Source organism: Eleftheria terrae, from assembly GCF_030419005.1.
Lineage (GTDB): Bacteria > Pseudomonadota > Gammaproteobacteria > Burkholderiales > Burkholderiaceae_C > Caldimonas > Caldimonas terrae.
The window spans coordinates 4,018,058-4,072,494 of record NZ_CP106951.1 but is presented as its reverse complement, the minus strand read 5'-3'; the positions used below and the strand labels follow the sequence as shown (position 1 = coordinate 4,072,494).

The window sequence follows — 54,437 nt, the reverse complement described above, 5'->3', positions numbered from 1 at the left end:
CTCGCGGGCCTCGGCCTCATTGCTGAACCAGGGGCTGAGCCCGCAGGCGCGCGACTCCTCGACCAGGTAGTCATCCAGCGCCTGGGCCGGCAGCGGCTCCAGGGCCTGCTTGTAGCCGGCCCAGTCAGGGTGGCCGGCTTCCATGGCCAGGGCGCGCAGGACATGCTTCAGCTGCACGGTCTCGCGCTGGCGGAACAGCTCCGGCAGCCGCCATCCGCTGAACAGGCCGGCCGCCTGCAGGCGGCGCAGCGCCGGCAAGGCATGCATCGGCTGCTCGCTGCGGGCGGCTTTCAGGAGGCGGCGCGCCTGCCGGCGCACGAAATCGAGCGCGCTGCCCGGCAAGGCGGTGGACGCCGGAACGGCGTGGCCAGACGAGCCGGTACTGGAAGACCGGTCAACGGGACAGAAAAAACGGGGGGAATGCTTGTGCATGCCAACTCCACGGTGTCTTGCCAGTTCTCGCGGATGGCGGCAGTGGAGGAGGAACAAGCGAGCTGCTTGCGGCAGGTGCGATGCGCTTTCGCGAGAGCGGGCGTCCTGCACACCCAGCCTGATCACTATAGCAGCTGGACCTGGTCGGTGGACAGCCGGCCACCCCATGCGCACGCCGTTTGCCGAGTTGGCCGGTACGGCCCGCCTGCACGCAGCTGCGCCGGCGAGCGAAAGGATCCGGTGGACATCAAAAACGAACATCAGCACGAGAGCCTCGGCGTGGGCTTCCTGCAAGGCGGCGGGGAGATGGGCGCCCGCATGCGGGCATTCGACTGGAGCACCACGCCGCTCGGGCCACCCGAAGGCTGGCCGGCACCGCTGCAGACGGCCACGCGCATCATGCTCACCTCGCGCCAGCCGATGTTCGTCTGGTGGGGTCCGGAGTTTGTCAATCTCTACAACGATGCCTACACGTCGGCACTCGGTGCACGCCACCCGAGCGGCCTCGGCCAGCCCGCACGGCAGGTCTGGCACGAGATCTGGGAGCAGGTGGGGCCGCGTGCCGAGTCGGTGCTGTCGCGCAATGAAGGCACCTTCGACGAAGACCTGCTGCTCGTCATGGAGCGCAACGGCTACCCCGAGGAGACCTACTACACCTTCTCCTACAGCCCCGTGCCGGGCGCCGCCGGCGGTGCCGGCGGGCTGCTCGGCGTGGTGATCGACAGCACCGGCCGCGTCATCGGCGAACGCCAGCTGGCCCTGCTGTGCGAGCTGGCCGCCGGCACGGCAGAGGTGCAGACCCGCGACGATGCCACCCGGCTCTACTGCGCGGCCCTGCAGCGACCGCGGCCCGACCTGCCCTTCACCCTGATCTACACGCTGGACCGCCAGCAAAACCGCCTGGACCTGCTCGGCGCCGCCGCGCTCGACCCGCAGGCAGCCGGTGTGCCTCGCCACATCGATCTCGGCGCCAGCGAGCCTGCCCACGCTGCGCTGATCGAAGCGCTCGAGACCAATGCACCACGTGTGCTGGCCTCGCTGGACCCGCTGCTGCCGGCACCGCCCGCCGGCGCCTGGCGCCATCCGGTGCTGCAGGCGGTGGCGGCACCGCTGGTCGTGCCCGGCCACCAACGGGCGGCCGGCCTGCTGGTGGCCGGTCTCAATCCCTTGCGGCTGTTCGACGACCGTTACCGCCGCTTCATCGAACTGGTGGCCGGCCAGATGGCCTCCGGCCTCACGCGGGCCCAGGTCCATGAGGAAGAGCGCCAGCGCCTGCAAGCCCTGTCGGAGCTGGACCGGGCCAAGACCGTCTTCTTCTCGGACATCAGCCACGAGTTCCGCACGCCGCTGACGCTGATGCTCGCGCCGCTGGAAGACCTGCTGGCCGCACCGGCCGTGGGACGCGAGCAGGGCCGTGCGCTGCGGCTGGTGCACCGCAACGCGCGGCGCCTGCTGAAGCTCGTCAACACCCTGCTCGACTTCTCGCGCATCGAGGCAGGCCGGCTGCAGGCCACCCGCGAACCGGTCGACCTGGCACGCGCCACGACCGACCTGGCCACCCTGTTCCAGGCCGCGGTCGAGCGAGCCGGCCTGCAGTTGCACATCGACTGCCCGCCCCTGAGCAGCCCGGCCCAGGTCGATCCCGACATGTGGGAAAAGATCGTGCTCAACCTGCTGTCCAACGCCTTCAAGTACACCCTGCAGGGCGAGATAGCCGTTCGGCTGAGCGAGCAGGGCCAGGGCCTGCAGCGCCACGCGGTGCTGCAGGTGGAAGACACCGGCATCGGCATTGCCGCCGACGAGGTGCCCTTGCTGTTCAACCGCTTCCACCGCGTGCAGGGGGCGCAGGGACGCTCCAGCGAAGGCAGCGGCATCGGGCTCGCGCTGGTGCAGGAGCTGACGCGCCTGCACGGCGGCAGCGTCTCGGCCAGCAGCCGGCCCGGCCACGGCAGCTGCTTCGAAGTGCGCCTGCCGATGGGCAGCGCCGCGTTGCCCGGCGCCGGCGCGGCGCGCGGGCCGCTGGCGCCGACCCAGGAGGCGGCTCCCTATGTGGAAGAGGTGCTGCGCTGGCTGCCGGACGGCGGCGATGCCGGCAGCACGCCGAGCGACGCCATTGCCACTTCGGGCTGGCTGCCGCTGGCCGCCGAGCCGCGCGCCCGCCTGCTGCTGTGCGACGACAACGCCGACCTGCGCGACTACCTGGTGCGCCTGCTGTCCCGCGGCCATGACGTGCAGGCGGTGGCAGACGGCCTGGCGGCGCTGCAGGCGGTGCGCGAAGGCGCCTTCGACCTGGTGGTGAGCGACATCATGATGCCCGGCCTGGACGGGCTGGGCCTGCTCAAGGCCTTGCGCGAAGACCACCGCACCAGCAGCGTGCCGGTCATCCTGCTGTCGGCCCAGGCCGGGGAAGAAGCGCGGCTCGAAGGCCTGCAGGCCGGCGCGGACGACTACCTGATCAAGCCCTTCAGTGCCCGCGAGCTGGTGGCGCGTGTCGACGGCCTGCTGGCGCTGGCGCGGCTGCGCCGCGAGGCGGGCGACGCGCTGCGCGAGAGCGAAGCGCGCTTCCGCGAACTGGCCGACCATGCGCCGATGATGGTGTGGCTGGCCGAGGCCGACGGCCGCTGCAGCTACCTGAGCCGGTCGTGGAGCCAGTTCACCGGGCAGCCACCGGAGGCCGGCCTCGGCCACGGCTGGCTGCAGATGGTGCACCCCGGCGACCGCGAGCGCATCGCCCACCTGCAGGTGAACGACGCCGGCTCGCACACCACCCGGCGTGCCGAGTACCGCCTGCGGCGACGCGACGGCAGCTACGCCTGGGCGCTCGACGTCGCACAACCCCGCTTCGATGGCAGCGGCCGCTGGCTGGGCTATGTGGGCTCGGTGCTGGACATCAGCGACCGCAAGCAGGCCGAGGACGCCTTGCGCGCCGCCGATCGGCAAAAGGATGAGTTCCTGGCCACCCTGGCGCATGAGCTGCGCAACCCGCTCGCGCCCATCCGCAATGGGCTGGAGCTGCTCAAGCGCGCCAGCGACCGGCCCGAGGTCTTCGCCAAGGCGCTCGGCATGATGGAGCGGCAGGTCAACCACATGGTGCGTCTGATCGACGACCTGCTGGACGTCAGCCGCATCAGCCGCGGCCGCATCTCCCTGCGCCGTGAGCGGCTGGACCTCAAGGGCGTCCTGGCCGGCGCGCTGGAGACCAGCCGGCCCTTGATCGAGCAGATGCAGCACCAGTTCTCGCTGGACCTGCCGGCCGAGCCGCTGCATGTCGACGGCGACGCCACCCGCCTGACGCAGGTCTTTGCCAACCTGCTCAACAATGCGGCACGCTACACCGACCCCGGCGGGCGCATCCGCATCAGCGTCAGCCACGACGGCAGCGAGGCCTGCGTGGTGGTGCGCGACAACGGCATCGGCATCGCACCCGACCAGCAGGGCCGTGTCTTCGAGATGTTCGCGCAGGCGCCCAGCGCTGCCCGCTTCACCGAGGGCGGCCTGGGCATCGGCCTCACCATCGCACGCCAGCTGGTGGACATGCATGGCGGGCGCATCGACGTGCACAGCGCCGGTCTGGGCCGCGGCAGCGAGTTCACCGTCCACCTGCCATTGGCCGCCGCCGCCAGGCGGGCCACGGCCGGCGCGTCGTGGGAGCCACCGAGCTTGCCCCTGTAGTGCTGTGGAACCGTGCTGTGGAACCGTGCTGTGGGCCGTGCTGCAGTGCAGCGCCACCGCGCAGCCGGGTGCGCCTGGTGCGGTGTCCGCACAGGGGCGGCCCCCTGGCCCGCGCGGAACGCCGGGTGTCGCCCGGCGCCACGCCTGCGGGCGCCTGTGTGGCGTGCAGCCGCCGACATGCTGCGCCGGCCGCACTGCTGCGCCCCCTCCTGCAAGTAGCGGCCTAGGTCGGCGCCTTCGCCGGCTGGGCCCGGAACACGCCAGTGCTGTTGCATCCTGCAACAGCACTGGCCTTGCCGCCCCAACGGCTTCTCGCTTATTTTCATACACCCGTTTGAATCACCAGTTTCAAGCGGGTGCAAGGCCGGGCAGCCGGCCATCCAAACAAGACCCGAGAGCGAGCGCCACGCAGCGCCGCCGTCCCGCCCGGCTTGCGGCACCAGGCCGGCACCAGGAGACAAGAGATGCAGTTGTCCGGCCATGCCTCGCCGCCGGCGGGTGAACGCCCTGCCTCGCCTCCGTCGCCCTTCGGGCACCGGCGGCTCGCCTTCCTTCTATTCCTGCTGTCGGCCCTGCCGCCGTTGATCGCCTGGTCGGCAGCCTCGCGCTGGGGCCACTGGAACCTCTGGGCCTGGTACACCCCGGTGCAGTTCTTCGTGCTGTTCCCGCTGGCCGAGATGGCCATCGGCACCGACCGGCGCAACCCCGACCCGGCCAGCGAAGCGGCCCTGGCGGCGGACCGCTTCTACCCCGCACTGACCCTGCTGTGCGTCCCGCTGCAGCTGGGCCTGATGCTGTGGGGGGGCTGGGTCTTCGCGACGGTGCCGCTGGAGCCGCTCGGCCGGCTTGGCTGGCTGGTATCGATGGGTTGCCTGGGCGGCGTGCTGGCCATCAACACCGCCCATGAGCTGATCCACAAGCCCGGCCGGCTCGAACGCGCCGGCGGCGGCCTGTTGCTGGCCTCGGTGGGCTACGGGTCCTTCAAGATCGAGCACATCTACGGCCACCATGTGGATGTGGCCACCCCGGCCGATGGCAGCACGGCTCGGCGCGGCGAGCATGTCTACGGCTTCATCCTGCGCGCGCTGCGCCACAACATCGCGCGGGCCTACGCCCTGGAGCGCCATCATGCGCGCCGCCGCGGCCAGTCCTGGCACTGGTGGCGCAGCGAAACCAGTGGCTGGCTGCTGGCCAGCGCCTGCTTCGCTGGCGCTTGTGGCGTCATCGCCGGTGGGCCGATCGGGGTGGCCTATTTCGTCGGCCAGGCCTTCTTCTCGGTCTGCCTGCTCGAGATCATCAACTACATCGAGCACTACGGCCTGCAACGCCGCCGTGGTCCGGACGGCCGCTATGAACGGGTCGACCCTCGCCACTCCTGGAACTCCGACTTCCTGCTCAGCAACCTGATGCTGTTCCAGCTGCAGCGGCATTCCGACCACCATGCCCATCCGGCACGGCGCTACCAGGTGCTGCGCCGATTCGAGCACAGCCCGCAACTCCCCTTTGGCTATGCCACCGGCGTTGTGCTGGCCCTGCTGCCACCGCTATGGTGGCGCGTGATGAACCCACGCGCCGAGGCCCACCTGCGGGCCTGCGAAGAGGCCCGCAGCTGACGCGGCCCTCGCCCCCTTTTTCAACTTCATTGGACACCGAAGGACCTTCATGAGCTATTCCATCCAGACCAAGCTGGGCGACCTGCTGGACAACGAGCAGACCCGCGCCATTCTCGAAAAGAACCTGCCCGGCCTGTCCGGCCATCCGCAGATCGCGATGGCGCGCGGCTTTCCGCTGGCCACCGTGGCGCAGTTCTCCGGTGGGCTGATCACGCAGGACATGCTCGACGCGGTCGAGGGCGAGTTGAGCCAGCTGGCCTGACGGCACCCCTTTACTCCGCCACCCGCCGCCTGGCATCGCCACCTCCGGCACGGGGCGGCGGTGGCGATCTTCCTTGCCCACTGCCATCGCACTTCATGGAACCCTCACGCGCCAAGGACAGGAAAGCCGGCGACCAGACGCGCCAGCGCATCCTCGACGTTGCCGAGCGCGCCTTCATCCTGCAAGGCTTCGATGCCTTGTCGCTGCGCCAGATCACCGAGCAGGCCCAGGTCAACCTGGCGGCCGTGCACTATCACTTCGGCGGCAAGGAAGCCTTGCTGCATGCGATGCTGGAACGCCGCATCGGCAAGCTCAACACCGAGCGGCTGCGCCTGCTCGACGCCTGCGAGGCCGCCTGGCCCGAGGCGCCGCTGAGCTGCGAGCACGTGCTGGCCGCGATGTTCGTGCCGGCGCTGCGCCTGGCACGCGACCCGCAGCAGGGAGGGCCGGCCTTCCTGCGACTGCTCGGGCGGGTCTACACCGACACCTCGCCGGCCGTCGCCACCTACTTGCGCCAGCACTACGAGCCGGTGTTCGACCGCTTCTTCGACGCCTTCGTGCGCGCCCTGCCTCACATGCCGCGGCAGGACCTCGGCCTGCGCCTGCACTTCTCACTCAAGGCGCTGGCCGGCGTGCTGGCCAGCGACGACATCGAGCAGTTGATCGCCTCCTTCAGCCAGGGCCAGGCCTTCACCGAGGCGCAGCTGCTGACGCGGCTCATCTCGCTGATGGTGGCCGTGCTGAAGGAACCGCTGCTGCACACGCAGCGCAGTGCCACCCTGGAGGAAGTGCTGCGCATGGCCGACCTGCAAGGCGGCAAGCGGCCGCAGGCCCTGCGTGTACTGAACGGCGGCAAGAGCAGCGTGATGCCGCCGCGCCGCACTCGCACGCCGCGGCGCTGACTCCCCTCCCCGTCCCCTAGACCCACCTCAACGAGCCACAAACCATGGGTGTCCCGATTCCTGAAACCGAGCGCGTCTGGCTGAAGTCCTACCGGCCCGACGTGCCCTTCGAGATCCAGCCTGAGCGCTACCGCAACATGAACGTGTTGTTCGAGGAGAACGTGAGCCGCTTCCGCGACCGCGTGGCCTTCGTCAGTGCCGGGACCGAAATGAGCTATGCACGCTGTGGCGAGCTGGCATGGGCCTTCGCCGCCTGGCTGCATGCCGCGGGCGTGCGCCATGGCGACCGGGTCGCGCTGATGATGCCCAACTGCCTGCAATACCCGGTCTGCCTGTTCGGCACCCTGCTGGCCGGCGCGGTGGTCGTCAATGTGAACCCGCTCTACACCGCCCGCGAGCTGGCCCACCAGCTGAAGGACAGCGGAGCCACCACGCTGGTGGCGATGGACCTGTTCGCCGCCACCCTGGCGCAAGCGCTGCCCGGCACCGCGGTGCAGCGGGTCCTGCTGACCGGCCTGGGCGACCTGTTCGACGACGGGCTCAACCTGAAGGGCCGCTTCGTCAACTTCATGATCCGCCGCAGCACGCCGGCGGCCAAGCGCCAGGGCAGCGTGCCCGGCGCCCTGCCGCTGCGCCGCGCGCTGGCCGAGGGCCGTCGGCTGCCGCGTCCGCAGGTCGAGGTGGCCCCCCAGGACCTGGCCTTCCTGCAGTACACCGGCGGCACCACCGGCGTGGCCAAGGGGGCCATGCTGACGCACCGCAACATCGTCGCCAACCTGCTGCAGACCCTGGCCTGGCGCGGCCATGACCCGCAGGCCGACCTGATCGAGACCAACCTCAGCCTGCTGCCGCTGTACCACATCTTCTCGCTGACGGTGAATTGCCTGGCCTTCATGTGCGTGGGCGGCCGCAATGTGCTGATCGCCAATCCGCGCGACGTCGGCCGCGTGATGAAGGTCATCAAGAACGAAGACTTCAGCGGCATCGCCGGCGTCAGCACCTTGTTCAATTCCTTCCTGGAGAACGAGACCTTCCGCAAGCGCGACTTCTCGCGCCTGCGCCTCACCATCTCGGGCGGCATGGCCACACCGCAGGCGGTGGCCGAGCGCTGGGAGCGCCTGACCGGCAAGGGCATCACCGAAGGCTATGGCCTGACCGAGTGCTCGCCCATCGTCACCATCAACCCGATCCATCTCGACCATCCTCAGCGCATGCGCTTCAACGGCACCATCGGCCTGCCGGTGCCGTCGACCGAGGTGCGCTTCCGCCGCGACGATGGCAGCTGGGCCGCACTCGGCGAGCCGGGCGAGCTGTGCGTGCGCGGCCCGCAGGTGATGCGTGGCTACTGGAACCGGCCCGACGAAACCGCCAAGGTGATCGATGCCGAGGGCTGGCTGAGCACCGGCGACGTCGGTGTGATGGACGAGCACGGCTATGTGCGTCTGATCGACCGCAAGAAGGACATGATCCTGGTCTCCGGCTTCAACGTCTATCCGAACGAGGTCGAAGACGTCGTGATGATGCATCCCGGCGTGCGCGAGGTGGCGGCGCTCGGCGTGCCCGACCCGGTGGCCGGCGAGCGGGTCAAGATCGTCGTCGTGCGCAAGGACAGCTCGCTCACCGAGGCCGCGTTGCTCGACCACTGCCGGTCCCGCCTGGTGGGCTACAAGATGCCGCGGGTGGTGGAGTTCCGCGAGCAGGAGCTGCCCAAGACCAACGTCGGCAAGATCCTGCGGCGCGAACTGCGCTGAGCCGGCGCCGGCCACCCCGGTCGCGTGAGGGCGGTCGCCGCCAGTGTGGCGGCCGCCCGTTCCCTGTGTGCCTGCCGTGAAGAAAGGAAGCGATCCCGATGACCTCCCCTCGCCATCCCCCTTCCCTCCTCGCGCGGGCCCGGCCGGCCCTGGCCGCGGTGCCGCTCGCCCTGCTTGCCGCGGCCGATGCGAGCGCGGTCACCGTCTCGCCCGCCGGCGACCTGGTGGCCGCCGGCACACTGAGCTACCGCAAGGGCATCGCCAGTCTGAGCTGCGCCACCACCTTCACCGGCACCATCAGCGCCGAAGGTGCGGTGAACATCAGCGCGGCGAGCTTCGGCAGCAGTGGCCTGTGCAGCCACATCTCGGCGGTCGGCCTGCCGTGGAGCGGACAGGCGCAGCCGAGCGGCGTGCTGGTCATCGACAACGCGGCGGTGCATGTGAGCGCGCCATTCGTCGGCGGCCAGTGCGGCCCGAGCCGCATCGAGCTGCAGTGGGACAACGCCAAGTCGACGCTGGGCTTCAAGGACGTGCTGCTGGTCGCCGCCTCGGGCTCCAGCTGCAAGACCAATGGCCTGATCAGCGTGACGCCGGCCCTGGACGTGCAGCCCTGAGCCGGCGTAGGCCGCCCGCCTAGAGGCCGGCCTTCTTCAGCCGGTTGGCATGGCTGCGATAAAAGCTCAGCGGGTCCGGCCCGAGGAAGTCACGCAGCCCCATCACATGGTTCACGCCGTCGGCGTGGTTCCAGGGATAGTCGGCCCGCAGCACCTCGCCCCAGCGGGAGGAACAGCTCGACACCAGGCCGTCGTTGGCTTCGCCGTTGGTGAAGCCGAGCCCGGCCACCAGGCCGAACAGGTGGTCGCTGAGGTCGAGGAAATTGGTGTTCACCCTGGCGCCCCCCGCCGAGTAGTAGTGCACCCCGCTGGCACCCACCCGCGCGCCTGACCCACACGGTGTGGTCGGCGCCCCCTCGGTGTAGCGCAGGTTCCAGGCCCGGCTCATCGAAGTCGTGAGCTGGAAGACGTTGCCGATGAGGTCGTGCTCGCGGTCGGACGCGCCGACCAGCCAGTCGAGCGCCTTCAGCAGCTCGGTGCTGAGCTTGATCAGCTGCTCCCCTTCCTCGGGATGCTCCACCGTGTACTTGGCCAGCCAGTCGGCCACGTTGCTGCCATGGTGCGGGGTCTGCACCGTGGTAACGCTGGCCACCAGGTCGGGCCGCACCTTGGCGACATAGCGGGCCGCCAGCCCGCCCTGGCTGTGCGCGACCAGGTTGAAGCGCTGCGTGCCGTGGGCGGCCTGCAAGGCCAGCAGCTGGCGCAGCAGCTGCTCGCCGCGTTCCTCGTGCGTGTCCACCGTCGACAGCTTCACGGTGTGCACGGTGGCGCCACCGGCGCCGAGCGCCTGCTTCACGCCGAAGAAGTAGTCCACCACCCCGCCGATGTTGTCGAAGCCCAGCACCCCATGCACCAGCACGATGGGGTGCTGGGTCCGCGTGTAGCGGAAGTCGAGGTAGGAAAAATCCAGCGCCTGGCTGGTGGCAGGCAGCGCCAGCAGCGCCGCACCCGCCAGGGTGCAGGCGGCAGCGAAACGTTTGATCCCCATGTCGGTCTCCTCGTTGCTTGACGGGCGACGACAAAGGCCAAGAAGTGAAGCATCGAGAGGTCGCGCCCGGCTGGCGACTATGCGAGCTGGCCGGTGGCCGCGTCGATGATGCAGCCTGTGCTGGCTTGCAGGCGGCCGACGCTGCGATCACGCGGCACCGCCGCTGCTGTCCGCAAGGCCGGAGCCGGGGCACCACGCTCACCACCGACCCTCGAGTGGCCGCCCCTGCGCCCCACAGGCGGCGCCGGGCGGGCCGCATGCCCCTGCTTCGGAGCGACCTCGCGCCCGGCACAGCTTGCTGCACCGGGGGCGCGGGAAGATCCGCTCAGCCGGCCCGGCCGGTCACCTGTTCCTGGAACAGCCCTGGGCTCTTGCCATACCAACGCCTGAAGGCATGCTGGAAGGCACTCGGCTGCGAGAAGCCGAGCAGCGCCGCCACCCGCGAGATGGCCATGCCCTGGCGCAGGTGGCGCACCGCGGCATGGCGCCTGACCTCGTCGACCAGCTCGCGGAAGTTGTGCCCCTCCGCGTCGAGCAGCGAGCGCAGCTGGCGCGGCGAGCGCTCCAGCATCGCGCCGACCCGCTGCAGCGTGACCTCCTCCTGCCGCGACAGCAGGGTGGAGATGGCCACCACCACCTTGTTCTTCAGCGGTGTGCGCTGCGCCAGCGTGGCCTTCAGCTGCTCGGCCTTCTCCTGCAGGAAGTGGCGCAGGTAGCTGTCCGCGGTGCGGAAGGGCAGCTGCAGGTAGTCGGGATCGAAGCCGATGCTGTTGTCGCAGGCGCGGAAGGTCAGCGTCGCGCCGGGGAAGACCTGCTCGTAGGCGCCCCGGTAGCCGGGGTCGGCATGCATGAAGCGCACGTTCCTCGCATACAGAGGCACCCCGGTGAAGCTCTGGCCGAACCAGCAGGCCAGGGCCAGGAAGTGCTCGGCCAGGAAGCGCGACTCGTAGCGCGGGTCGCGGCAGGTGTAGACGAAGCGGGCGCTGTCGCCTTCCAGCACATAGTCGACGTCCTCGGCTTCGGAGACCAGCAGCGAGTACTGCCGCCAGTGCTCGATCGCCGAACGCATCGTCGGGCAGCGCATGCCGAGGTGCGCGACGAAGTGCATCTTGTTCTCGGGATAGTGCTTGTGCAGCTCCAGCGCGAGCGCCGGGTTGTCGAGCTCGCGGCTCGCGAACTCCCACAGCCGCTCGATGCGCGACAGGGGCAGCCGGGCGTCGGGGCTGCGCAGGTCGCGTGGATGCACGCCGGTGGCCCGGGCCATGCGTTCCTCCGACACACCGTGGCGCAACAGCAGTCGCACCAGGGTGAGGGCCGATTCATAGGCAGTGACGGTGGGTTCCTGAAGCACGGAGGCCGGGACCGTCGGCCCGGCGGGCTTCGCAAGGTCGGCTTGCATGGGCGGCCGCCTCAGGACCACGCCCGGGCAGAAGCCACACTCGCCGGCGCAAGACGCAGTCTCATCGATGTCCCCTTGTCTCCATCGTCGGCGCAACGCCCGGCCTGTTCCGGCCTGCCTGAGGCTCTGGCGAGTGCGCCGTATTGCAGGTACTCAGCGCCGCAATCATTGCGCCGACTGGCCGTGTCGGGGGTAAACGTTGGTAATGCACAGCTGCATGATTCGCTTGCCATCGTCGGGGGTGCCGGCGCTGCTGTGCAGCCTCGGGCAACACCACACCGGGTTAACACCGAGCCCAGGTAGAAGTCCCAAGCCGGCGGTGATCTCAATGTCGGGGGACCCGGTACATCGCCCCTGTCGATCATTGCGACGAAGGGAGGGCTCCGACATCCTTCGCCGTCGCAGGCAACGGTCGGCGAGTCGCTCTCCCCAGGGGCCCTCACGGAGGGCGACTCACCGACCGGACCCACCGGCACGAGGATCATGCGGACGCCTCGCCCCCCTCGCCTGCACCTCCCAGTTCCGTCCGCAGACACAACATCGAGTGGAGTCACAATGAAATCTTCCAACGTCGGGCGTACCTTCAAGCGCCTGCTTCTTGCCGCTGCCACCGCCGTCGCCTTCCCCGCCATGGCCGACACGATCACGGGCACGGACGCCGACCTGGTGTTCTCGCAATCTGCCCTCGACACCCTGGGCCTGATCTCCGTCAGCGTGTCCGGCATCGGCAGCGCCACCACCGTGGAGCCGGGCAAGTCCTTCAAGTTCCCCATCACCGGCGGCACCGTGACCGGCGGCACCGTGGTGGACGTGCTCACCGCCCCTGATGCAGGCGTCAGCCTGACCAAGGGCTCGACCGTCATCTCGCTGGGTGACTTCCGTGTCGACGTGGCGACCAAGAGTCTCTACGGCGACATCACCATCGGCAGCAACGTCGTGCAGGACACCAAGCTGTACACGTTCACGACCCTGGTCAACGAGGCCCTGGATCCGGGCAAGTTCAAGGTCAGCGCCAGCGGCATGTTCATCACCGAGACCGCGCTGAACACCCTGGGTGACGCGCTGGGCGTGCCGGTCTTCCTGCGTCCGGCGGTGGCCGGCGTGGACTTCGGCACCCTGACCGGCAACGTGACGGCTGCCGTGCCGGAGCCCTCGACCTACGCCATGCTCGCGCTGGGCCTGGCCGGCATCGGCGCCTACAGCAAGCGCCGCCGCGACCGCGCTGCGGCAGACGCGCAGGCCGAGCCGCAAGCCGCCTGATGTAGGCGACGCGGGGTCGCTGCGCTTGTCTGCAAACGATCGACCCCCTCGCTTCGCTCCGCTGCCCCGCCGGCGCCCTGGTGCCGGCGGGGCAGTTTCTTTTCACATCGGAAGAATGCGTCTCACGTGTCGGGACGGCTCCAGAGCCATGCCGCGATGCAGGCCATCACCGCTGGCAAGGCCAGCTTGAGCCACAGCGGCACCGGCAGGAAGGCCACCAGCGTGGCGCTGCCGGCCATGCCCAGGCTGGCCAGCCACTTGGCACGCCGCGGCACCGCGCCGTGCTCGCGCCAGCGGCAGATGGGCGGCCCCCAGACAGGGTGACGCAGCATGCGCTCCTCCAGCTCGGGCCAGCCACGGCCGGCGGCCCAGGCAGCAGCCAGCAGGAAGGGCACGGTGGGCATCACCGGCAGCACGATGCCAATGACGCCAAGCACGATGAGCAGGACTGCCAGCGCGCGCCACAGCAGGATGACGGTGTGCCTCAGCACGTGGTCCCCGCGGACAGCGATGCGGCCGGACAGGAGAGGGCAAGCAACATGGTGCCGGCCACGATAGCACGGCCATGGCGACCCGCGGCACGGCCCGGGATCGAGCGCGAGGGGCGGCCTGCCACCGCTCGGGACGGCCGGCCGGCGGCGGCCCTCATGCACCGCACCGGCGGGCCCGCGCTCAGGTGGGCCGGCCGGCGGGCCAGCCCTGCCAGGCGTGCATCAGCTCATGGGCTCGTGCCTGTGCGGCGGCATCTACCACCCGGCCGTCGAACTTGTCGATCGCGCACAGCACGCCGCCAGGGACGCGGCCCTTCTCGATGAGGCTTTCAGAGGCCGAGAAGAAGGTCCACCACATCGGCGTTTCCCGGATGAGCTCGATGCGGCCGAACACCTCGCCCCGATGAGCTTGTCGACGCAGCCGCGCAATCTCCCGGGCCGCCACCTCCTGCGCCAGCGACAGCGGCAGCTGCGGTTCGCGGTACTTGGCTTCCATGATGCGGCAGGCAACGCCGCTGGCCGCCAGGTCGCGAGCCACAGCGGCCGCCACTTCCAGCTCGACGCTGATGCCGACGAAGCCCGGCGGCAGGATGGGCTCGCTGCCACGCGGGATGCGGCGCGCGGCCAGGGTGGCGTCGATCAGCGGGAGCCGGTCTTCCGCCATCTTGTCCAGGAAAAGATCGAAGGGCATGCGGTGGAGGCAAAGATGAAAAGCCGGCACAGTGTATGCAGCCGACGTCGAGCGGTGCGGTGGCGCCTGACCGGCGATGGCTGGGCGCCACGGCGGGATGGACCGGTGGCGGGCCTCAGCCTGTATCGCCGGCAGGGCCCGGCCTGTCGCGCACGCAGAGGGCCGCCAGCAGCGCGAGCGCGGCAGCGCCGAGCATGAAGCCATGGGCAGCGTCATAGGCTGCCACGGGATAGGCCCGCACCCCCGCCCGCACGCTACCGGCCCAGTGCAGGTCCAGGATCCAGCCGTAGCCCGACTGGATGATCGAGGCGCCGAGGAAGACGCCGGTGTTCACCACGCTGACCGCCAGGCCGGCGGCGGCCACCGGCACCTCGTCCTTCGCTGCGCCATAGGTGAGCACGAAACCGCCGGCGGCTGCGCCCAGCAAGAAGCACAACACCGTGCTACCCGCGCCAGCGTCCAGCGGCACATGAACCAGCACCGCCAGCAGCCCGAGGTAGGCCAGCACGCTGCCCAGCAGGATCGGGCGGCGCTTGCCGAGCCGGTCGGACCAGGCCCCCAGGCAGAAGGACCCGGCGGCCAGCCCGAGCAGGCTGGCGGTGACCAGAAAAGCGCTGTCGCTGCGGCCCAGGCGATGCACGTCCTGCAGGAATGGCACGGCCCACAGGCCCGAGAGCGCGTAGTAGCTTCCCAGCATGCCCAGGTTGACGAAAAACACCGGCCACAGCCGGCGCCGCTTGAGCACCGAGGCCAGCGAGGGCAGCAGGCCGCCCCCCGCCCCCGGGGCGACCCGGGGCGGCCGGGCGAGGAAGGGGGCTTGCCGCTGCTCCGGCGCATTGCGCACCACCGCGGCGGCCACCGCGGCCAGCACCAGCGAGACGAGGCCGATGCCGATGAACACCCAGCGCCAGCTGTGCCGGTGCAGCAGGGCATCGAGCGGCGTGCCGGCCAGCACCGAGCCGAGGTTGCCGATCAGCAGCGTCAAGCCACTGATCAGGCCATATTGGGCGGGACGGGTCCAGGCCGCATTGCTCTTCATGAAACACACGAAGACCACCGACACCCCCAAGCCCACCAGAAAGCGCCCCAAGGTCGCCTGTGCGAAGGAGGAGGCGAGGCCGAAGGCGATGCTGCCAATGCCGGCCACCAGGTTGGCCAGGGTCAGCGTGATGCGGTTGCCGACCCGGTCGGCCAGCAGGCCGGACGGGATCTGCGTCAGCGCCGAGACGTAGTAGTAGGTTGCAGCGAGGGAGCCGAGCTCGGCCGCGGTGACGCCGAAGGCCGCCTTCAGGTCGGCTGAAACGACGGCCGGCGCCATGCGGTGGAAGTACACCCAGACATAGCTGGCGGCGAAGACCACAAAGATGCTCCACCGCTGCCAGGCCGTCGGGTCGGCGGTGCCAGTGGCGTCAAGGACGGTGCGGGTGCTCATGCGCGGGACCGGGCCGGGTCGTCACTCGTCGTGCACGGCTCAAGCTGCCATGGCGTCGGCCGGCACCCGGTAGAGCACCGGCTCGAAGGATGGCGCGGTACTGCAGACAAAGGCGGCTTCCGAGATCACGTCGCCCAGGTCGGCCAGCGCTGCCAGCGCGCCCGAGATCCCCACCGTCTTGTGCTGCAGGCTCGGCACCACATAGCTTTCAGCGGAGGCGCCGCCGCGGCTGGCGTTGTAGACCAGGATGCTCTGCGACATGCAGAAGCCGGCCTTCTCCATGTATTCCACCGGCAACTCGGCACTCATCTCGATGCAGCCGCCCTTCTCCACCGACGCCACCTGCAGGCCGCTCAGGAGGTTGGACAGGTAGGTCCTGGGCAAGGCCTCGCGCGGGCCGAGTACGGCGGCGTCGGGATGGTCGATGCGGTCCAGCCGGCCCTCGTGCTCCAGCATCAGCCGGGCGCAGGACAGGTCGTTCACCACGGGGCTCGCGGGGTACAGCCGCACATCGATGAGGCCCGGGCCGGCACGGCCGTTCAGGTGCCGCTCGTATTGCTCGGCATCGAGGCTGGTGGTGGTGATGAGGCAGCACAGCTCGCCCTCGCCGAGCAGGTGGGCGATCGACCCCCGGGCCTCCACCGTGTCGTCGTCGCCGGGCAGCACGAAGGTGTACATGCGGTTGACCCAGCGGTCGCCGCCGATCTTGGTGAGGTTGACCTGCTCGTAGGGCGCGATGTCGGCCAGGCGCATCATCTCTCGCGGCAGTACCAGGCCTTCGGCGATGCCATCGTCGGGGAACGGGGTGGAGCGGGTGATCCTGAGGTTGTGCAGGCAACTCCGCTTGACGCGATAGTGGTTCATGTCCGTCCTTTCGACGTGGAGGGGGAAGGCAGCGCCGGCCCCTCTGCACGCGCGGCGCCGCGGCATGCGGACGCCGGCGCTTGCTGCAGCAGGGCCGCGCCGAGGAGCCGGGCACCCGCCCGGCAGCCGGCCGTGAAGTCGAAGAAGCCACCGAAGTCACGGGAGGCGAAGCGGTTGGTGAAGTACAGGCCGGCAAGCGTGGATTCGAAGCGCTCGTTCAGCACCGGGTAGCCGCCCACCGTGTCCAGGGCCGGCAGCAGGCCGCCGCGCTCAAGGAAGCCGAGCCGCCGCACCTCGGTCCGGTAGCCGGTCGCCAGGATCACCTGGTGCACCGGCAAGCGTTGCCCGCTGCTCAACGAGACGACCACCTGGCCACTGATGCCCGGCTCTGCGCCCACCACCTCGGTGCAGGGCCACAGCTGCACCTCGGGGCGCGCGATGCGGGGTGCCAGCCAGGGCTCGAGCCGACCCCGGCCGATGGCCCACATGCGTCCGGCGATGTCTTGCTTCTCGGCCTCCGGAAGGCGGCGATACCAGCCGGGACAGGCCTCCAGCCGCGCCAGCAAGGGGTCGACCCAGCGCCAGTCGGCCGCCTCGAAGGCGGGGCTGGGATGCCGGTGGCAGACATGGACCTCGGCGGCACCCGCCTCGGCCGCCAGCGCGGCCCATTCGAAGGCACTCTGCCGGCCGCCGACGATGAGCAGCGACCGGCCGGCGAACGGAGCGAAGTCCACCGTGTCCTGTGCATGGCAGAACGGGTGCCCCTTCAGCAAGGCGGCATGGGCCTCGTCGAGATGGCGGCACGCGCCGAAGGCGGTGGCCACCACCACCTGCTCGGCCTGCAGTTCCCGGCCGTCCTCGAAACGCGCCAGAAAGCGGCAGCGACCGCGTGTCTCGCGCTCCAGGCACTGCAGCCGCGCCGGCCGCGCGCGGATGCCTTGTTGCCGAGCGAACCAGTCGGCATAGCCCAGGTAGTCGGCCAGCGCGATGGGATCGCCGGCGCCGCGAGGTGGGCCGCCCCGGGTGTCGAAATAGGCAAGCAAGGTGTGGTCGCCTTGCGGGTCCAGGTGCCACTCGGCGGTGGAGCGCAGTTGCATGCCGGCGGGCATGTGGCGGCGCCAGAACCCCATCGGCTCGCCGACCAGCACATGGTCCAGGCGGTGCGCCTTGCAATAGGCAGCGAGCGACAGGCCATAAGGCCCGGCGCCGACGATCAAGGTGGCGGTGCGGTCGTGCGGCATGTCGGTCTCCGTCCGGCCAAGGTGCACCGCCCGAGGCGGCCGCCTTCGCCTGCCCGGGCCAGCCCGGGGGATGAGGGAGGAGGTCCTTGACGCAGCGCTGCACGACCTGGAACGACGGCTCACTGCACGTGGCGCAGCGCTCGCTGGCCCGAGCCGACATGGTAGGACGCGGCGCCCGCAGCGGCGCCTCTCCCTACCGGGGACGTTCGCAGCTGACCCGCGGGGCCGCGAAGGCCTATAGTGCTGGCCCCGCGATCACGCGGGATGGGCTGGCGCCAGGTGTTCCAGCATCAGGCGGGCCACTGCCTCGCCCTGCTCTTCGAGCAGCCAGTGCGAGGCGCCCTGCAGCACCTCGAAGCGATAGGGACCCGCCACATGCGAAGCGGTGCCCTGCGCAGCCGCCCGCCCCAGCGCCTGGTCGGCCGATCCCCAGACATACAGCGTGGGCACCTTCACCGGGCCCACATGGCGACCCCGCTCGGCGGCGCGATACCAGTTGAGGCCGCCGGTCAGGGCGCCGGGCTCGCGCATGCGCGCGACGTTGCGCTGCACCTGTTCGGCGGACAGCTTGCCGCGGTAGGCATCCCGCATGGCGCGGGCATCGAAGGCCAGCAGCAGCCGCTCCGCCAGCGGCAGGCGCAGCCGGAACAGGAGCATGTAGAGCGACATGCGCCGCTGCTCCCGGTCGTGCTTCAGCGCCTGCCGGAAGGCGTCGGGGTGCGGCGTGGACAGCACGGTCAGCGTGTGCAGGCGCTCGGGATGCGCCGCGGCCAGCGCCCAGGCGACCGCGCCGCCCCAGTCGTGGCCGGCCAGGTGGAAGCGCGGCGCGCCCAGGGCATCGGCCCAGCGCAAGACGTCGCTCACCAGCAGGTTGACGCTGTAGGCCTTGACGTCCGCCGGCCGCGCCCGGGGCGAATAGCCGCGCTGGTCCACCGCCACCACCCGCCAGCCGGCAGCGGCCAGCTTCGGCATGACGCCGCTCCAGGCATCGGCGAACTGGGGAAAGCCGTGCAGGCACAACAGCAGCGGCCCGTCGGCCGGCCCACAGGCCAAGGCGTCAAAGATCAGGCCGTTGGCCTTCAGTTGCAGGGTCTCGAAGGGAGCCACGACATCTCCTGGTTCACGCTCGGGCAGCCGGCACCTCACGCCGGGGCTGCGGCCCTGCATCTTGCTTGAACCCGGTGCCGCTGCCAACGCCCGCCTGCCTCGCCGCCCGGCTTTGCGCCGCCACCCCTCGGCCAGCAGCGCCGCTTGGCAGGCGCTACAGTGCCGCCCACAAGGAGCATGACGATGACAAGCGAAACGGCAGCGGCGCAGGGCAGTGGTCTGCTGCAGGGACCGGCCGCGCTCGGGCGCTGGCTGCGTGAAGGTGTCCGCGCCGCGGTGTGGCGGCAGCCGCAGTGGCAGGGCTTGCCGGCCGGGCCGGCCTGGCTGGCCGGCTTCGGCCTGGCAGGGCTGCCCATCGTGCTGCTGCTCGACTGGCTCTACCTGCCCGGACCGGGCCGGCTCGATCCGCAGGCAGCCGCGGAAGGCTGGCTGTCGGTCCTGCTGCTCGCCTGGGCCTGCCGGCTGGCCCGCCGCGGGCCGGCGCCGGGCGGCGACGCCGAGCCAGCCCCCGGCACGGCGCAGCTGATTTGCATGGCGCTGCTGGTCGCGCACCTGGCCAGCCTGGCCTGGGGATTGTTGTCGGTGGCGCTGCTGCGCGGCGGCGTGGATGGCGAAGGGCGCCTGGGGGCCTGGGCACCATGGGCCCTCTGGGTGGCCCCCGGCGTCTGGACCGTGCTGGCGCAGTGGCTGCTGCTGTGGCGCGAGGGCACCCGCCGGGCCTTGCCACGGGCGGTGGCCTCGCTCGCGCTCGCGGCCGCCGCGGCGCTGCCCTACCTGCTACCGGCCACGCCCCTGTGGCAGGCGGTGGACGATGCGCCGGCCGATGCCCCGGCTGCCGAGCCGCTCGCCCTCACCCAGGACGTGATCGAGGGACAAGCCGAGTTGCTGACGCGCCAGTTGCAGGCCCTGCCGCGGCAGCGGCCGGGCGTGGTGGACGTCTATGCCATCGGCTTCGCCCCGTATGGCGAGGAGGACGTGTTCCGGCGCGAGACCGAGCTGGTGAGCACCGTCATGGCACAGCGCTTCGACGCCACCGGCCGCACGCTGCAGCTGGTGAACCACCCGCAGACGGCGCGGGCGCTGGCCTGGGCCACGCCGCTCAACCTGCAGCGCGCGATCCGCCACATCGCCACGCTGATGGACCGGGACGAGGATGTGCTGTTCCTGCATCTCACCTCGCACGGTGCGCGCGACGGCGAGCTGGCCACCAGCCTCTGGCCGCTGAGCCTGGAGCCGGTGACGCCGGACGACCTGAAGGCCTGGCTGGACGAGGCGGGCGTGCGCTGGCGCATCGTCTCCATCTCGGCCTGCTACTCCGGCAGCTGGATCGCACCGCTGGCCGGCGACGAGACGCTGGTGATGACCGCCGCCGATGCCGAGCACACCTCCTACGGCTGCGGACGGCTGTCGGAGCTCACCTTCTTCGGCCGCGCCCTGTACGACGAACAGCTGCGCCGCGACACCTTGTCCTTCGAGACGGCCCACGCCCGCGCACGCGACCTCATCCGCCAGCGCGAGCAGGAGGCGGGCAAGACGGACGGCTATTCCAACCCGCAGATCGCGATGGGCAGCGCGATGCGGGCGCGGCTGGAGCGGCTGCAACGGCAACTGCAGGAGGGCGGCGCGCCGGCCGGCGCCGCCTCACGCTGACGCCACTGCCCGGCGGTGGCTGCGGCGGCGCAGCAACGCCACGCCGGTGACGGCATAGCAGCCGCCGACATTGCCCAGCGACATCAGGGTGTAGCCGAGGTCCCGGCTCACCAGGTGGGCATAGAGCAGCGACACGGTGGCCGAGGCGCACCACACGCCCCAGGTGCACAGCGAGACATCGGCGGCGCCGCTGCGGCTGCGCCAGACCGAGCGCAGCTGCGGCAGGTAGGCCGCCACCAGCACGATGCCGAATGCCGCATAAAGCGCACTGAGGACGCCGACCACACTGATTCTCCTGGCGAATGGCGGGCCGCCCGGGCCCAAGACGATGACGCTCGCCAGTGTGCTGCGGCGGCCCGAAGCTCGAACGCCGGAAAAGCGCCGGCCGCCGGGTGCAACTCCGCGCCGCGGGACCCGCCCGCCCCCCCGGCCGGCCGCGCCGATCAACCGGCCGGCGCCGTTCCCCATCCGCCCAGCCGGCCCGCCTCGCCGGCACGACGGCGGCCGACCAGCCATTGCCCGGCCTCGAACACCGCCTGCGTCAGCACCGCCAGCAGCGCGGCTGGCGCTGCCCCGGACAGCAGGGCGGCATGGTCGTTGAGGGCCAGCCCGGTGACGATGCGCTCGCCGAAGCCGCCGGCGCCGATGAAGGCGGCGATGGTGGCAGTGCCCACCGTGATCACCGCGGCCGTCTTGATGCCAGCCACGATCACCGGGGCGGCCAGCGGCAGGTCGATGCTGCGCCAGCGCTGCGCCGGCGTCAGCCCCAGGGCGGTGCCGGCCTCGCGCAGGCCGGCGGGCACCTGGCACAGGCCCGTGGTGGTGTTGCGCACGATGGGCAGCAGGGCATAGAGGCTCAACGCCACCAGCGCCGGCAGCGTGCCGATGCGCCCCATCAGCGGGATCAGCACCGCAAACAGCGCCAGCGAGGGCACTGTCTGCAGCAGCCCGACCACCGCCATCACCGGTTGCTCCAGCCGCGGCAGTGCGGCGGCTGCCGCACCGAGCGGAATGCCCACCAGCGTGGCCACTGCCACCGCCACCACCACCAGCAGCACATGCTGGCGCGCCAGCCGGCCCAGGTCATCGGCCAGCAGCCGCTCGACGAATCCGGCCGGCGCCGGCGCTGCCGGCGCGGCGGCGGCCGGGCGGCCGGCAGACAGGAACTGGCGGGCGATGGCGGCGAACGACTGGCCACGCAGCTCGGCCTGGCCATTCATTGCGATCATGGCCGCCTCGTCGATGCGGCCCTGCAGCCCGGCGATCGCTTGCCACGCCGCTGGAAAGCGGCGCGCCGCATCGAGCCGGTAGAGCAGCACAGCGTCGTAGCGGGGAAAGAACTGCAGGTCGTCATTCAGCACGGTGAGCTGCAGCTCGGCGATCTTGGCGTCCGTGGTGTAGATGTCGGTGGCGGCGATACGACCACTGCCCAGCGCCTGGTAGGCAATGCCGTGGTCGATGCCGGTCGGGCGCTGTGGCAAGCCGTATCGCGCCGCCAGGCCGGGCCAGCCGTCGGCGCGGCCGAGGAACTCATGCGACAGGCCCAGCTCCAGTCCCTCGTGTGAGCGCAGGTCGCTGATGTCGGCAATGCCCAGCCGGCTCGCCTCGGCGGCGCGCATGGCCAGTGCATAGCCGTTGGAGAAGCCCAGCGGCACCGCCACGCCCAGGCCCATGCCGGCCAGCCGTGCCCGCATCGACTCGATGTCGGTGGGCCGCTCATTCTTGAGGATCTCGCTGTCCAGGGTGCCGAGGTACTCGGGATAGACGTCGATCGCGCCCGCCTTCAGTGCCTCGAATACCACCGCGGTGTTGCCCAGGCCCTGCCTGTGCTCGGCGGGGCTGTGCTGGCGCGCTGTCTGGGTGACGATCTCGGCCAGGATGTAAGACTCGGTGAAGCGCTTGGAGCCCACCACCAGGCGGTCTTCCGCGGCGCCGGCGGTGACGGTTGCCACGGCTGCGGCCAACGCTGCCAGCAGCCGCAGCCACCGCGCCAGTGCCTGCAAGGCCGGCGCCGCCCGGCGGGCGCTGCCGCCCGCGTATGCGATGTGCATGATGTCTGCCCTTCCTGTTTCATGTTGTGCCGTTCGGAGGCAAGCAGCTCTCCCGGCCGTCGGCCGATGCAGCATCGGCGGCGGCGCGGCGGGGAGCCACCGGCATCGCCCGAGGAAAGTGGAAGGCGGCCTGCCAGGCAGCTCGCTGCCAGGCGCTCGCCCGTCCGTGCATCGTGCACGACCTGGCGCACTTCTGCACGCGCTTCACCAAACCTCGCGGCGCGGCGCGTCGCCGGATCCGGGCCTTCGGTGGCCGTCCGCGGATCGTCGGCAGAACGCCGGCACCGGCTCTGGCCGCCAAGCGATGGCGGCGGCCCTGCCTCGAAGGCAGCCGTCCCGTGGGGCAGGCAGCCCTGTTGCGTTGGCGCGGTGGGCTGGTGGGGCTGTGCTGTGCTGGTGGGGCTGTGCTGGCGGGGGGCAGCGCCTCGCCTGTCCCCGGCTGGCATTCGCCGCGGTGTGGCGACTGCACGGCAGGTGGCCGATGCCCGGCGGCCGTGGCGGCAGTTCAGCGACAGGACGTGCGGCCTGGCGCCGTCGGTGCCGGACTGCGCCATCCAGGAGGCCCGCGCAGACCGTCACCGGCGGCCAGGATGCCGGCCATGGGCGGCCGCGGCCTCGCCCGAATGGCGCGCCGGATGCTGACCTGCCTCAGGACAGCTGCGGCGCCCGCGCGCTGAGCCGGAAGATGCGCGGCGTGGCACCGGTGTAGCGGTGGAAGACCCCGGTGAAATGCCCTTGGGTGCGGAATCCCACCCGGGCAGCCACGTCGATCAGCGGCAGCTCGCTCTCGGCCAGCAACTCCTTGGCCCGCTCGATGCGCTTCATCAGCACGAAGAGGTGGGGCGGCTGGCCGGTGGCCTGCTTGAACATGCGAGCGAAGTGGTAGGGACTCAGGTGGGCTTCCGCCGCCAGCTGCTCCACGCGGATCGGTTCGTTGAGGTGCTGCATCACGAAGGCGCGCACCCGGTTGAGCTTGTGCAGCGGCAACCCGCCGCACACCGCCTGCGCCGGCGCCGCGCAGGTGTAGAGCCGGGCCAGGTGAATGGCAAGCACACCGGCCAGCGACTGCAGGTAGGCGGTGCTCAGGCTGCGACCACTGCGGCGGTCACCGTGCAGCGCATTGCCGATCTCGCGGATGAAGGGGTCCGGCACCGCATAGCGCGGCGCCAGCGCCAGGGCCTGCACGCCCAGGGCGGCGCTGGCCTGCTCCTGGCAGAAGGCCGGATCGAGGCTGAGCACCAGCGTTTCCGACGGATGTTGTGCCTGCAGCGTGTGGGCCTCGCGCGGGGGCAGGATGGACACCAGAGGCGCACGCACGAAGGCCGTACGCAGCCGGCCACTGCCGGTCCGGTAGCACGTCACCAGGGTGGCGTTCTCGCCGGGAATGAGGATCTCGATGGTGTCGCGGACACGGTCGTTGTCCTGGCTTTGTTCCAGGCAACGCACATCCATGCCTTCACAGTGCCCGCTCCAGGTTGCCGCCTCGCGGCGCTGCGAGGGAGAGGGGCACCAAGCCGTTTCGTTGCTCATCAACACTGTGGGTCCTGCCTGCTGGGGTTGTGCATCGATGAAAGATAAAAGTGCCCATGAGATGTGACAATTGCACTTTGGTCTATGTCGAGCCGTGGGCACTGCCCTGCAGCGCCAGTGCGTGGTGCACCTCCGCCAGCAGGTCGTCACCCAGGAAAGGCTTGTGCAGGAAGGCCGCTGCGCCGCAGCGGCAGGCTTGTTCACACAGCCGCCCGTCGGCGTCCGCCTCCGCGGTGACGAACACCACCGGCAGCCGCCGGCCCATTCGATGCAGGTGTTGCTGCAGTTCGAGGCCGCTCATGCCGGGCAGCCGTATATCGAGCACCAGGCAGCCCAGGCCGCTGGTGTTGGCGCCAAGGAAATCTTCGGCCGAAGCGAAGCCGGTGGTCGGCAAGCCTGCCGAGCGCAACAGTCCTGCAATCGATTCCCTCAGGGCCAGCTCGTCGTCCACGACGGCGACCCAGGGTGGCTGTCCCCGTGTGAGCATGCCCTTGAGCCCCGCTACTTGCCGAAGTTTCAGGGTAGCCGCCCGCGCGACGGGTCGCTATTACACCTGGAGATAAGGCATCTACACCATCGCAACCGATGGAGCCGGCTCAGAAGCCGCCGGGCATCGCGCGCTCGACCATGCGCACCAGCTCGGCCAGCGAACCGGCACCCATCTTCTCCATGATGTGGCGGCGATGGACCTTGACGGTGATCTCGCTGATGTCGAGTTCGGCGGCCGTCTGCTTGTTGAGCCGGCCTTTCACGATGAGCGCCAGCACCTCGCGTTCACGCCCGGTCAGGGACGCCAGGCGGCAGTGGATGTCAGCCACCCGGGCGCGCTGCTGGCGCGCATGGGCCTCGCGTTCGAGCGCGAAGCGGATGGCGTCGAGCAGGTCCTGGTCCCTGAAGGGCTTGGGCAGGAACTCGGTGGCACCGGCCTTCATCGCCCGCACGCTCATCGGGATGTCGCCATGCCCGGTCATGAAGATGATGGGCAGGGACTGGCCGCTCTCGGCCAGTTCGCGCTGCAGGTCCAGCCCGCTCTGCCCGGGCAGCCGCACGTCGAGCACCAGGCAGGCCGGTGCGTCGGGCAGCGGCCGGCACAGGAAGCCGTGGGCATCGGCAAAGGTCTCGACCCGCAGGCCGACGGAGCGGATCAGCGAACTCAGGCCCTCGCGCATCGACGGGTCGTCGTCCACCACGAAGACGATGGCAGCGGCGTCGCTCATGCGGTCCTCCGTTGCCGGTGCGGCCGGCAGACGCCTCGGCGCTGCAATGCCTTCGTGCACCCGCATGCCGCCGGCCCGGCCGGTGTCGCGCTGCCCCATGCTGGCCATGGATGGCTCATCGGCGGGTCTCCATCGGCTTCACCGCCGGCAGCTGCAGGACCAGGCAGGCACCGCCTTGCGCGCGGGGCAGCGCCTGCAACCGGCCGCCATGGGCCTCAGCGATCGAGCGGCTGATCACCAGGCCGAGGCCGAGGTGACCTGGCTTGGTGGTGTAGAAGGGTTCGAAGATGCGATCGCACTGGGCCGGCTCGAGGCCGATGCCGTTGTCACGCACTTCCAGCCGCACACTGCCCTCGGCCTCGGCCACGGTGAGGAGGTGAAGGCGGCCATGGAGACCGGCAGGCCGCGTGGCGTCCACTGCGTTCGACATCAGTTGCATCAACAACTGCTGTAGAAGAGCGCGCGCTCCACACACCTGCGGCAATCCGGCTGCCGCGTCGATGGTCCATTTCATGCCGGGCACCGCGGCCGAGTCATGCGCCAAGGCCACGGTCTCCTGCACCAGCAGGTTGAGGTCGAGCGGCTCCAGGGACGGCGGTGCCTGTCTGACGAAATCGCGCAGGCGAGCCAGCTCCTCGCCGGCCCGGCGGGCTTCCCGAGTGAGGCGCTTCAGCGCCTCGCCTGCCTCGGTCGCGTCGGGCACCGGCGCGGACAGCCAACGGCCGCATGCGCCGGCATTGACCACGATGGCAGCCAGAGGCTGGTTCACCTCATGGGCCACGTGGGCGAGCAGCTCGGCCATGGCCACGCGGCAGCCCGCCTGCATCGCCTCGCTTCGCTGCGCATCGAGTGCGGCCCGGGCCTGCCGCCGCGGCGTGGTGTCCTCGACACGCACCACCATCGGGGGCGCCCTGCCCGGGGCGCCGGGCAGCAGGGAGAGCGCCATCTCCACCCACAGGGCCGTGCCGTCATGGCGGCGCAGGCAGTAGTCGGCGCGGTGCTCGGTGCACCGTCCTTCGACGACGGCCGCCAGGCCGCGCTGCAAGTCGGCCCGGTCGTCCTCGGCCAGCCACTGGTGCAGGCGCTGCGCCAGCAGGTCGGCCTCACTGCAGGCCAGCAGGCGCCGCAGGCCGGGACTCGAGGCCAGCCATTGCCCATCAAGCCGGCACACGCCCATGCCAAAGGGCGCCTGACTGCAAACCGTCAGCCAGGCCTCTGCGGCGGGCCAGGCCCCGTGGTCAGCCGCGGCCTCCGATGCCGCTGGCGAGCGCCTCGGCCGGGCCGTGCGCAGTTCACGCAGCAAGGCACGCGCACTGGGTCGCAGCAAGGGCACCGCCGCCACGCTGGCCAGTGCGCTGAACGCCGCCACCAGTCGCAGGCCACCGGACAGTCCATCGCTCGGCCCCCACAGCGTCGCCAGATGGGCCGCGCCGCTGCTGGCGATCAACAGGCCACCCAGCCAGGCAAGCGCAGGCGGTATCGGCGGTCGGCCCTGGGCGGCCAGCACGACCAGCATGCCGCACATGAAAAAATTGCTCGCCCCGAGGACCGCCTCGGCGCCGCTGTCGAGCCAGTGGCTCGCATGTGCGCCGAGATGGCCATCCAGCCACTCCGGCAGGCCGAGAAGGCCCGCTGCGGCCAGCACGGCTGCGGACAAGGCGATGGCCTTTGCCAACCGGGCAGCCGAGCGGCGCCCACCCAAATCGGTCAACGGAGCAAAGTGCAGGGGCTGCATCGGCTCCCATCCTTTCGATGTTGTCCCGCTCATCGGACGTCGTACTGCGATGGCGTGGCAAATACGCTAGGGCAAGCGGCATGTCGCCGTCGCGGATGGAAATGCAGGGCCTCTCCAGCCGATCAGGCTGCCGCGAAGCTAGGTTGCAAACGGCGCGCCCGGCGCCGGGCCGCACAGCGAAGTCAGGGGGCATGCACCGCCGCGGCGAACCGCGCTCGCGCACTGTCGCTCACGCCTCGAGATGGCGAGCCGCCGCGCTCAGCAGGTCACCGAGCTCGAAGGGCTTCACCAGCACCTCGTCCATGCCGGCCTGGGTGCAGAGCGCGGTTTCGTCGGGCATCGCGCTGGCGGTCAAGGCCACCAGGGGGAGATGAGGCAGGCCCAGCTGCCCCTCGCGTTCGCGAATGAGACGGGCCACCTCCAGGCCGCTCATCTGTGGCATGTGGTAGTCCATGAAGGCCATGTCGAAGCCACCAGCCTGCAGTGCCGCGAGCGCCTCGGCGCCGTCGCGCGCCACCACCACTTCATGTCCACCGGAGGCGAGCACCGCCTCGGCCAGCAGGGCGCTGGCCTGGTCATCGTCTGCGACCAAGATACGGGATGCGCGTCTTGGAGATTGGTCCATCTGGGCTCCTGCCATGCATGGTCGAACTTACCTCATCGGCCATGGGCCTCCTAGCCGGCAAGGGGCGCTCCCTTCGATTTATATGGTTTCATTTCCCCCGGCTGGTGGGAATAGACTCCGAAGAGCCGCCTTGCGGTATTGCCCTGATTGGATGTGCCGCCATGTATCGCAGCGGGATGCCCTACCTCCTGTGCGAGGAGCTCACCGAGGCGTTACGCCGTCGGGTGCCGGAAGCCCATGGCAAGGGGCTGCGCTGCTTCTTCTCCTACGAAGGGGTACTGCCGGTGGCTCGCGGGCCAGCCAGCATCGTGCATGACATTGCCGACCGGCTGCTGGCCAATGCCATTGCCAACACCTTTGCCGGGGCGATCTTCTTCGCCGCCGAGGTGCGCAGCATCTCGGTGGACCTGTGCCGCATCACGCTCACCGTGTCGGACACCGGCATTGGCCGCAGTGCCGATCCGCCGGCCGCGCCGGACGCGCCGGACGCGGGAGCCAGCCTGCCCGCGGCCGACGTACCCACCGCGGCGATGAGCGCCGAAGGCCACCTCGGCGTCGCGCGCTCGCTGCTCGAAGCGGTGGCGGGCAGCATCGAAGTGCATGACCATCCGGGCCAGGGCTCGGTCATCCTTGCCGATTGGACCGTGCCCTGCCTGGCCCCCATCCACGAAGTGACGCAGAACCTGGCCGGTGGCGCGCAGGCCTGGCTGGTGGGCCGGCTGCCCGAGACCTACGAGCTGCTGAGCCGCAACCTGCAACGCCTGGGCTGGAGCATCCGCACGCTGTCGAGCTGCGAGGAAGCCCACGCGCTGCTGGCCGGGCGCCCCCCGAAGGCCTGCCCGGCCCTGGTGATCGGCACCGAGGAATTCGGCGTGGAGCTGGCAGCGCTGGCCGGCCTGCGCAACGTGCTGCCGACGAGCACCCGGCTGGTGCTGCAGGTGCATGCGACATCGGGCACCACCTGGCAGGCGCGCTGGCCCGACGTGGAGGTCTGCATCGCTCCGCTCAGCCCGGCCCAGCTGGTGCACATGACCTACATCGCGCGGCATGGCGCCGAGGAACCGCGGCCGCACAGCGACACCCAACCCGCCGCGCTGACCTTCGCCAGCCGCCCCTGCGTGCTGGTGGTGGACGACAACCCGGTCAACCGCGAGCTCGCGGTGCAGATGCTGCAGGTGCTGGGCTTCGAGGCCGAGGCGGTGGACGACGGCTTGCAGGCCATCACCGCCTGCGCGCACCATCCCCCCTTTGCCGTGCTGATGGACGTGCAGATGCCCCGCATGGACGGCCTCGAGGCCTGCCGCCGCATCCGCAGCCTGCAGGCCGATGGCACGCTGGCGCGCTTCCCCATCATCGCGGCCACCACCCAGAGCAGCCAGCTGGACCGCACGGCCTGCGAGGCCGCCGGCATGGACGGCTTCATCACCAAGCCGCTCGACCTGCGCAGCATGGGCGAGGAAATCCGCCGGGTGGTCCACTACGGTGCGGCGCTGGGCTGAGCCGGCACCACGACGCCCCGATGCCGGCCTCGTCGTGGACGCGGCGGCCGCACCGCCGCGGGCCGCCCCGCTGGCCCGGCATGCGCCCCATGGGCACCGCACCGGCGCATGACATGTCGACCGCATCGGTGTGCCGCGCGACCGGTCGCCGCACCAGGTCGGTCGGCAGTTGAGGTCCCGGCCCTCCGCTCGCTCGGTGACCGCCGGCAGACAAGCGGCGGCAGTGCGGTCCCTGCACTGCCCCTGCGGCAGGAACGCCGACAACCGGTCCGCCACGAGCCCGCTGCCCCGGGTCGGCCGTCCTGCACCGGGGCGTGGTGACCGTGCAGCGCGTCTAGCGCGGCGAGGCGACGTCCATCGTCCAGTAGCGCCCATAGTCGGAGCTGCTGGATTCGGCACAGGCCAGGGCCACTTCCTGGTAGTTGCCCATCAGGTTGGCGCAGTGCCCATCGCTCTTCATCCAGGCCTCCACCACTGCCGCCACGCTGTCCTGACCGGCCGCGATGTTCTCGGCTGCACCGGACCAGCGGTAGCCCGCCGCCTCGATGCGCTGGGTGAAGCTGCGGCCGTCCCGGCTGGTGTGGGAGAAGTAGTTGTGGGTGGCCATGTCGCGCGAGTGGCCGTCGGCGGCGGCGGCCAGGCGGGTGTTCCACCTGAGCGGCTGTGCCGGCCCGAAGCGGCCTGCCGAGCCACAGCTGGCGCCGGCGGCACGGCGCTGGTTGATCAGGCGCAGCGCATCGGCCTGCAGGCTGGCCAGCTTGCAACCCGGCGGGTTGGGCGGCTCCGGCGGCTGGCTGCCGGCCAGCGCGGGGAAATCGGTGCGCGCCTGCTGGTATTGGGCATCGCGCTCGGCAGGCCATCCGAAGGCGGTGGTGGCCAACGGCTTGAGGTCCTGCCCGGCAGCCGCGCTCATGAAGAGGATGTATTCGCCCCAGTTCATCTCGCGGCTGTAGCTGTCGCCCTCGTGCGGGAAGTGCTGCTTGAGCAGGGCATGGAAGCGGGCCATCACCCGCGCTCCGCCATGGTCGCGCCACAGCGGGTGGAGCCAGTCGCGGAACCAGTGGGCGCCAGCGCGCGGATAGCCGTTCTCGTCGGCCACCGCCGCGGCGGCCTTCTGGTAGCGAGCCGCCTCGTCGGCCATGCCGAGGGCGACATAGCTGTCGTAGACATAGAACGGCAGCGCCCGGTTCCTGGCCAGCACGCGAGCGGCAGGCTGGCCGCGATGACCGCCGGCCAGGGCCTCGACCAGGCGTGCCGCGGTGCGGGTGGCGACGTCGTACTGCGCCGCGCTCCAGTCGTGCGCGCCGAGGTCGATGACGTTGCGCCCACCGTGCGAGCGGTCATGCACGGTGGCATGGTGACCTCCGAAGTACTTGCCCTGGTGCAGCACCACGTAGAGCCGGTCACCGGCCAGCCGGGTGCCGCTGCCGCCGTAGGTCTTCTGCTGGTACTGCCACAGGCGGGTCAGGTAGGGCAGCAGCCACTTGGCGGAGTCGGCAGGCACGGCAGGATCGAAGTACAGCGCGACGCTGTCGTTGTGGGCCACCAGCTGGAGGCTGTCGCGATGCTCGAGCCAGTTTTCCTTCCAGGTGGCGGGCGGCGCCGGCAGGGCCGCTGCCGCCGCCTGGGCCACGGGTGGGCTGCAGTAGGCGGTGGCCTGCCACAGCTCGGGAGCCAAGGGTGGCGCCGCGTCCAGCCCCGCGGCCAGGACGTGTGGCACCCGGGCGGTGTAGAGGCTGCCCTGCCAGCGAACCACGTCGCCGGCCCGGTAGCGGCCCTGGCCGGACCACAGCGGACAGTCGCCGGTATCAGCCGCTGGCGCAGCTGCATCGGGCGACTCGGCGCGGATGGCCGAGATGCGCTCGGTGGCCGGCGCCCCGCTGTCGTCCTGCTGCTGGGCGCCGGCCGTCGCGCTGCTGCCGTCGGCCCCTCCGCCGCCGCAGCCGGCCAGGGCGGCGGCAAGCGACACGACAAGGGACAGGGCAAGGAAACGCGCGGGAATGCGCGAAGGCATGGGCATGACAGCTCCTCCTGGTGAATGGCGACAACCGGGAGACAGCTCGATGCCGCAGCCGCCAGCACGCGCCAGGGCGAGCCCCGCGCCGCCGGCCGCCGCTCATTTACCGCATGGCGACCACCCCCTCGGACCGGCACCGATTGTGCAAGTGAGTACCTGCCATCATCTGCAGGTCCAGACGCAAGAAGATGCGTGGGGATGAAACGATGTTGTCGAGGAGCAAGGTGTCCTCAGCCCCCGGCGGCAGGCGCATGACCGGGCCGGCAGCCGGGGCAGGTGCCGTAGAGCGCCAGCCGGTGCTCGGTGAGGCGGTAGCCGCGGGCGGCCGCGACCGCCTCCTGGCGGGCCTCGATGACATCGTCCCGGAATTCGTCGACCCGGCCGCAGCTCAGGCAGACGAGGTGGTCATGGTGCTCGTCCTCCTTGAGCTCGAACACCGTCTTGCCCGGCTCGAAGACGGAGCGCGACAGCACGCCGGCCGCCTCGAGCTGCGTCAACACGCGGTAGATGGTGCCGATCGCCACGTCGCTGCCCTGCTCCATCAGCCGGCGGTAGATGTCCTCGGCGCTCAGGTGGCGGGTGCTGCTGCCGTGGATGGCGCCCAGCACCCGCAGCCGCGGCGCGGTCACCTTCAGGCCCAGCTTCTTCAACTCGGCATCGTGCATGGGCGGCTCACCTCGGGCGGTGGGCCCCAAGGGGCACCAGGGCCGGAAACTGCGCCGACAGCCGGGGGCCGGCATGGCTGCCCTGCAGGGCACGCCACATCGGGGCACACCAGGCGTTGAGCGCATCGGCCAGCCGGGTCGGCGGCAAGGGTGGCGCGGCTGCAGCCAGCGCGCGGGCCAGGGTGTCGGCCCGCCCTGCTTCGCGCTCGGCACGGGCCTGCCAGCTGCGGCAGGCCCGCTCCAGGTCCGACACCCGCTGCTGCAGCGCCTGGGCCTGCCGGGCCAGGGCGGCGCGGGCCGGCAGCCCGGGCACGGCCGCCTGCAGGGCAGCCAGGTCGTCACGTGCCGCAGCCAGGGCCGACTCCTGCACGATGAGCTGTGCGCGCAGCCGGATCAGGTGGGCTTCCAGCCAGTCCTGCCCCTGCGAAGCAGGCGACCGGCCCGGCGAGGCGGGAGGGAGCGTGGGCCTCATCGGCGCGCCCCTCAATGCAGACCGCCGGCCGACGCCGCCGCAGTGGCCGCGGCCGCTTCGCCGGCAGGCGGCAGCAGGTGGTCCAGCCGGTGCTGCGCCTGCTCCACCACCGCCAGCAGCGCCCGGAAGGCAGGCAGGTCGAAGCGCAGCGTCATGTACTGCAGTGACAAATGCACCTGGCCGCAATCGGGGCACAGGCTGACGTGGCCGACCTCGCCATCGGCGAGCGGAAGGAGTTGGCAAGCGGCATGTTTCATCGGGAATCCGTCCAGCTGTAGCGCAAGCAAGTGTGGGAAGCCGGCCGAAACACCGGGCCAGCAACGAAAGGTCGCGACCACTCTAATGCGATTGATTCGCATTTACAAGCATTTTGCCTGCGGACCTGGGGGAACTGCCGGGCGGGACGGGCTCAGCGGCAGCGCCTCCGCGGTCGGCGATCCGGTGATTTCCGCCACGGCCGCAGCCGCCCGGCGGGGTGGGCGGCGCTTCATAATCGCGCCCCATGCATGGGCTGCACCTCACCGCCGACCTCCTCGACTGCCCTGCCGGCATGGCGGCCATGACGCAGGTGCAGGCGCTGCGCGAGCTCTGCGTGGCCGAGGTGAAGGCCGCCGGCCTGCAGCCGGTGGGCGAGTTGTTCCATGCCTTCGAGCCGGCCGGCGTGCACGGGCAACCGGGCGGCATCACCGGGGTGGTCTTGCTGGCGGAGTCGCACCTGGCGGTGCACACCTGGCCGGAGCTGGGCGGGGTGACGCTGGACGTCTATGTGTGCAACTTCGGCGCCGACAACCGCGGCCGGGCCGAAGCGCTGATGCAGGCCCTGCTGGCCGCTTTCCGCCCCGGGCGGGTGGACCGCCAAGGGCTGGAGCGAGGCCGCTGGCCAGTGGCCGCCGTCGCGGCGGCCTGACGCTCCGCTTCCAAGGCCCGCGCAAGCTCAGCCCGGGCACCGGCCCACCGGCATGGCGCGGCCGGCATTGCAGCCGTGGCGCGCCGCCGCGAGGTCATGACACGCGCCGCGAGCGCAACTCGCCCGCCAGCCGACCAGCCACCCGCACACCCCAGGTGTACGCTTCCTCGAACACGGAATAGGCCGACAGGTCGGCATGCGCGAAGCGCACCCGACCCGCCGCCCGGCCCAGCGCCTGCAAGGCGGCGCTGCCGCGCAGGCCGGGCACCGGCACGCTCATCGCATGGCCCCAGCGCATCAGGTCGGCACGCCGCAGCTTGGTGGGCAGGTCGGGGTGCACCACCGCCAGGTCGGCCACCACGCGGGCGGCCCAGGCGGCGGCGCTGTCCTGCAGCAGCGCGCTGCGCTGCGCGATCGGCAGTGCCCAGTAGACCGTCAGCACGGTCGGGCCGGCATGCGGGCGCAGGCTCTGGTGCATCGCGTCCACATAGCCCAGGGCGCGCGGGTCGCCACCATGGCGCACATTGTCCCAGGAGGGTGGCGCGTCGCGGCGGCGGCCCTGTAGCGGCTCGTCCAGCTGCAGGTTGCTCACCAGCCAGGGGGCATGGCGCTGCTGGCGAACGGCCTCGACGAGGCCCGAGGGCGCCTGGGCAAGCAGGCGTGCGGCGATGAACAGCGGGGTGGCCATCACCACATGGCCGGCGGTCCAGTCCTCGGCCTGCTGGCGCGCCTCGTCCCAGGCCAGCACCCTCACCTCGTGGCGCGACTCGCTCACGCGCAGCACGGTGCGGCCGGCTTGCAGGCGGTCGGGCAGCGCCTGGGCGAGGCGCTCGGTCAGCCAGGCATTGCCCTGCGGCCAGGTCAGGACCGGCTCGCGCTCCACCTCGCCGTCGCCCGGCACATGGAAGCCGTGCCGGCTCGCGAAGTAGTGCAAGCCGGCCCAGGCCGACACCACCGCAAGGCCACCGCCGTAGTCGTCCCGGCAGCAGTAGTCGAGGTACCAGCGCAGGCGGGCATCGTCGAGGCCCTCGGCCTGCAGCCATTGCTCGAAGGTCTGCCGGTCGAGCGCGTCATGGCCGGCCTGCCAGCCGGACCCCAGGGTCGGCATGGCAAAGCGCAGCTCGGCACCGAGCTCGCGCAGCCGCTGCGCGAAGCGGCGGTACTGGGCGAGCGTCGGGGAGCCGGCCGGCGCGGGCGGCAGCAGGCCGTCGACCCAGGCACCGTCGATGAACAGCCGCTCCTGCGGGCTATGGCAGAGGTGGCGCTCGTCATAGACGGTGCGGCCCGCCTGCTGGCGCGACAGGCCGAGCGCCTCCAGCAGCTCGGCCACCTCGCGGGCATCGGGCCCGGGCAGCGGCAGGTAGTGGGCGCCAAGCGGGCAGGCCATGCCGGACATCCGGTGTGCACGGCTGTTGCCGCCAGCGTGGTCCTCCAGCTCCAGCAGGTGCACGTCGTCGATGCCGGCCTGCACCAGCGTGCGGGCCGCCGCCAGCCCCGCCACCCCGCCGCCAACCACCAGCACGGAGGCCCGCCGCTGTACCGCCGCGGCCGGCCAGCCGCCGGCCGGGCCCGGCGAGCGCAGCCGGTGCCCACGCTCGGCCGAGGCGCCGACCCAGGTGGCCGGATAGCCGGGCGCGTCTTTCGACGGCGCGCAGCCGAGCGGCCCGGCCGCCAGCGCGGCGCCGCCCAGGGCCAGGCAGGCACGGCGGCTCAGCCGGGGCATGGCGCTTGCGTCCGGCTCACTGCAGTTGGCCCCATTCGCGCTCGAAGCTGTGCACCAGCACCTGGTTGGACAGGCGGTTCACCTGGGTCGGCACGCGCGCCATGTCGGGCGGGAAGTACAGCATCGACGGCAGGCCCTGCAGCGTGAGGAAGCGCAACCCCGGCGGCAGCGCCTGCGGCATGCGCCAGGGCCGGTGGCCGGCCAGGGTGAAGCCCCATTCGCCGAAGCTGGGCACCAGGGTGTGGTAGGCCGTCACCGAGAAGCCGACCGCCTCCAGCGTGGTGGCCACGGTCCAGAAGCTCTCGCGCGCCACCAGCGGCGAGGTGGTCTGCACCACCAGGTAGCCACCGGCCGCCAGCGCCTGGTCCACCCGCTGGTAGAAGGTGGTGGTGTAGAGCTTGCCCAGCGAGAAATTGCTGGGGTCGGGAAAGTCGATGATGATGACGTCGAAGGGCTCGTGGGCCTGCTCCAGCCACTGGAAGGCATCGGCGTTGACGACCTCGACCTTGGGCGAATGGAAGGCGTCGCGGTTGAGCGCGCGCAGCATCGGCTGCTCGCGGAACAGCCGGGTCACGTGGGCGTCCAGGTCGACCAGCGTCACCTTCTCGACGCTCGGGTAGCGCAGCACCTCGCGCACCGCCAGCCCGTCGCCACCGCCCAGCACCAGTACGCGCCGGGGCGCGCCGTGGGCGGCCATGGCGGGGTGCACCAGGGCCTCGTGGTAGCGGTACTCGTCACGCGAGTGAAACTGCAGGTTGCCGTTGAGGAAGAGCCGCACGCCGGCCGGGCCGGATGTGACCACCACCCGCTGGTAGGCGCTGCTCTCGCGCAGCACGACGCGGTCGCCGTAGAAGTGGTCCTCGGTCCAGGAGGTGAGATGGTCGGCGCCCAGCATGGCGGCGCCCAGCACCGCGAGCACGGCGGCGCAGGCGGCGGCATAGGCGCCGGCACGCCGCAGTTCGGCGCGGAACAACCACAGCGTCCAGACCGCCACCGCCGTATTGAGCAGGCCGAAGAACACCCCCGTGCGCACCAGCCCCAGGTGCGGCACCAGCAGCAGCGGAAAAGCCAGCGCCACCGCCAGCGCGCCGAGGTAGTCGAAGGTCAGCACCTGCGACACCAGCTCGCGCAGGGCATAGCGCTCGCTGAAGTGGCGCTTGAGGATGCGCATGACCAGCGGGATCTCCAGCCCCACCAGCGCGCCCACCACCAGCACCAGGCCATACAGCAGCAGCCGGAACGAGGCCGCCGCGCCCACCGGCAGCAGGCTGTGGGCGATGAAGAGCCCGGCCGGCAGCAGCCCGCCGATCAGCCCCACCAGCAGCTCGATGCGCAGGAACTGCGCCACCAGCTGCCGCTCGACAAAGCGCGACAGCCAGGAACCCAGCCCCATCGCGAACAGGTAGGTGCCGATGATGGTGGAGAACTGCAGCACCGAGTCGCCGAGCAGGTAGCTGGCGAGTGCGCCTGCGGCCAGCTCGTAGACCAGCCCGCAGGCAGCGACGACGAACACCGAGGCGAGCAGCGCCAGCTCGCCCGGTGCCATGCGCGCACGCAGTCCGGGCGCGGCGCCGGCCCCGGCAGGATCGATCGGCGTCTCCAAGGCCGCCCCGCCCGGCCTCAGCTGGAGATGGCGGCGGCGACGATCACCGCGATGCCCAGGCACATGGCCGCCACCACGATGGCCAGCGCCAGGTTGCGCTTCTCGCAGATTTCGCCCCAGAGGTCATAGGGGGTCAGCTTGTCGATCACGATGAAGCTGATCCAGAAGACCAGCACGCCGATCAGCGCATACAGCATGGAGCCGAAAAACACGGCCGGCTTGAGCCATTCAATGCCCAACATGGCGGATCTCCCAGAGATGTGAATGAGTAATGGATGCGTGCGTCACTTGTGGCTGCCTCCCCAGGAGCTGCCGCCCGAGCCGCTGCTGCCGCTGGACGACCAGCCCCAGCCGGTGCTGCGGCCGCTGCCACGGCTGCTGGAGCGCCGGCACTCCTGGTATTCGGTGCTGGCTTCGCCATAAGTCTGGCGCACGCTGTCGCAATCATCGCGATCATGGCGCACGGCGAGGAACACCAGCAGCAGGATCACCAGCACGATGATCAGCAGGATCACCATCGGCCCCAGGCAACCGCGGCCTGAGCCGCCGGCCGGCGTGACGTCGCGCTCCAGCGCGGCTGCGGCACCGCCGGTGAGGCCGAAGGCCGCGGCGATCGCCTTGGCCTCCAGCGTCTCGCCGCCCGACCAGACCACTTCCTGATCGGTGCGCTCGCAATTCAGGCGGCGGCTGCCGCTGACGTAGTCGGTGTTGCGGCTGCGCTGGTCGCGCCGCACCTGCCAGTAGAACTCGCCCAGCACATAGGTGGTCTTGGCGACGTAGCGGTACTGCTGCCGGTAGGACACGCCGTCATAGGTCGCGGTCTGGCCCTTGACCTGCGGCGAGCCGGTGAGCGGGGCGACCCAGCTCCAGCCGTCCTCGGCATCGACCAGGAAGGCGAAGCCTTCGCTGCGATGGTAGAGCAGGTATTCACGCCAGAAGACCTGTTCGTCGTCCGGATCATCGGGCAGCTCGCAGCGCTCCAGGTAGCCCACCACCTGCCAGCTGCGCAGGCCGGTGGCGCCCAGCTTGAGCTTGCCGACGCTGCCGAGCGGCAACAGCGGCTCCAGGCCGCTGTCGCCAGCGTTGTTCTGCTTGTAGTGGGCCAGGTCGCCGCCCACGCCCTGCGACACATCGACCACCGTCTTGCACTGCCCGCAGACCACCGAGCGGGTGGTGGCGAGCGAGACCTGCAGCGCCGCACCGCAGCCGGGACATTCGGAGGCCCGGGCGCGCAGGGTCTTCTCGGCGGCATCGGCCAGGCCGGTGACGGCCAGGTCGGCCAGCGCCACCGAGCGGCCGACCGACCAGGCCGGCCGGCTGGGGTGCTGGTAGTCGAGCGTCGCCACCTCGCCGCGCTCGTTGCGCAGGTCGGCCACCGTGAAGCTGCTGCCCTGCACCGGCGGCTGCGGCAGCTCGCCTTCGGCGGCCAACAGGCGGGCTTCGACGCAGGAGGCGACGTCCCAGGCCCGGCCGGCGATGCTGCGGCGCTGGCCGGCGGCCAGTTCGGTGGCACCGGGCAGCGTCTCGGCCAGCGTGGCGTCGAAGGCCAGCACATAGCGGCCGTTGTCCTCGCTGAGCCAGCCGGAGCGGCCGTTGTCGAACAGCGCATGCCATTCGTTCCAGGTGCCTTCGGCATAGCCGTACTGCAGCCGGCCGACCAGGGTGAAGCCCAGCCCTTGCCAGCGCCCGCTGCAGCCAAGGTGCAGTGGCGAATGGTCATCGAACAGCTCGGCGCTCTGGCCGATGCGGCGCAGGGCCTCACCGTCGCGTGCCAGCGTGCTGCGGCAGTAGCTGCAGACCGCGCTGGCCGAGGCGGCCGAGCGGAATTCGACCGGCGCGCCGCAGTTCGGGCACATCGCGCGGTACACGCGCTGTGGGGTCGGGGAGGTGGCCAAGAAGGATGCCTGGAGGTATCGGGTGGGGCCGGCGCCGACAGCGCCGCATCATCGATGGCGTGCAGCCCGGCGCCGGCCGGCGTGGCCGCCGGCCGCCGTGCCGCGCCAGGAGATCAGGCCAGCTTCTTCAGCAGCTCGGCCTTCTTGGCCGAGAACTCGTCTTCGGTGAGGATGCCGCGCGAGCGCAGGTCGCCGAGCTTCTCCAGGGTGGCGATCACCTCTTCGGGCCGCATCGCGGGCGCGGCCGGGGCAGCGGCCGGCTGCGCCGCGGCCGGGGCAGCGCCTTGCAGGCCCTGGCCGAACTGCTGCGCCATCACCTGGCCCAGCGCGACACCGGCGCCCAGCCCCATCGCATCGCCCGCGATGCCGCTGCCCGGATTGGCGGCCATGGTGGGAATGGCTTGCGCGGTCTGGTACTGCATGAACTTGTTCATGTCGCCGCCGACCATGCCCATGCCGATCTTCTGGTCGAGGATCTTCTGCAGTTCCTCGGGCAGCGAGACGTTCTGCACCGTCACGCCCTCCAGCCGCAGGCCGAGCGCCTCGAAGGCCACCAGGTTCGCCTCGCGCAGCGAGTTGGCGAACATCACCTGGTTGGCCGCCAGGTCGAGGAAAGGCACGCCACTGCGCGCCACCGCGTCGGAGATGTGCTGCAGCATCAGCCCGCGCAGCTGGCCGTCGAGGTCGTCGACGGTGTAGGTGTCGCGGGTGCCCGAGACCTCGGTGTGGAAGCGCTTGGCATCGGCAATGCGGAAGGCGTAGTTGCCGAAGGCGCGCAGGCGCACCGCGCCAAAATCCTTGTCGCGGATGGTCAGCGGCTGGGTGGTGCCCCAGCGGCGGTCGATCTGCTGGCGGGTGCTGAAGAAGTAGACGTCGCTCTTGAACGGCGACTGGAACAGCTTGTCCCAGTTCTTCAGGTAGGTGAGCACCGGCAGCGTCTGCGTGGTGAGCTTGTGCATGCCGGGGCCGAAGACGTCCGCCACCTGCCCTTCGTTGACGAACACCGCCACCTGCGACTCGCGCACGGTGAGCGAGGCGCCGTACTGGATCTCGCGGTCGGCCACCGGGAAGCGCCAGGCAAGCACGCCGTCGCCCGACTCAGTCCATTCGATGATGTCGATGAACTGTTTGCGGATGAAATCCATCAATGCCATGGCGCGCTCCCGTCGTGTATCCATGCGTTAGTCGTGGCGCGAATGATACTGGCCGGCTCGGTGTGGCGGCCTCCTGAAAAGGGGGGGAAGGTGTGGCAAAGGACGCGGCGAACCGGGCGCCGACATGGCGCCGGCCGACATGCCAGGAGCAGGACGGCGAGGGCCGCCGGCTTCAGGCCGCGGGAAGGCATGGCAGGCTGCTCTCTGCGCGTGGATGGGGACGGGCCTGCGCCGCCTTCGTGCTCGACGTCCGCGCTACGGCATGCGGCGAAGAAGGACAGCAATGCAATGGCAGCGCCGACGGTGCTGCGGCCGGCGCGCAGCGGCGAAGGAGGTGATCCGCTGTTCCCCTCTGCCAGCGTCATCAACCGCTTGTCGCGAGCGTTGCGGTGGGCTGCCGTGTCCTGTCAGCGGCTGCCAGGGCCGGCCAGCTGGGCGGCGATGCGATCCAGCTCGGTGCCGATGCCCGGCAGCGACTCGATGGCCTTGAGCACGTCGTCCACCACGTTCTGGAATTCCGCCTCGTTGGTCAGGTCGTGGCCGAACTCCTCCAGCAGCACCGATTCGATCAGCATGCGCGCCACCAGCCGCTGGCGGTGGGCCGGATCGCCGCGCAGCTCGCGCACCCGGCGCTGCAGGGTGACGGTGAGCCGCTCTGCGGCTGCCGCTTCGGACTCACCCGCTTGCCGCGTTGACGCAGCGGCCCGGCCCGCAGCGCCCTGCCGCTGCACGGCACGCCGCACCATCGCGGCGATATGGGCCAGGCGGTGCAGGCCGTCGAGCGGAGACACCATCGGTGGCTGCCGGCGTCAGTGGCTGTTGCCGGCGAAGCCGCGCTGGTAGGCCGACAGCACCAGGTGGCTTTCGGCAGGCGCTTCGTCCACCGGGTCGGCGGCGGCTTCGGCCGCCGCGACGGCCGGAGCCTGGCCGGCACGCTGGGCCTCGATCTGCCCCAGCACCATCTCCATGTCCCGGCGCAGCGCGGCGTCCACGCCGGGCGTGGCGACGGCCCGGCGCACCAGCTCCAGCGCGCGCTCGAATTCGTCGCGCACCATGGCCAGCAAGCCATCCTTGAACAGCCGCACCGGGTCGTCCTCGGGCAGGGCGTCCAAAGGCGCCCAGACCTCCTGCGCCGCCTCGACCTCGCCCGAGGTCAGCCGCAGCAGCCCCAGCTGGAAGCGCGCCAGCGGCAGCTGGCCGTCGAGGGCCACCGACCGCTCGAAGTGCTCGCGAGCCCGGTCCACCATGCCGAGCGAGGCGTACTCGGCTCCCAGCAACCAGTGCCCCCGCGCATGCTCCGGCGCCTTGGCGACCGCCTGCTTCAGGTAGGCCAGTGCGGCGGCTGTGTCATTGGCCTGGCTGGCGCGCACGCCCAGCAGGAAGAGCTCTTCGGCGTCCAGCGCCGCGAGCAGCGACAAGTGGGTGTCCTGCATGTCTGTGTTCTCCTTGTGCATCGGATGTGCGCCGGCTCAGCGGCGCTGCTGGCGCAGCTGGCCCAGCAGCGTCTCGGCCAGCTTGACGATGCCGGCCGGATCGGCGCCGGCCAGCAGCGCGCGTGCGTACTGGGCCGAGCCGCTGGCTGCATCCAGCTTCAATGCCTTGCGGCTCAGCTCGTTCGCCTCCTCGCGCCGCCCCTGCAGCGCGGCCACCACCGCCCGGCTGCCATGGCTTTCCGAGAAGGCCGGGCTGGCCGCCACCGCCCGCTCGAAGCAGGCGTCGGCCACTGCCAGGTCCTGCTCCAGCAGCCAGGCCCAGCCCAGCGCGAGGTGGCTGCCGGCATGGTCGGGCATCAGCGCCACCGCTTCGTCGAACGCCTCTCGCGCATCGGCGAACCGGCCGGCGCGCAGGCGCGCCAGCCCCTCCACCAGCCAGATGCGGCCGTCGTCACGGCGCACCTGCAGCGCCCGGGCGGTCCACTGCGCCGCTTCCTGCACCGCGCCCTGCTCGAGGGCGGCGGCGGCCAGCGCCTCGTAGGCCGGGTAGGCCTCGATGCCGGCCTCCAGCAGCGCTTGTGCACGTGCCACCGCCTCGTCGAAGCGATAGACGTCCATCAGCAAGGGGATGGAGCTGGCGGCCACGCGCGGGTCCTCGGGATGCGCCTCGGTGTAGGCATCGGCGACGGCGACCGCCTCGTCCAGCCGCCCGAGGTGGTGCAGCAGCTGCAGGCGCAGCGAGCAGGCCTCGCCGGCCAGCAGCGGCTCGGCCGGGTCCTGCGGCGGCAAGGCAGCCAGCGCCGCTTCCATCTCGCGGCCGGCGAACAGGGCCTTGGCCTGCTCGATGGCCAGCGCCTCGTCGGCGGGCCAGTGGGCAAGCGCGCTGCCGAGCACCGCTTGCGCCTCGTCGAGCCGGCCCACTGCGCGCAGGCAGGCAGCCAGCAGCCGGCTGTCGCCCGGCTCGCCGGCCGGCGGGGCAGCAGGCAGGCGGCGCAGCGCGGCAATGGCAGCGTCCGGCTCGCCGGCGCGTGCCGCCTCGGCGGCGTAGTCGCGCAGCAGGGCCAGGTTGCCCGGATCCGTCTCCAGGAAGCGGCCCAGGCGCTCCAGTCGGTCGGTGCGCGAGGGCTGGGGTGGGGAAGCGGCAGTGGAGGTCATGGATAGGCCAAGCAAAAGATCATCGTAGGGCCGGCGCAGGTCTCGCCGGGCTCGTCAAGCTTCGAACACCGCCGCATCGTGGTCGCCCAGCACGCCGCGCAGCCGCTGCAGGGCCTGGCGGTGCAGCTGCGACACCCGGCCCTTGGTCAGGCCGAGCTGGTCCGCAATGTCGGTGAACTGGCGCTGCCCGAAATAGTGCTCCTGCACCACCTGGCGCTCGGCCTCGGGCAGGCCGGCCAGGGCCTGCCGGAGCGTGGCCTGCGTGCGGCGTGTCGCGGCGCTCGCATAGGCTTCGCACGGCAGCGTTTCGGCGCCGTCACTGTACATGCCGCTGCCTTCGAGCATGAAGCCCACCGCCAAGCCGATCGCCACGTCGGCGATGCGCGCCAGCGCCGCTTCCAGTTCGGCCGGCAGTGCGGCGTCGGCCTCGGCATGCGCCTCGGCCAGGCTCTGGCTGCGGTCCTCCACCAGGCGCTTGCGCGCGGCAATCTGCTGGTGCTGCTCGGTGGCGGTCTCCAGGCCGTTGAGGATGGAGCCGGTGATGCGCCAGGACGCGTAGGTGGAGAACTGGGCGCCACGGCCCGGCTGGAAGCGGCGCGCCGCCTCGACCAGGCCCACCGTGCCGTACTGCAGGTAGTCATCGAAGCCCACCGCGTCTCCCCAGCGCAGCCGGAACAGGCGCGCGGCGATCATGCGCACCAGCGGCAGGTTGTCGAGCACGAGCCGGTTCGACCTGTCCGCGGACAGGTCGTCGCTCGGCGCGGGCGGGCTCGACGGGCTGGCTGGCATGCGGCGGCGTGCGGCGCGCGGCGCTCACGCATAAGCGCCGGCGATCGCCCGCAGCAGCAGGCTCCAGCCGTCGATCAGCACGAACAGCAGCACCTTGAGCGGCAGCGAGATCGACACCGGCGGCACCATCATCATGCCCAGCGCCATCAGCACCGCGGCCACGATGAGGTCGATCAGCAGGAATGGCAGGAAGATGATGAAGCCGGCGGTGAAGGCGGCCCGCAGCTCCGACAGCATGAAGGCCGGCACCAGCACCTGCATGGGCACCTCGGCACCTGCCTCGGGCAGCGGCTTGCGGGCCAGCTCGGCCACCGACTGCAGGTCGGCGTCCCGCACATGGGCCTGCATGAAGGTCTTGAGCGGCGCGAGGCCGCCGTCGATGGCCTGCTGGGTACCGATGCGGCCCTCGAGGTAGGGTGCCAAGCCCTGGCCGTGCATCTGCTCGAAGACCGGCGCCATGGTGAAGAAGGTGAGGAACATCGCCAGCGTCACCAGCACCACGTTGGGTGGTGTCTCCGGCATGCCGATGGCATGCCGCAGGAAGGACAGCGTCACCACGATGCGCGTGAACGAGGTCATCGCGATCAACGCGGCCGGAATGAAGCTCAGCAGCGACAGCCCGACCAGCGTGCGAACGTAAGGCGTGACGCTGGCCGCTTGCTTGCCGCCGTCCAGCAGCTCGCCCATCGACGCAGGCGGGGCCGCGGGCGCCGACCAGGCCAGCGCTGCCGGCAGCAGCGCCAGCAGGAGCAGGACAACACAGGATCTGGAATGGCGCATGTCTGTCTAGGGCCGGCGCAGGTCGTTGATGAATGAGCGGCCGAGCGGCGCCCGCGGCCGTTCGTCCAGCGGGACGGCGCTGGGTGCGCCCTCCTCCGGTTCGAGCAACAGCACCGGGCGGCCCTGCACCTGCAGCAGGTGCACGCGCGTGCGCGGCGAGACCTGCAGTGTTTCGGCCAGCACCAGCTGCGCCGCGGCTGGCGGGCGTGCGGCCAGTTGCGGCAGCAGGCGGCGCAGCACCAGCAGCACCACGATGCCCAGCAGCAAGACCAGCGGCAAGGCCCAGCCCAGGCGCAGCAGCGTGTCGTTCATGGCGCGTCGAGGCAGCTCAGGGACTCAGCCGCGGGCGGGCGCCGGCGTGGCTGCGGCCGCAGCAGCGCCGGGCGCCTCGGTCAGCCGCACGCCGAACTGGTCGCCCACGGCGACCAGCGTGCCGCGGGCCACCACATGGCCGTCGACCAGCACGTCCACCGGCTGGTCCACGGCCCGGTCGAGGGCCAGGACTTCGCCGAACTTCATGCCCAGCAGTTCGCCAACGCTGGTCTCGGCCTCACCGAGGCGCACGGTCACCTTGACCTTGACGGACTGCAGGAAGGGCAGGCCGGCCTGCACAGCCGCGCCCAGGGCTTGCGGCTCGAGCGGGGAGAGTTCGATTTCTTGCACAGTGGGTTCCATCTTGGGGACATCCGCTAGGAAAAGCTCAGGACTGCGGCACGACACGCACCGCCCGCCGGCCGTCACGCTCGCCGAGCGCGCAACGCGCCAGCGTCTCGCCCTGCGGGCCGCAGAGCCAGAGGGGCTGGTCGAGCCGGGTCGGCAGGCGCAGGACGTCGCCGGGCTGCAGCCCCAGCAACCGGCCCAGCTCCAGCTCGACACTGCCCGCCTCCACCGCGAGCCGCACCGGCTGCCGCGCCGCCGCCCCTTGCACCAGCGGCAAGAGCGGCACCGGCGCTGGCCCGGGCGAGGCGGCGGCCGCACGGGGCGGCACATGGCGCAGCACCGCCCCGCTGGCCCAGGCCTGCCAGCCCAGCTCGGCACAGGCGATGTGCACGGCGCCCGAGCCGGGCAGGAACAGCGTCGCATCGGGCCGGGCCTCGTCGCCCGTCACCACCGGCCCGCCCAGCAAGGCCTCGGCCAGGGCGAGGTCGAGCGCCTGCCGCGCTCGCCGCACCACGCGCTGCGACCAGTCGTCATCGTGGCCGGCCGGCGAGGCAAAGGCAGCGCCCAGCACCAGGGCCGGCAAGGGATCCTGCGAGCCGCTGGCCGCTGCCAGCCACAACTCGCCCTCGGCGCCAGCATGGTGGCGGCAGGGCAGCGCCACCGCCGCGGTGCCGGCCACCGCCTGCACCTCGACCCGGGCGGCACTGCCCGCACTGGCCCAGGCGACGGCCCAGCCGGCCACGGCGGCCGCCACGCGCTCGCGCAGCACCTGCAGTGCATGCGCACCCGGCAACAGGAAGGGCCGCACCGGCTGCATCAACGCCGCCCCTTCAGCTCGAACAGCTGCTGCAGCATTTCATTGGCCGTGGTGAGCACCTGCGACGAGGCCTGGTAGCCCCGCTGCATCAGGATCAGCGTGCTGAACTCCTGGGTGAGGTTCACGTTGGACAGCTCCAGCGTCTTGCTGCGCACCTTCAGGTCGGCGCCCGCCTCACGCAGCGTGGGGGCGATGCCGAGCCGCGCCTCCAGCAGGCCGTCGCCCACCGCCTGCACCTGCTCGTCGCTGGCGAACTCGGCCAGTGCCAGCGTCGAGCCGGTGGCGCTCTGGCCGTTGGAATAGGTCACCGTCAACTGGCCTTTCTCGTTGAAGGCCAGTGCCGAGATGTCGCCCGGGGCGTAGCCGTCCTGCTGCGCCAGTGCCAGGGTGGAGGTGGTGCTCGACGCGTCGCCGCGCACGTCCGGGCCCAGCACGAACTCGACCTCGGCCGGCGCGGTGTTGCTCAAGGGCAGCAGCAGCTTGATGGAGGAGCCGAACGGCGACGCAATGCTGCCGATGAAGGAGAACTCGCCGCTGCCCAGCTCATTGATGCCTTCCAGCACCTTGACGCCCCAGGTGACGACATTGCTGCCGGTGCCGGTGGCGGCCTTCTTGGTCAGCTCCAGCTTCAGCGTGTGCGCAGCGCCGGTGCTGTCGTAGATGGTCAGCGCGTCGATGGTGTGGGCGTCGTCGGTCGAATACAGGCTGCCCTTGAACTCGACGCGACGGGTGGCCTTGGGCGGGTTACCACGCAGGCCGGTCAGCTCGATCGGCTCCAGCCGGCCGGCGCCGTCGCGCCCCATCACCTTCAGGCCGTGCAGGCGGCCGACCAGGCGGCCATCGTCATTGAATTCGAAGCCGCCGGCGCGGGAATACCGCAGGCGGCCCTCCTCGTCCTGCAGCACGAAGAAGCCCCGGCCTTCCAGGGCCACGTCGAGGTCGCGCCCAGTGTCCTGCCGGTCGCCGTCACGCAGGTCCAGCCGGGTGCGGGAGACGTCCACGCCCGAGCCGGTCGCCTCACGCCGGCGCTCGCTGCCGGCACCGGTGAAGACGTCGGCGAAGTCCACCACCGAGGCCTTGAAGCCGGCCGTGTTCATGTTGGCGACGTTGTTGCTGATGACCTTCAGGCCCTTCTGGTGCCCTTCGAGGCCGGACATCGCGGTGAAGATGGAATCGATCATGGAAGACGGCGCCTTGCTCAGCGGATGCTCTGGACCTGGCCGATGGTGATGCCGGCGATGGTGCGGCCATCGGCCACCTGGATGGTCATCTGCGGCTCGCCGCTGGCCAGCGAGAGCGACTTCACCACACCGGTGACCGCCCCGGTGCCGGTGTTGGCGTCGATGGTCTTGCCCAGCAGGCCCACCGACTGGTTCAGCGACTGCAGGCCCAGCAGCCGCTCCAGCCCCTGGTTGAGCTGGCGCGACGCGTCGAGCGAGGAGAACTGGGCGATCTGTGCCATGAAGTCCTTGTTCTCGACCGGCTTGAGCGGATCTTGATAGGTCAGCTCCGTGAGCATGACACGCAGCAGGTCTTCCATCGACAACGAAGCCGACGCCGCGTTGATGTTGCTCACACCGGAGATGGGCGAGGTGGCCATGCGGCTTTCCTTTCGTCTGGGATTTGGGTGATGGGGGGGTCGGCGCCGGCATTCAGCACGAGAACACCAGCTGCCGGCGCTGCGGCAGTGTGGCGGTCGCGGCGGTACCCGCCTCGAACACGGTGGCGCCGTTGAGGATGAGCTTGCGCAGCGAGGCGCGCGAGCCAGTGAGGCTATAGGCCGTCTCGAAGGCACAGCCCAGCGCGGCCTGCGAGGCCAGGCGGGCGTTGCGCACGATGATCTCGATGCCGTGCTCGCCTTGCAGCACCTGCACGCTTTCGTCGCTGGCCGCCTGCAGCTGGTAGGCGGCCAGCCCGGGCGGCGCCGCGGCGGGCGCCGTCTCGATGGCAGCTTCGGCCTGGGCATAGACGCGCGGTGCGGCGCTGGGCGGCCGCAAGGCCATGAAGGCAGCTGCCGGCCCGCGCCCGGCCGCGGCGGCGGGGGCCTGCGGCGCCACCGATGCGCCGCGAGCCGCCGCCGCCGGCAGGTCATCGCGTGGCAGTGCGGCCGCCTGCAGCCGCCGCGGCTCCGGCAGGGCCGGCCCGCTGGCAACCGGCGCGGCCAACCAGCTTTGGGGTGCTTCGGCGTCCACCGGCACGCCAGGCCGTGCGGCCTCGGCGGGCACCACACGGGCCTGCTCGAACACCTGCTGCCACATCTCGTCCAGCGCCAGCGTCCCGGGTCCGACCCGGGCGGCCGACGGCGGGTGGGGCCGGGGCACCGGTTGGCCCGCCTGGGCCAGGTTCAGCATCAGCTCATTGGCCATGGGCCGCTCCCTGCGATCGCAACATCCACAGTTCATCCACCAGGCCCAGCTCGCGGCTGGCCCGTTCCCGGGCCTGTGCCTGCATCGCCTCGCGGGCCGAGCGCTGCAGCTGGCCGGCCCGGTGCCGGGCGGCTGCCAGGTCCTCGCGGCGGGCCTCCGCCAGCTGCGCCAGCTCCTGCAGCTGCGCCGCCAGTGCCTGGCTGCGTTGGCGGCTTGCCCCCACCTGGGCCCGCAACAGGCGGGCCCGCTCGGGGTTGAAGGCCACGCCGCCCGACAGGCCCTTGCGCAGCTCTGCCTGCAGGGCCAGGGCATGGTCGCGCTCGCCGGCCGCGGACTGCTCGGCCGCGCGGCGCTGCGACTCCAGCCGCTGCAGCTCCGCACCGTGCTCGCTCACGTCCCAGTCGGCCTGCACCTCCAAGGCCTTCAAGGCTTTCGACAACTCGCTCATGCCGGGCTCCCCATGGCCTGCAGCAGGGCCTTGAGCTGGCGCATCGACTCCACGCGCGCCTGCGGTGCGCCGGTGGCCTGCGCGAGGAAGGCCTGGATGCGCGGCATCGCCTGCACCACGATGTCCAGCCGCGGGTTCACCTGCGGCTTGTAGGCGCCGACCTCGATCAGCGCGCGGTTGCGCTCGTACAGCGCCAGCAGGCCGAGCAGCGTGCGCACCTGCGTCTGCTCCGCCTCGGTGGTGACGCTGGAGAACAGCCGGCTGATGCTCTTGAGCACGTCGATGGCCGGGTACTGCCCGCTGCTTGCGATGTCGCGCGAGAGCACGATGTGCCCGTCCAGCGTCGCCCGGATGGCGTCGGTCACCGGCTCGTTCAGGTCGTCGCCTTCCACCAGCACGGTGTAGATGGCACTGATCGAGCCGGCGCCGGTGCCCGGGCCGCAGCGCTCGCACAGCTGCGGGATCTCCGAGAACACCGACGGCGTGTAGCCGCGCGCCGTGGGCGGCTCGCCGGCCGCCAGGCCGATCTCGCGGCGGGCCATGGCAAAGCGCGTCAGCGAATCCATCGTGAGCATCACCGCGCGGCCCTCGTCGCGGAAATGCTCAGCGATGGTGGTGGCGACATAGGCCGCCTTGACGCGGACCAGGGCCGGCTCGTCGGCGGTCGCGACCACCACCACCGAGCGCTTCAGCCCTTCGGGGCCGAGCTGGTCCTCGACGAACTCGCGCACCTCGCGGCCACGCTCGCCGATCAGCGCGATGACGTTCAGGTCGGCCCGGATGCCCTGGGCCACCATGCCCAGCAGCGTGCTCTTGCCCACGCCGCTGCCAGCGAACAGGCCGACGCGCTGGCCGCGCGCCAGCGTCAGCAGGGCGTCGATAGCCTTGACGCCCGTCTCCAGCACCTCGCCGATGCGGCTGCGCTGCATGGCCGCGGGCGGCTGGGCATGGCAGTCGCGCCAGGCGTCGGGCTGCACCGGCCCGCGGCCGTCGATGGGCTGGCCAAAGGCATCGATCACCCGGCCCACCAGTGCAGCGCCCACCGCAGCCTTGAAGGTGCGGCCGGTGGCCAGCACCGGGCTGCCCATGGCGATGCCGGCCAGCGGCCGGTATGGCATCAGCAGCGCGCGGGCACCGGCGAAGCCGACCACCTCGGCTTCCAGCCGCCGGCCGTCCTTGCCGAGCGGGATTTCGCAGATCTCGCCGACATAGGACGCCAGGCCCTCGGCCTCCAGGAACTGCCCACGTGCCTGCGTGATGCGGCCGCTGCGCTCCACCAGCTCGGCCCGCTCGATGGCCGCCACCAGGCTATGCACCATGGCTTGCCTGTGCCTCGCGGTGTGCATCGATGACGGCCTTCAGCCGCCGCAGCTGGGTGTCAAGGCCGGCGTCGTGGCGGCCGTGCTCCGATTCGAGGATGCAGCCGCCCAGCGCCAGGCTGTCGTCGGCCACCAGCACCAGGGGCTGGCTGCGGCCTTCGGCCTTCAGCCAGGGCTGCAGGGCCTGCACGTCGGAGGGATGCAGGCGCACCGTCACCGGCCCCTGGTGCGGCAGGGCCTGCAGCTGCGTGCCGACGCAGGCCGCCACCGCGGCGGGCGTCACCGCGTGCTCGCCCAGGATGCGGCACACCGCCGCGAAGGCGATGCTGCCCACATCGTCCTGCAGGCGCTGCAGGCTGGCGCGCTGCTCGGCCTCGATGCGGGCCAGCGCGGCGTCGATGCGCTGCAAGGCCTGCTGCTGCAGCGCCGCTTCCGCCGCGGCGGCGTCCTTGCGGCCCTGGGCCAGCCCGTCCTGCAGGCCCTGCGCATGGCCACGCCGGCGCTCTTCCTCGAAGAGCCGGGCGGCCTCGCCGGCCATCTCGCGGCGCAGGGCGGTTTCCAGCTCGCGGCGCAACGCCGCGGTGTCGGGCACCGCGGCCGCGGCAGGCGCGCTCGGCGCCACGCCGGCCGGCTTCTGCGCCGGCGTGGCGGGACGCGCCACGGCGCCGGCGGGGCCCAGCCTGGCCTTCTCCGGCGCCAGCTGCACCGAACGGATCACCGCATCCATGCGCGCACCTTCTGCCACCAGCCGGGGCCCGCCAGCCGGCCGGCCTCGGCCTGCCGTTGTGCCGCCGCCAAGACTTCCTCGGCCAGTGCCTGGCGGGCGGCTGGCGCAATCTGCGGCGGCGAACGCAGGCCGTGCTCGACCGCGCTGCGCAGCTCCGGCGCCAGCCGCGCCTGCACCTCGGCCTGCCACGGCGCATCGGCAAACGCAGCCAGCGTCAGCACCACGGTGGCACGGCCTTGCGTGGCCAGGGCCGCTGCGACGGCATCGGCCGGCAGCCGGGCCAGGCGGTCCTGCGGCGCGTCGGCGCGCGCCTCGGCCTGCGCCAGCGTGCGGCGGGCCAGCGAGGGCGGCAGGCCGAGTTCGGCCAATTCAGCCAGCAGGGGCTCGACGCGGGCGCGCTGCTCGGCGCTCAGCCGCTGCAACACCTGCAGCCGCTGCCCTTCGGGCAGGGCATGCAAGGCCAGCGCGGCTTCGCGGGCATGGCCGGCATCAGCCTGCATGGCCGCCCTCCCCCAGCCAGCGCTGCACGCGGGCGGTGGCCTGGGCCACGGCCTGCGCCTCGTGCTCGGCGTCATCAGCCGGCGGCCGGCGCTTCAGCAGCGCCAGGCAGGCCAGGACCAGCAGCACCCCGGCCACCGCGCCGAAGCCCCACATGGCAGCGGTGGACGACGCCGGCTCGCCTTGCGCGGCCGCCACCGCGTCCGGGCGCGGCACGGCCGGGCCGGCTTCGGCCGGCCCGGTGGGCAGCAGCATGACGCTGACCGCGTCGCCACGCGCCCGGTCGACCCCGACCGCGTGCGCCACCAGTTGCTCGATGGCCGCACCGTCCAGCCCGGCCGGCGCGCCCTGCACGGCCACCGCCACGCTGAGCCGCCGGACCGAGCCCGGCATGGACAGCGACTGCTCGATGCGGTGGCCCACCTTGTAGTCATATTCCCAGCCGGCGTCTTCGCTGCCGTTGCCGTTGCCGGCCTCCTGCGCAGCGCCGGACGAGCGCTGGGTCTGCCGCTCGCGGCTGACCACGCCGGTGGCCTTGTCGCCCGGCTCGGCCTTGGCGACCGCCAGCGGCTCTTCCACCGTGGTGCGCAGCTGCTTGAAGTCGAGCGCGGCATCCACCGAGACGGCAATGCGCCCCTGCGGCGCCAGTTCTTCCAGCACCGCGCGCAGCTTGCCTTCGAGGTAGCCGTCCACCTCGCGCTTCATCTCCAGCTGGGCGTTGGAGTAGTCGACCTCGCCGCCACCGACGGCGCCCGAGGGGCCGACCAGGCTCACGCCGGCCTCGTTCAGCACCGTCACGTCGTCGGCCCGGATCTCGGGCACCGAGGCGGCCACCAGGCGCTGGATGCCCCGCACCTGCGCGCGCGAGGCGCTGCGGCCCGGCGCCATCATCAGCGTCACGGCGGCGGTGGCCTTGGTCTGCTGGCGCTTGATGACGCCGCCCTCGGCCAGCACGATGTGCACCCGCGCGTCGCGCACGCCGTCCATCGACTGCAGCGTGCGGGTCAGCTCGCCTTGCAGCGCGCGCTGGTAGTTCACCTTCTGGGCGAACTCGGTCATCGAGAAATCGGTCTCGTTGAACAGCTCCAGCCCCACGCCCGCGCCCGGCACCGCGCCACCGGCCAGGGCCAGGCGGGCCCGGCCGATGGCGGCCTGCGGCACTTCCAGCCCGTCACCCGTTGGCGAGAGGCGGTAGGGGATCTTCTGCTTGTCCAGCTCGGCCACGGCCTGCGCCATGCGCTGGGCCGACAGCTGCGAGGCCAGCGGCAGGTAGTTGTCGCGCAGGGTCCAGTAGCCCAGCGCCACGGTGGTCGCGACGATGAGCAGCAGGCCGAGCACAAATCCCAGCCGGCGCGGGCCGCTCAAGGCGGACCAGGAATCGAGGAAGGGCTTCACCGGCACATCACATCTGCATGCGCATCAGGTCCTGGTAGGACTCGACGAGCTTGTTGCGCACCTGGATGAAGGTCTGCACGCTGATGCGCGCCTTCTCCAGACTGATCATCACCTCATGCAGCTCCACCGGGCGGCCAGCGGCCATGTCGCCCAGCGCCTGCTCGGCGGCCTGCATGTCCTTGTTCATGTCCACCAGCTGCTGCTCGAACAGCCCGGCAAAGCCGGGCGCCGCGCTGGCGCCGGCGGCGGCAGCCCCACCGGCCGGCGCGGTGGACGAGACGGCCGCGATGGCGGCGACGTTGATGTCCATCACTGGCCTCCGATCTCGAGCGCCTTGAGCGCCAGCGTCTTGGTGGCCTGCAAGGCCGCCAGGTTGGCTTCGTAGGCCCGCAGCGCGGTGGTCACCGTCATCATCTCGCGCACCTGGTCGACGCCGGGGTAGCTCACCATGCCGTTGGCATCCGCATCGGGATGGCCTGGCTCATGCACGATGCGCGGCCGCGCCTGCGGCTGCTCCACCACCCGCGCCGCCACGCCAGCCGGTGCCGGGCCGGCCGCGCCCCACGCCGCCTGGAATCGCGCACTGTCGGCCTGCATGACCACCGTGACCGGCCGGTAGAGGTCGGCCACCGCCTTGCCAGTGGACGTCATGTTGGCGATGTTGGCGGCCGCGGCCTCGATGCGCATCTTCTGCGCCACCATGCCGGAGCCGCTGATCTCTGCTGCCCTGAAGTAATCCATGCTCACCCCTTGCCGCCGCTGGCAATGGCCCCGGCGATCGAGAAATACCGTCCCAGGGCCTTGGCCAGCGCCTGGTAGTTCATCGTGTTCTTCGACAGCGTCAGCAGGTCTTCTTCCAGGCTGACGGCGCGCGCCGAGTCGTCCGGCACGACGCGCGGGACGGCCACCGGCGGCAGGCCCGCGACGCCCGCCGCCGGCAGGCCGCCGGCGCTGCTCAGCGCCTGGTCGAAGGCCACCTTCAGCCGCTGGTAGCCGGCGCTGTCGCGGTTGGCGATGTTGCTGGCGCTGACCTGGTTCTGCAGCGAGGCCGCGGTCAGCGAGGAGGAGATCTGCTCGACGAGCAGCGCGTAGTGTTGCGTGGTCATGGTCGGTCGGGAAAGGGACTACTGCACGATCAGCTCGGCATGGAGGGCACCGGACGCCTTGAGCGCCTTCAGCACCGACACCACGTCACGCGCGCTGGTGCGCAGCTTGGCCAGGGCCTGCACCAGGTCGGCGATGGTGCCGCCGGGCTGGGTCACCAGCGTCGCGCCGCCCTGCTCCTGCAGGTCGATGCGCGAGTTGGCGTAGTCCTCGGTGCGGATGGCCTCGCTCGGCTGGCGCAGCAGCAGCGGCTGCGAGACCGCGTTCTCGGTGACGATGGAGATCTTCAGGTCGCCATAGGTGATGGCCGTCGGCGCCACCCGGACATTGGCGCCGGCCACCACGGTGCCGGTGCGTTCGTTGACGACCACGCGGGCCCGCAGGTCGGGCGCGATCTCCATCGCCTCGATGCGCTGCATCAGCTCGACGAAGCGGCCGCGGTAGCCGTCCGGGACCTGCACCGACACCGTGTCCGGGTCGCGCGCCTTGGCATAGGCGCCGCCCAGCCCGGCGTTGATGGATTCGGCAATGCGGGCGGCATTGGTGTAGTCGGCCTCCAGCAGCGAGACCGAGAAGCTGTTGAGCTGCGCCAGGTTGGGCGCCGGCGGCGCCACCTCGATGCTGCCGCCGCCGGGGATGGTGGCCACCGTGGGGTGGTTCTTCTGGCCCACCGTGCCGTTGGCTTCATAGCGGTAGCCGCCGACGGTGAGGCCGCCCTGGGCCAGCACATAGGTCTTGCCGTCGGGGCCGTTGAGCGGCGTCAGCAACAGGTTGCCGCCGACCAGGCTGCGCGCGTCGCCCACGGAGGTGACGGTGACATCGATGGTGTCGCCCTGGCGGCCAAAGTTGGGCAGGCCGGCCGTCACCATCACCGCCGCCACGTTGCGGCTGTTGACCGCCTCTGGCGGCAGGGTGACGTTGAACTGCGAGAGCATGTTGGCCAGCGACTGCCGGGTGGCGCGGTTGGCCGGCGAGTCGCCAGTGCCGGCAAGACCGGTGACCAGGCCGTAGCCCACCAGCGGATGCAGCCGGTCCGACTGCACGCGGGCGATGTCCTTGATGCGCACGCCACCGGCGACCGCGGCCGCCGGCAGGGGCGCCAGCAGCGCCAGGCCGAGCGCCAGCGCGCCGATGAAGGGAAACCTGCAAGCCATCATCACAACCCGAAGAACGACAGGAATTTGGTGAGCCAGCCCGGCCGGCTCTTGTCGGCGATGAAACCTTCGCCGTCGAAGCTGATCTCGGCATCGCCGACGCGGGTGGAGGGCACCAGGTTGCCGTCCGTCACGTCGCGCGGCCGCACCCGGCCCTTCAGGGTGATGACCTGCGCCTCGCCGTTGATGGTGAGGTTCTGCCGACCATGGATGAGCAGGTCGCCGTTGGGCTCCACGCCCACCACGTTGACCGTGAGCTGCGCCAGCAGGCGGCCGCTGCGCTGGGTGCGCCCGCCGCCGTCAGAGTCGGTGCCGACGCTGCCCGAGAGG

Annotated in this window: 56 protein-coding genes (2 of these 56 running past the window's edge); 10 read left to right on the top strand and 46 right to left on the bottom strand. The window is 71.2% G+C overall.

What is annotated here, in order from left to right; translation table 11 throughout:
• On the bottom strand, positions 1-432 hold the 5' portion of the coding sequence (locus tag N7L95_RS18095) for a hypothetical protein (RefSeq protein WP_301256642.1). Its footprint begins 102 nt before the window's first position; only the first 432 of its 534 coding nucleotides appear in the window; the start codon lies at positions 430-432; the stop codon falls past the left edge of the window.
• A 240-nt stretch (positions 433-672) separates the two neighbouring features.
• On the opposite strand from N7L95_RS18095, the gene N7L95_RS18090 reads away from it, so the two are divergent.
• The 6 genes from N7L95_RS18090 to N7L95_RS18065 all read left to right on the top strand — a co-directional run bounded on the left by N7L95_RS18090 (position 673) and on the right by N7L95_RS18065 (position 9,246).
• Positions 673-4,104 (top strand): ATP-binding protein, encoded by a 3,432-nt coding sequence (locus tag N7L95_RS18090; protein WP_301256641.1) that lies wholly within the window; start codon positions 673-675, stop codon positions 4,102-4,104.
• Positions 4,105-4,568: 464 nt separating this feature from the next.
• Complete coding sequence (locus N7L95_RS18085; RefSeq protein ID WP_301256640.1) at positions 4,569-5,717, top strand: alkane 1-monooxygenase; 1,149 nt, start codon at positions 4,569-4,571, stop codon at positions 5,715-5,717.
• 49 nt (positions 5,718-5,766) lie between these two features.
• Complete coding sequence (locus tag N7L95_RS18080; protein WP_301256639.1) at positions 5,767-5,979, top strand: hypothetical protein; 213 nt, start codon at positions 5,767-5,769, stop codon at positions 5,977-5,979.
• A 95-nt stretch (positions 5,980-6,074) separates the two neighbouring features.
• A complete protein-coding gene (locus tag N7L95_RS18075; RefSeq protein WP_301256638.1) occupies positions 6,075-6,881 on the top strand; it encodes a TetR/AcrR family transcriptional regulator in 807 nt (268 codons plus the stop codon).
• Between the two features lie 44 nt (positions 6,882-6,925).
• Positions 6,926-8,632: an AMP-binding protein gene (locus N7L95_RS18070; RefSeq protein ID WP_301256637.1), complete on the top strand. Its 1,707-nt coding sequence runs from the start codon at positions 6,926-6,928 to the stop codon at positions 8,630-8,632.
• 98 nt (positions 8,633-8,730) lie between these two features.
• The gene (locus N7L95_RS18065; protein WP_301256636.1) at positions 8,731-9,246 is read left to right on the top strand and encodes a PraA/PraB family alkane oxidation protein activator; all 516 of its coding nucleotides are present in this window, start codon (positions 8,731-8,733) and stop codon (positions 9,244-9,246) included.
• A gap of 19 nt (positions 9,247-9,265) precedes the next feature.
• Here the strand turns inward: N7L95_RS18065 and N7L95_RS18060 are convergent, their stop codons facing one another.
• Together N7L95_RS18060 and N7L95_RS18055 are read right to left on the bottom strand one after the other, a co-directional pair.
• Positions 9,266-10,234: a lipase family alpha/beta hydrolase gene (locus tag N7L95_RS18060; protein WP_301256635.1), complete on the bottom strand. Its 969-nt coding sequence runs from the start codon at positions 10,232-10,234 to the stop codon at positions 9,266-9,268.
• A gap of 325 nt (positions 10,235-10,559) precedes the next feature.
• Positions 10,560-11,633, bottom strand: a complete 1,074-nt coding sequence (locus N7L95_RS18055) for an AraC family transcriptional regulator (protein WP_301256634.1) — start codon at positions 11,631-11,633, stop codon at positions 10,560-10,562.
• Between the two features lie 555 nt (positions 11,634-12,188).
• Between N7L95_RS18055 and N7L95_RS18050 the strand changes: the two genes are divergently transcribed.
• On the top strand, positions 12,189-12,893 hold the full coding sequence (locus tag N7L95_RS18050; RefSeq protein WP_301256633.1) for a PEP-CTERM sorting domain-containing protein: 705 nt from the start codon (positions 12,189-12,191) through the stop codon (positions 12,891-12,893).
• Between the two features lie 122 nt (positions 12,894-13,015).
• Here the strand turns inward: N7L95_RS18050 and N7L95_RS18045 are convergent, their stop codons facing one another.
• The 6 genes from N7L95_RS18045 to N7L95_RS18020 all read right to left on the bottom strand — a co-directional run bounded on the left by N7L95_RS18045 (position 13,016) and on the right by N7L95_RS18020 (position 18,719).
• Positions 13,016-13,384 carry a YbaN family protein gene (locus N7L95_RS18045; RefSeq protein WP_301256632.1) on the bottom strand — a complete coding sequence of 123 codons (369 nt, stop codon included), beginning with the start codon at positions 13,382-13,384 and terminating at the stop codon, positions 13,016-13,018.
• Positions 13,385-13,565: 181 nt separating this feature from the next.
• The gene (locus N7L95_RS18040) at positions 13,566-14,075 is read right to left on the bottom strand and encodes a hypothetical protein (RefSeq protein WP_301256631.1); all 510 of its coding nucleotides are present in this window, start codon (positions 14,073-14,075) and stop codon (positions 13,566-13,568) included.
• Between the two features lie 115 nt (positions 14,076-14,190).
• Positions 14,191-15,507, bottom strand: a complete 1,317-nt coding sequence (locus tag N7L95_RS18035) for an MFS transporter (RefSeq protein WP_301256630.1) — start codon at positions 15,505-15,507, stop codon at positions 14,191-14,193.
• A 39-nt stretch (positions 15,508-15,546) separates the two neighbouring features.
• A complete protein-coding gene (locus tag N7L95_RS18030) occupies positions 15,547-16,371 on the bottom strand; it encodes a hypothetical protein (protein WP_301256629.1) in 825 nt (274 codons plus the stop codon).
• The gene (locus N7L95_RS18025; protein WP_301256628.1) at positions 16,368-17,612 is read right to left on the bottom strand and encodes an NAD(P)-binding domain-containing protein; all 1,245 of its coding nucleotides are present in this window, start codon (positions 17,610-17,612) and stop codon (positions 16,368-16,370) included. The genes N7L95_RS18030 and N7L95_RS18025 overlap by 4 nt, the downstream gene beginning before the upstream one ends.
• Before the next feature lie 255 nt (positions 17,613-17,867).
• Entirely contained in the window at positions 17,868-18,719 is an 852-nt protein-coding gene (locus N7L95_RS18020; RefSeq protein ID WP_301256627.1) for an alpha/beta fold hydrolase, read from the bottom strand.
• A 183-nt stretch (positions 18,720-18,902) separates the two neighbouring features.
• Here N7L95_RS18020 and N7L95_RS18015 point away from each other — a divergent pair, with 183 nt between their 5' ends.
• Positions 18,903-20,369 carry a C13 family peptidase gene (locus tag N7L95_RS18015; protein WP_301256626.1) on the top strand — a complete coding sequence of 489 codons (1,467 nt, stop codon included), beginning with the start codon at positions 18,903-18,905 and terminating at the stop codon, positions 20,367-20,369.
• On the opposite strand, the gene N7L95_RS18010 is transcribed toward N7L95_RS18015, so the two are convergent.
• The 7 genes from N7L95_RS18010 to N7L95_RS17980 form a co-directional block, all read right to left on the bottom strand.
• Positions 20,361-20,654 carry a hypothetical protein gene (locus N7L95_RS18010; protein ID WP_301256625.1) on the bottom strand — a complete coding sequence of 98 codons (294 nt, stop codon included), beginning with the start codon at positions 20,652-20,654 and terminating at the stop codon, positions 20,361-20,363. The two genes, N7L95_RS18015 and N7L95_RS18010, sit on opposite strands and share 9 nt — an antisense overlap.
• Before the next feature lie 158 nt (positions 20,655-20,812).
• Positions 20,813-22,420 (bottom strand): ABC transporter permease/substrate-binding protein, encoded by a 1,608-nt coding sequence (locus N7L95_RS18005; protein WP_301256624.1) that lies wholly within the window; start codon positions 22,418-22,420, stop codon positions 20,813-20,815.
• A gap of 648 nt (positions 22,421-23,068) precedes the next feature.
• Complete coding sequence (locus N7L95_RS18000) at positions 23,069-23,872, bottom strand: AraC family transcriptional regulator (RefSeq protein WP_301256623.1); 804 nt, start codon at positions 23,870-23,872, stop codon at positions 23,069-23,071.
• Between the two features lie 160 nt (positions 23,873-24,032).
• Positions 24,033-24,437 (bottom strand): response regulator transcription factor, encoded by a 405-nt coding sequence (locus N7L95_RS17995; RefSeq protein WP_301256622.1) that lies wholly within the window; start codon positions 24,435-24,437, stop codon positions 24,033-24,035.
• Positions 24,438-24,546: 109 nt separating this feature from the next.
• Positions 24,547-25,167, bottom strand: a complete 621-nt coding sequence (locus tag N7L95_RS17990; RefSeq protein WP_301260180.1) for a response regulator transcription factor — start codon at positions 25,165-25,167, stop codon at positions 24,547-24,549.
• 115 nt (positions 25,168-25,282) lie between these two features.
• Positions 25,283-26,902, bottom strand: a complete 1,620-nt coding sequence (locus N7L95_RS17985) for a sensor histidine kinase (protein WP_301256621.1) — start codon at positions 26,900-26,902, stop codon at positions 25,283-25,285.
• A gap of 229 nt (positions 26,903-27,131) precedes the next feature.
• Complete coding sequence (locus N7L95_RS17980; RefSeq protein WP_301256620.1) at positions 27,132-27,494, bottom strand: response regulator; 363 nt, start codon at positions 27,492-27,494, stop codon at positions 27,132-27,134.
• 194 nt (positions 27,495-27,688) lie between these two features.
• Here N7L95_RS17980 and N7L95_RS17975 point away from each other — a divergent pair, with 194 nt between their 5' ends.
• The gene (locus tag N7L95_RS17975) at positions 27,689-29,026 is read left to right on the top strand and encodes a response regulator (RefSeq protein WP_301256619.1); all 1,338 of its coding nucleotides are present in this window, start codon (positions 27,689-27,691) and stop codon (positions 29,024-29,026) included.
• Between the two features lie 334 nt (positions 29,027-29,360).
• Here N7L95_RS17975 and N7L95_RS17970 read toward each other — a convergent pair whose 3' ends face one another.
• From N7L95_RS17970 to N7L95_RS17955, 4 genes are all read right to left on the bottom strand, one after another.
• Complete coding sequence (locus N7L95_RS17970) at positions 29,361-31,046, bottom strand: CAP domain-containing protein (RefSeq protein WP_301256618.1); 1,686 nt, start codon at positions 31,044-31,046, stop codon at positions 29,361-29,363.
• Positions 31,047-31,273: 227 nt separating this feature from the next.
• Positions 31,274-31,708, bottom strand: coding sequence for a ferric iron uptake transcriptional regulator (gene fur / locus N7L95_RS17965; RefSeq protein ID WP_301256617.1), 435 nt, complete (start codon positions 31,706-31,708; stop codon positions 31,274-31,276).
• A gap of 7 nt (positions 31,709-31,715) precedes the next feature.
• Complete coding sequence (locus N7L95_RS17960; RefSeq protein ID WP_301256616.1) at positions 31,716-32,180, bottom strand: hypothetical protein; 465 nt, start codon at positions 32,178-32,180, stop codon at positions 31,716-31,718.
• An 11-nt stretch (positions 32,181-32,191) separates the two neighbouring features.
• The gene (locus tag N7L95_RS17955) at positions 32,192-32,437 is read right to left on the bottom strand and encodes a hypothetical protein (protein ID WP_301256615.1); all 246 of its coding nucleotides are present in this window, start codon (positions 32,435-32,437) and stop codon (positions 32,192-32,194) included.
• A gap of 245 nt (positions 32,438-32,682) precedes the next feature.
• On the opposite strand from N7L95_RS17955, the gene speD reads away from it, so the two are divergent.
• Complete coding sequence (speD, locus tag N7L95_RS17950; protein WP_301256614.1) at positions 32,683-33,087, top strand: adenosylmethionine decarboxylase; 405 nt, start codon at positions 32,683-32,685, stop codon at positions 33,085-33,087.
• Between the two features lie 94 nt (positions 33,088-33,181).
• Here speD and N7L95_RS17945 read toward each other — a convergent pair whose 3' ends face one another.
• The 26 genes from N7L95_RS17945 to N7L95_RS17820 form a co-directional block, all read right to left on the bottom strand.
• Entirely contained in the window at positions 33,182-34,810 is a 1,629-nt protein-coding gene (locus N7L95_RS17945) for an FAD-dependent oxidoreductase (RefSeq protein WP_301256613.1), read from the bottom strand.
• A gap of 16 nt (positions 34,811-34,826) precedes the next feature.
• A complete protein-coding gene (locus tag N7L95_RS17940) occupies positions 34,827-36,356 on the bottom strand; it encodes a polyamine aminopropyltransferase (RefSeq protein ID WP_301260179.1) in 1,530 nt (509 codons plus the stop codon).
• 74 nt (positions 36,357-36,430) lie between these two features.
• Positions 36,431-36,652 carry a DUF350 domain-containing protein gene (locus tag N7L95_RS17935; RefSeq protein WP_301260178.1) on the bottom strand — a complete coding sequence of 74 codons (222 nt, stop codon included), beginning with the start codon at positions 36,650-36,652 and terminating at the stop codon, positions 36,431-36,433.
• Between the two features lie 45 nt (positions 36,653-36,697).
• Positions 36,698-38,308: a DUF4178 domain-containing protein gene (locus N7L95_RS17930; RefSeq protein WP_301256612.1), complete on the bottom strand. Its 1,611-nt coding sequence runs from the start codon at positions 38,306-38,308 to the stop codon at positions 36,698-36,700.
• A gap of 113 nt (positions 38,309-38,421) precedes the next feature.
• Positions 38,422-39,462, bottom strand: a complete 1,041-nt coding sequence (locus tag N7L95_RS17925; protein ID WP_301256611.1) for an SPFH domain-containing protein — start codon at positions 39,460-39,462, stop codon at positions 38,422-38,424.
• A 407-nt stretch (positions 39,463-39,869) separates the two neighbouring features.
• The gene (locus N7L95_RS17920) at positions 39,870-40,256 is read right to left on the bottom strand and encodes a hypothetical protein (protein ID WP_301256610.1); all 387 of its coding nucleotides are present in this window, start codon (positions 40,254-40,256) and stop codon (positions 39,870-39,872) included.
• Positions 40,257-40,271: 15 nt separating this feature from the next.
• The gene (locus N7L95_RS17915; RefSeq protein ID WP_301256609.1) at positions 40,272-40,895 is read right to left on the bottom strand and encodes a tetratricopeptide repeat protein; all 624 of its coding nucleotides are present in this window, start codon (positions 40,893-40,895) and stop codon (positions 40,272-40,274) included.
• Positions 40,896-40,931: 36 nt separating this feature from the next.
• The gene (locus N7L95_RS17910) at positions 40,932-42,050 is read right to left on the bottom strand and encodes a tetratricopeptide repeat protein (RefSeq protein ID WP_301256608.1); all 1,119 of its coding nucleotides are present in this window, start codon (positions 42,048-42,050) and stop codon (positions 40,932-40,934) included.
• A 54-nt stretch (positions 42,051-42,104) separates the two neighbouring features.
• Positions 42,105-42,770: a sigma-70 family RNA polymerase sigma factor gene (locus N7L95_RS17905; protein ID WP_301256607.1), complete on the bottom strand. Its 666-nt coding sequence runs from the start codon at positions 42,768-42,770 to the stop codon at positions 42,105-42,107.
• A 93-nt stretch (positions 42,771-42,863) separates the two neighbouring features.
• Positions 42,864-43,619 carry a flagellar type III secretion system pore protein FliP gene (fliP, locus tag N7L95_RS17900; protein WP_301256606.1) on the bottom strand — a complete coding sequence of 252 codons (756 nt, stop codon included), beginning with the start codon at positions 43,617-43,619 and terminating at the stop codon, positions 42,864-42,866.
• Positions 43,620-43,625: 6 nt separating this feature from the next.
• Positions 43,626-43,931 (bottom strand): hypothetical protein, encoded by a 306-nt coding sequence (locus N7L95_RS17895; RefSeq protein WP_301256605.1) that lies wholly within the window; start codon positions 43,929-43,931, stop codon positions 43,626-43,628.
• A 24-nt stretch (positions 43,932-43,955) separates the two neighbouring features.
• Positions 43,956-44,282, bottom strand: coding sequence for a FliM/FliN family flagellar motor switch protein (locus N7L95_RS17890; protein ID WP_301256604.1), 327 nt, complete (start codon positions 44,280-44,282; stop codon positions 43,956-43,958).
• Positions 44,283-44,319: 37 nt separating this feature from the next.
• The gene (locus N7L95_RS17885) at positions 44,320-45,096 is read right to left on the bottom strand and encodes a FliM/FliN family flagellar motor C-terminal domain-containing protein (RefSeq protein WP_301256603.1); all 777 of its coding nucleotides are present in this window, start codon (positions 45,094-45,096) and stop codon (positions 44,320-44,322) included.
• Complete coding sequence (locus tag N7L95_RS17880) at positions 45,096-46,277, bottom strand: flagellar hook protein FlgE (protein ID WP_301256602.1); 1,182 nt, start codon at positions 46,275-46,277, stop codon at positions 45,096-45,098. The genes N7L95_RS17885 and N7L95_RS17880 overlap by 1 nt, the downstream gene beginning before the upstream one ends.
• 17 nt (positions 46,278-46,294) lie before the next feature.
• Entirely contained in the window at positions 46,295-46,696 is a 402-nt protein-coding gene (locus N7L95_RS17875; RefSeq protein ID WP_301256601.1) for a flagellar hook assembly protein FlgD, read from the bottom strand.
• A 52-nt stretch (positions 46,697-46,748) separates the two neighbouring features.
• Positions 46,749-47,462, bottom strand: coding sequence for a hypothetical protein (locus N7L95_RS17870; protein WP_301256600.1), 714 nt, complete (start codon positions 47,460-47,462; stop codon positions 46,749-46,751).
• Positions 47,452-47,910, bottom strand: coding sequence for a hypothetical protein (locus N7L95_RS17865; RefSeq protein WP_301256599.1), 459 nt, complete (start codon positions 47,908-47,910; stop codon positions 47,452-47,454). Before N7L95_RS17865 ends, N7L95_RS17870 begins: the two co-directional genes overlap by 11 nt.
• Positions 47,907-49,229, bottom strand: a complete 1,323-nt coding sequence (locus N7L95_RS17860) for a FliI/YscN family ATPase (protein WP_301256598.1) — start codon at positions 49,227-49,229, stop codon at positions 47,907-47,909. Before N7L95_RS17860 ends, N7L95_RS17865 begins: the two co-directional genes overlap by 4 nt.
• Positions 49,219-49,956, bottom strand: coding sequence for a FliH/SctL family protein (locus N7L95_RS17855; protein WP_301256597.1), 738 nt, complete (start codon positions 49,954-49,956; stop codon positions 49,219-49,221). The genes N7L95_RS17860 and N7L95_RS17855 overlap by 11 nt, the downstream gene beginning before the upstream one ends.
• Positions 49,944-50,456 (bottom strand): hypothetical protein, encoded by a 513-nt coding sequence (locus N7L95_RS17850; protein ID WP_301256596.1) that lies wholly within the window; start codon positions 50,454-50,456, stop codon positions 49,944-49,946. The genes N7L95_RS17855 and N7L95_RS17850 overlap by 13 nt, the downstream gene beginning before the upstream one ends.
• On the bottom strand, positions 50,446-51,849 hold the full coding sequence (gene fliF, locus N7L95_RS17845; protein WP_301256595.1) for a flagellar basal-body MS-ring/collar protein FliF: 1,404 nt from the start codon (positions 51,847-51,849) through the stop codon (positions 50,446-50,448). The genes N7L95_RS17850 and fliF overlap by 11 nt, the downstream gene beginning before the upstream one ends.
• 7 nt (positions 51,850-51,856) lie before the next feature.
• Positions 51,857-52,159, bottom strand: coding sequence for a flagellar hook-basal body complex protein FliE (gene fliE / locus N7L95_RS17840; RefSeq protein WP_301256594.1), 303 nt, complete (start codon positions 52,157-52,159; stop codon positions 51,857-51,859).
• A complete protein-coding gene (gene flgC, locus N7L95_RS17835) occupies positions 52,159-52,590 on the bottom strand; it encodes a flagellar basal body rod protein FlgC (protein WP_301256593.1) in 432 nt (143 codons plus the stop codon). Before flgC ends, fliE begins: the two co-directional genes overlap by 1 nt.
• A gap of 2 nt (positions 52,591-52,592) precedes the next feature.
• Positions 52,593-52,955, bottom strand: a complete 363-nt coding sequence (locus N7L95_RS17830; protein WP_301256592.1) for a flagellar basal body rod protein FlgB — start codon at positions 52,953-52,955, stop codon at positions 52,593-52,595.
• Between the two features lie 18 nt (positions 52,956-52,973).
• Positions 52,974-54,107: a flagellar basal body P-ring protein FlgI gene (locus N7L95_RS17825; RefSeq protein WP_301256591.1), complete on the bottom strand. Its 1,134-nt coding sequence runs from the start codon at positions 54,105-54,107 to the stop codon at positions 52,974-52,976.
• 2 nt (positions 54,108-54,109) lie between these two features.
• Positions 54,110-54,437, bottom strand: the 3' portion of a protein-coding gene (locus tag N7L95_RS17820) for a flagellar basal body L-ring protein FlgH (RefSeq protein ID WP_301256590.1). The gene runs 278 nt beyond the window's last position; 328 of the gene's 606 nt are visible here — the last part of the coding sequence; the start codon falls outside the window, past its right edge — the gene reads right to left on this strand; it ends in the stop codon at positions 54,110-54,112.

What these genes read in the sequence shown, in the direction of transcription:
- N7L95_RS18085 (WP_301256640.1), top strand. Translation starts at nt 4,569, where the DNA reads ATGCAGTTGTCCGGCCATGCCTCGCCGCCGGCGGGTGAACGCCCTGCC.
- N7L95_RS18080 (WP_301256639.1), top strand. Translation starts at nt 5,767, where the DNA reads ATGAGCTATTCCATCCAGACCAAGCTGGGCGACCTGCTGGACAACGAG.
- N7L95_RS18075 (WP_301256638.1), top strand. Translation starts at nt 6,075, where the DNA reads ATGGAACCCTCACGCGCCAAGGACAGGAAAGCCGGCGACCAGACGCGC.
- N7L95_RS18070 (WP_301256637.1), top strand. Translation starts at nt 6,926, where the DNA reads ATGGGTGTCCCGATTCCTGAAACCGAGCGCGTCTGGCTGAAGTCCTAC.
- N7L95_RS18065 (WP_301256636.1), top strand. Translation starts at nt 8,731, where the DNA reads ATGACCTCCCCTCGCCATCCCCCTTCCCTCCTCGCGCGGGCCCGGCCG.
- N7L95_RS18060 (WP_301256635.1), bottom strand. Translation starts at nt 10,234, where the DNA reads ATGGGGATCAAACGTTTCGCTGCCGCCTGCACCCTGGCGGGTGCGGCG.
- N7L95_RS18055 (WP_301256634.1), bottom strand. Translation starts at nt 11,633, where the DNA reads ATGCAAGCCGACCTTGCGAAGCCCGCCGGGCCGACGGTCCCGGCCTCC.
- N7L95_RS18050 (WP_301256633.1), top strand. Translation starts at nt 12,189, where the DNA reads ATGAAATCTTCCAACGTCGGGCGTACCTTCAAGCGCCTGCTTCTTGCC.
- N7L95_RS18040 (WP_301256631.1), bottom strand. Translation starts at nt 14,075, where the DNA reads ATGCCCTTCGATCTTTTCCTGGACAAGATGGCGGAAGACCGGCTCCCG.
- N7L95_RS18035 (WP_301256630.1), bottom strand. Translation starts at nt 15,507, where the DNA reads ATGAGCACCCGCACCGTCCTTGACGCCACTGGCACCGCCGACCCGACG.
- N7L95_RS18030 (WP_301256629.1), bottom strand. Translation starts at nt 16,371, where the DNA reads ATGAACCACTATCGCGTCAAGCGGAGTTGCCTGCACAACCTCAGGATC.
- N7L95_RS18025 (WP_301256628.1), bottom strand. Translation starts at nt 17,612, where the DNA reads ATGCCGCACGACCGCACCGCCACCTTGATCGTCGGCGCCGGGCCTTAT.
- N7L95_RS18015 (WP_301256626.1), top strand. Translation starts at nt 18,903, where the DNA reads ATGACAAGCGAAACGGCAGCGGCGCAGGGCAGTGGTCTGCTGCAGGGA.
- N7L95_RS18005 (WP_301256624.1), bottom strand. Translation starts at nt 22,420, where the DNA reads ATGCACATCGCATACGCGGGCGGCAGCGCCCGCCGGGCGGCGCCGGCC.
- N7L95_RS18000 (WP_301256623.1), bottom strand. Translation starts at nt 23,872, where the DNA reads ATGGATGTGCGTTGCCTGGAACAAAGCCAGGACAACGACCGTGTCCGC.
- N7L95_RS17995 (WP_301256622.1), bottom strand. Translation starts at nt 24,437, where the DNA reads ATGCTCACACGGGGACAGCCACCCTGGGTCGCCGTCGTGGACGACGAG.
- N7L95_RS17990 (WP_301260180.1), bottom strand. Translation starts at nt 25,167, where the DNA reads ATGAGCGACGCCGCTGCCATCGTCTTCGTGGTGGACGACGACCCGTCG.
- N7L95_RS17985 (WP_301256621.1), bottom strand. Translation starts at nt 26,902, where the DNA reads ATGCAGCCCCTGCACTTTGCTCCGTTGACCGATTTGGGTGGGCGCCGC.
- N7L95_RS17975 (WP_301256619.1), top strand. Translation starts at nt 27,689, where the DNA reads ATGTATCGCAGCGGGATGCCCTACCTCCTGTGCGAGGAGCTCACCGAG.
- N7L95_RS17970 (WP_301256618.1), bottom strand. Translation starts at nt 31,046, where the DNA reads ATGCCCATGCCTTCGCGCATTCCCGCGCGTTTCCTTGCCCTGTCCCTT.
- fur (WP_301256617.1), bottom strand. Translation starts at nt 31,708, where the DNA reads ATGCACGATGCCGAGTTGAAGAAGCTGGGCCTGAAGGTGACCGCGCCG.
- N7L95_RS17960 (WP_301256616.1), bottom strand. Translation starts at nt 32,180, where the DNA reads ATGAGGCCCACGCTCCCTCCCGCCTCGCCGGGCCGGTCGCCTGCTTCG.
- N7L95_RS17955 (WP_301256615.1), bottom strand. Translation starts at nt 32,437, where the DNA reads ATGAAACATGCCGCTTGCCAACTCCTTCCGCTCGCCGATGGCGAGGTC.
- speD (WP_301256614.1), top strand. Translation starts at nt 32,683, where the DNA reads ATGCATGGGCTGCACCTCACCGCCGACCTCCTCGACTGCCCTGCCGGC.
- N7L95_RS17945 (WP_301256613.1), bottom strand. Translation starts at nt 34,810, where the DNA reads ATGCCCCGGCTGAGCCGCCGTGCCTGCCTGGCCCTGGGCGGCGCCGCG.
- N7L95_RS17940 (WP_301260179.1), bottom strand. Translation starts at nt 36,356, where the DNA reads ATGGCACCGGGCGAGCTGGCGCTGCTCGCCTCGGTGTTCGTCGTCGCT.
- N7L95_RS17925 (WP_301256611.1), bottom strand. Translation starts at nt 39,462, where the DNA reads ATGGCATTGATGGATTTCATCCGCAAACAGTTCATCGACATCATCGAA.
- N7L95_RS17920 (WP_301256610.1), bottom strand. Translation starts at nt 40,256, where the DNA reads ATGGTGTCTCCGCTCGACGGCCTGCACCGCCTGGCCCATATCGCCGCG.
- N7L95_RS17915 (WP_301256609.1), bottom strand. Translation starts at nt 40,895, where the DNA reads ATGCAGGACACCCACTTGTCGCTGCTCGCGGCGCTGGACGCCGAAGAG.
- N7L95_RS17910 (WP_301256608.1), bottom strand. Translation starts at nt 42,050, where the DNA reads ATGACCTCCACTGCCGCTTCCCCACCCCAGCCCTCGCGCACCGACCGA.
- fliP (WP_301256606.1), bottom strand. Translation starts at nt 43,619, where the DNA reads ATGCGCCATTCCAGATCCTGTGTTGTCCTGCTCCTGCTGGCGCTGCTG.
- N7L95_RS17895 (WP_301256605.1), bottom strand. Translation starts at nt 43,931, where the DNA reads ATGAACGACACGCTGCTGCGCCTGGGCTGGGCCTTGCCGCTGGTCTTG.
- N7L95_RS17885 (WP_301256603.1), bottom strand. Translation starts at nt 45,096, where the DNA reads ATGCAGCCGGTGCGGCCCTTCCTGTTGCCGGGTGCGCATGCACTGCAG.
- N7L95_RS17880 (WP_301256602.1), bottom strand. Translation starts at nt 46,277, where the DNA reads ATGATCGATTCCATCTTCACCGCGATGTCCGGCCTCGAAGGGCACCAG.
- N7L95_RS17875 (WP_301256601.1), bottom strand. Translation starts at nt 46,696, where the DNA reads ATGGCCACCTCGCCCATCTCCGGTGTGAGCAACATCAACGCGGCGTCG.
- N7L95_RS17870 (WP_301256600.1), bottom strand. Translation starts at nt 47,462, where the DNA reads ATGGCCAATGAGCTGATGCTGAACCTGGCCCAGGCGGGCCAACCGGTG.
- N7L95_RS17865 (WP_301256599.1), bottom strand. Translation starts at nt 47,910, where the DNA reads ATGAGCGAGTTGTCGAAAGCCTTGAAGGCCTTGGAGGTGCAGGCCGAC.
- N7L95_RS17860 (WP_301256598.1), bottom strand. Translation starts at nt 49,229, where the DNA reads ATGGTGCATAGCCTGGTGGCGGCCATCGAGCGGGCCGAGCTGGTGGAG.
- N7L95_RS17855 (WP_301256597.1), bottom strand. Translation starts at nt 49,956, where the DNA reads ATGGATGCGGTGATCCGTTCGGTGCAGCTGGCGCCGGAGAAGGCCAGG.
- N7L95_RS17850 (WP_301256596.1), bottom strand. Translation starts at nt 50,456, where the DNA reads ATGCAGGCTGATGCCGGCCATGCCCGCGAAGCCGCGCTGGCCTTGCAT.
- fliE (WP_301256594.1), bottom strand. Translation starts at nt 52,159, where the DNA reads ATGGACATCAACGTCGCCGCCATCGCGGCCGTCTCGTCCACCGCGCCG.
- flgC (WP_301256593.1), bottom strand. Translation starts at nt 52,590, where the DNA reads ATGGATTACTTCAGGGCAGCAGAGATCAGCGGCTCCGGCATGGTGGCG.
- N7L95_RS17830 (WP_301256592.1), bottom strand. Translation starts at nt 52,955, where the DNA reads ATGACCACGCAACACTACGCGCTGCTCGTCGAGCAGATCTCCTCCTCG.
- N7L95_RS17825 (WP_301256591.1), bottom strand. Translation starts at nt 54,107, where the DNA reads ATGGCTTGCAGGTTTCCCTTCATCGGCGCGCTGGCGCTCGGCCTGGCG.